52 protein-coding genes and 1 pseudogene (2 of these 53 cut by a window edge) are annotated in these 57671 nt (G+C 50.5%); 34 read left to right on the forward strand and 19 right to left on the reverse strand.

Annotated elements, in window-relative coordinates; all coding sequences use genetic code 11:
- The 4 genes from C4F51_RS00485 to leuA all read right to left on the reverse strand — a co-directional run.
- Positions 1 to 242, reverse strand: partial view of an ABC transporter permease gene (locus tag C4F51_RS00485; RefSeq protein ID WP_193906176.1) — the beginning only. Its footprint begins 1024 nt before the window's first position; only the first 242 of its 1266 coding nucleotides appear in the window; its start codon is at positions 240 to 242; its stop codon lies off the left edge, out of view.
- Positions 243 to 256: 14 nt separating this feature from the next.
- Positions 257 to 1492, reverse strand: coding sequence for an ABC transporter permease (locus C4F51_RS00490; protein WP_193906177.1), 1236 nt, complete (start codon positions 1490 to 1492; stop codon positions 257 to 259).
- Positions 1493 to 1511: 19 nt separating this feature from the next.
- Positions 1512 to 2198, reverse strand: coding sequence for an ABC transporter ATP-binding protein (locus C4F51_RS00495; RefSeq protein WP_193906178.1), 687 nt, complete (start codon positions 2196 to 2198; stop codon positions 1512 to 1514).
- Between the two features lie 274 nt (positions 2199 to 2472).
- Entirely contained in the window at positions 2473 to 4128 is a 1656-nt protein-coding gene (leuA, locus tag C4F51_RS00500) for a 2-isopropylmalate synthase (protein ID WP_193906179.1), read from the reverse strand.
- A gap of 279 nt (positions 4129 to 4407) precedes the next feature.
- On the opposite strand from leuA, the gene C4F51_RS00505 reads away from it, so the two are divergent.
- Positions 4408 to 4875, forward strand: coding sequence for an Lrp/AsnC family transcriptional regulator (locus tag C4F51_RS00505; protein WP_193906180.1), 468 nt, complete (start codon positions 4408 to 4410; stop codon positions 4873 to 4875).
- Positions 4876 to 5032: 157 nt separating this feature from the next.
- Here the strand turns inward: C4F51_RS00505 and gyrB are convergent, their stop codons facing one another.
- The 4 genes from gyrB to dnaA form a co-directional block, all read right to left on the reverse strand.
- Positions 5033 to 7453, reverse strand: coding sequence for a DNA topoisomerase (ATP-hydrolyzing) subunit B (gyrB, locus tag C4F51_RS00510; protein ID WP_193906181.1), 2421 nt, complete (start codon positions 7451 to 7453; stop codon positions 5033 to 5035).
- A gap of 3 nt (positions 7454 to 7456) precedes the next feature.
- Complete coding sequence (gene recF / locus C4F51_RS00515) at positions 7457 to 8590, reverse strand: DNA replication/repair protein RecF (RefSeq protein WP_193906182.1); 1134 nt, start codon at positions 8588 to 8590, stop codon at positions 7457 to 7459.
- A 45-nt stretch (positions 8591 to 8635) separates the two neighbouring features.
- Complete coding sequence (gene dnaN / locus C4F51_RS00520; protein WP_193906183.1) at positions 8636 to 9739, reverse strand: DNA polymerase III subunit beta; 1104 nt, start codon at positions 9737 to 9739, stop codon at positions 8636 to 8638.
- An 84-nt stretch (positions 9740 to 9823) separates the two neighbouring features.
- A complete protein-coding gene (dnaA, locus tag C4F51_RS00525) occupies positions 9824 to 11335 on the reverse strand; it encodes a chromosomal replication initiator protein DnaA (protein WP_407926928.1) in 1512 nt (503 codons plus the stop codon).
- 383 nt (positions 11336 to 11718) lie between these two features.
- Here dnaA and rpmH point away from each other — a divergent pair, with 383 nt between their 5' ends.
- The 26 genes from rpmH (at position 11719) to C4F51_RS00655 (ending at position 39869) form a co-directional block, all read left to right on the forward strand.
- Entirely contained in the window at positions 11719 to 11853 is a 135-nt protein-coding gene (gene rpmH, locus C4F51_RS00530) for a 50S ribosomal protein L34 (protein WP_193906185.1), read from the forward strand.
- 46 nt (positions 11854 to 11899) lie between these two features.
- Positions 11900 to 12295, forward strand: a complete 396-nt coding sequence (gene rnpA / locus C4F51_RS00535; protein WP_193906186.1) for a ribonuclease P protein component — start codon at positions 11900 to 11902, stop codon at positions 12293 to 12295.
- A gap of 7 nt (positions 12296 to 12302) precedes the next feature.
- Positions 12303 to 12551 (forward strand): membrane protein insertion efficiency factor YidD, encoded by a 249-nt coding sequence (gene yidD, locus C4F51_RS00540; RefSeq protein ID WP_235992245.1) that lies wholly within the window; start codon positions 12303 to 12305, stop codon positions 12549 to 12551.
- Position 12552: 1 nt separating this feature from the next.
- The gene (gene yidC / locus C4F51_RS00545) at positions 12553 to 14211 is read left to right on the forward strand and encodes a membrane protein insertase YidC (protein WP_193906189.1); all 1659 of its coding nucleotides are present in this window, start codon (positions 12553 to 12555) and stop codon (positions 14209 to 14211) included.
- 9 nt (positions 14212 to 14220) lie between these two features.
- Positions 14221 to 15585 (forward strand): tRNA uridine-5-carboxymethylaminomethyl(34) synthesis GTPase MnmE, encoded by a 1365-nt coding sequence (gene mnmE / locus C4F51_RS00550; RefSeq protein WP_193906191.1) that lies wholly within the window; start codon positions 14221 to 14223, stop codon positions 15583 to 15585.
- 127 nt (positions 15586 to 15712) lie between these two features.
- The gene (locus C4F51_RS00555) at positions 15713 to 17263 is read left to right on the forward strand and encodes a phospholipase D family protein (RefSeq protein ID WP_193906193.1); all 1551 of its coding nucleotides are present in this window, start codon (positions 15713 to 15715) and stop codon (positions 17261 to 17263) included.
- Positions 17264 to 17368: 105 nt separating this feature from the next.
- Positions 17369 to 18061, forward strand: coding sequence for a MarC family NAAT transporter (locus C4F51_RS00560; RefSeq protein WP_328701278.1), 693 nt, complete (start codon positions 17369 to 17371; stop codon positions 18059 to 18061).
- 935 nt (positions 18062 to 18996) lie between these two features.
- On the forward strand, positions 18997 to 20913 hold the full coding sequence (gene mnmG, locus C4F51_RS00565) for a tRNA uridine-5-carboxymethylaminomethyl(34) synthesis enzyme MnmG (protein ID WP_193906195.1): 1917 nt from the start codon (positions 18997 to 18999) through the stop codon (positions 20911 to 20913).
- 100 nt (positions 20914 to 21013) lie between these two features.
- Complete coding sequence (gene rsmG / locus C4F51_RS00570; RefSeq protein WP_193906197.1) at positions 21014 to 21682, forward strand: 16S rRNA (guanine(527)-N(7))-methyltransferase RsmG; 669 nt, start codon at positions 21014 to 21016, stop codon at positions 21680 to 21682.
- Positions 21683 to 21783: 101 nt separating this feature from the next.
- The gene (locus C4F51_RS00575) at positions 21784 to 22587 is read left to right on the forward strand and encodes a ParA family protein (RefSeq protein WP_193906199.1); all 804 of its coding nucleotides are present in this window, start codon (positions 21784 to 21786) and stop codon (positions 22585 to 22587) included.
- Positions 22588 to 22639: 52 nt separating this feature from the next.
- Positions 22640 to 23554, forward strand: a complete 915-nt coding sequence (locus tag C4F51_RS00580; RefSeq protein WP_193906201.1) for a ParB/RepB/Spo0J family partition protein — start codon at positions 22640 to 22642, stop codon at positions 23552 to 23554.
- A gap of 242 nt (positions 23555 to 23796) precedes the next feature.
- A complete protein-coding gene (locus C4F51_RS00585; protein WP_202987571.1) occupies positions 23797 to 24144 on the forward strand; it encodes an ATP synthase subunit I in 348 nt (115 codons plus the stop codon).
- A gap of 35 nt (positions 24145 to 24179) precedes the next feature.
- Positions 24180 to 25115, forward strand: coding sequence for a F0F1 ATP synthase subunit A (atpB, locus tag C4F51_RS00590; RefSeq protein WP_193906203.1), 936 nt, complete (start codon positions 24180 to 24182; stop codon positions 25113 to 25115).
- A 53-nt stretch (positions 25116 to 25168) separates the two neighbouring features.
- Positions 25169 to 25405, forward strand: coding sequence for a F0F1 ATP synthase subunit C (atpE, locus tag C4F51_RS00595; protein ID WP_193906205.1), 237 nt, complete (start codon positions 25169 to 25171; stop codon positions 25403 to 25405).
- A 48-nt stretch (positions 25406 to 25453) separates the two neighbouring features.
- The gene (locus C4F51_RS00600; RefSeq protein ID WP_193906207.1) at positions 25454 to 25924 is read left to right on the forward strand and encodes a F0F1 ATP synthase subunit B; all 471 of its coding nucleotides are present in this window, start codon (positions 25454 to 25456) and stop codon (positions 25922 to 25924) included.
- Positions 25925 to 25936: 12 nt separating this feature from the next.
- On the forward strand, positions 25937 to 26473 hold the full coding sequence (locus C4F51_RS00605; RefSeq protein ID WP_193906209.1) for a F0F1 ATP synthase subunit delta: 537 nt from the start codon (positions 25937 to 25939) through the stop codon (positions 26471 to 26473).
- A 17-nt stretch (positions 26474 to 26490) separates the two neighbouring features.
- Positions 26491 to 28035: a F0F1 ATP synthase subunit alpha gene (gene atpA / locus C4F51_RS00610; RefSeq protein WP_193906211.1), complete on the forward strand. Its 1545-nt coding sequence runs from the start codon at positions 26491 to 26493 to the stop codon at positions 28033 to 28035.
- 76 nt (positions 28036 to 28111) lie between these two features.
- Entirely contained in the window at positions 28112 to 28978 is an 867-nt protein-coding gene (gene atpG, locus C4F51_RS00615) for a F0F1 ATP synthase subunit gamma (RefSeq protein WP_193906213.1), read from the forward strand.
- Positions 28979 to 29064: 86 nt separating this feature from the next.
- On the forward strand, positions 29065 to 30444 hold the full coding sequence (gene atpD / locus C4F51_RS00620) for a F0F1 ATP synthase subunit beta (protein ID WP_193906215.1): 1380 nt from the start codon (positions 29065 to 29067) through the stop codon (positions 30442 to 30444).
- A 58-nt stretch (positions 30445 to 30502) separates the two neighbouring features.
- The gene (locus C4F51_RS00625) at positions 30503 to 30928 is read left to right on the forward strand and encodes a F0F1 ATP synthase subunit epsilon (RefSeq protein WP_193906217.1); all 426 of its coding nucleotides are present in this window, start codon (positions 30503 to 30505) and stop codon (positions 30926 to 30928) included.
- Between the two features lie 175 nt (positions 30929 to 31103).
- Positions 31104 to 32150, forward strand: a complete 1047-nt coding sequence (locus C4F51_RS00630) for an oxidoreductase (protein ID WP_193906219.1) — start codon at positions 31104 to 31106, stop codon at positions 32148 to 32150.
- 288 nt (positions 32151 to 32438) lie between these two features.
- The gene (gene glmU / locus C4F51_RS00635; protein WP_193906220.1) at positions 32439 to 33800 is read left to right on the forward strand and encodes a bifunctional UDP-N-acetylglucosamine diphosphorylase/glucosamine-1-phosphate N-acetyltransferase GlmU; all 1362 of its coding nucleotides are present in this window, start codon (positions 32439 to 32441) and stop codon (positions 33798 to 33800) included.
- Between the two features lie 235 nt (positions 33801 to 34035).
- Positions 34036 to 36078 carry a glycoside hydrolase family 9 protein gene (locus C4F51_RS00640; protein ID WP_193906222.1) on the forward strand — a complete coding sequence of 681 codons (2043 nt, stop codon included), beginning with the start codon at positions 34036 to 34038 and terminating at the stop codon, positions 36076 to 36078.
- Positions 36079 to 36249: 171 nt separating this feature from the next.
- Complete coding sequence (locus tag C4F51_RS00645; protein WP_193906224.1) at positions 36250 to 37029, forward strand: DeoR/GlpR family DNA-binding transcription regulator; 780 nt, start codon at positions 36250 to 36252, stop codon at positions 37027 to 37029.
- A gap of 2 nt (positions 37030 to 37031) precedes the next feature.
- A complete protein-coding gene (glmS, locus tag C4F51_RS00650; RefSeq protein WP_193906226.1) occupies positions 37032 to 38867 on the forward strand; it encodes a glutamine--fructose-6-phosphate transaminase (isomerizing) in 1836 nt (611 codons plus the stop codon).
- Positions 38868 to 39011: 144 nt separating this feature from the next.
- A complete protein-coding gene (locus C4F51_RS00655) occupies positions 39012 to 39869 on the forward strand; it encodes a TnsA endonuclease C-terminal domain-containing protein (protein ID WP_193906228.1) in 858 nt (285 codons plus the stop codon).
- A gap of 175 nt (positions 39870 to 40044) precedes the next feature.
- Here C4F51_RS00655 and istB read toward each other — a convergent pair whose 3' ends face one another.
- From istB to C4F51_RS00675, 4 genes and pseudogenes are all read right to left on the reverse strand, one after another.
- A complete protein-coding gene (gene istB / locus C4F51_RS00660; RefSeq protein WP_193906230.1) occupies positions 40045 to 40833 on the reverse strand; it encodes an IS21-like element helper ATPase IstB in 789 nt (262 codons plus the stop codon).
- Positions 40823 to 42360, reverse strand: a pseudogene (istA, locus tag C4F51_RS00665) (IS21 family transposase). The gene istB and the pseudogene istA overlap by 11 nt, the downstream one beginning before the upstream one ends.
- A 73-nt stretch (positions 42361 to 42433) precedes the next feature.
- Complete coding sequence (locus C4F51_RS00670; protein WP_193906231.1) at positions 42434 to 42619, reverse strand: hypothetical protein; 186 nt, start codon at positions 42617 to 42619, stop codon at positions 42434 to 42436.
- Between the two features lie 243 nt (positions 42620 to 42862).
- The gene (locus C4F51_RS00675) at positions 42863 to 43045 is read right to left on the reverse strand and encodes a hypothetical protein (RefSeq protein WP_193906233.1); all 183 of its coding nucleotides are present in this window, start codon (positions 43043 to 43045) and stop codon (positions 42863 to 42865) included.
- A gap of 379 nt (positions 43046 to 43424) precedes the next feature.
- On the opposite strand from C4F51_RS00675, the gene C4F51_RS00680 reads away from it, so the two are divergent.
- The gene (locus C4F51_RS00680; protein ID WP_193906235.1) at positions 43425 to 43610 is read left to right on the forward strand and encodes a hypothetical protein; all 186 of its coding nucleotides are present in this window, start codon (positions 43425 to 43427) and stop codon (positions 43608 to 43610) included.
- Complete coding sequence (locus C4F51_RS00685; protein WP_193906237.1) at positions 43600 to 43776, forward strand: hypothetical protein; 177 nt, start codon at positions 43600 to 43602, stop codon at positions 43774 to 43776. Before C4F51_RS00680 ends, C4F51_RS00685 begins: the two co-directional genes overlap by 11 nt.
- An 88-nt stretch (positions 43777 to 43864) precedes the next feature.
- Here C4F51_RS00685 and C4F51_RS00690 read toward each other — a convergent pair whose 3' ends face one another.
- Positions 43865 to 44872 carry an FRG domain-containing protein gene (locus C4F51_RS00690; protein WP_193906239.1) on the reverse strand — a complete coding sequence of 336 codons (1008 nt, stop codon included), beginning with the start codon at positions 44870 to 44872 and terminating at the stop codon, positions 43865 to 43867.
- 758 nt (positions 44873 to 45630) lie between these two features.
- Positions 45631 to 45885: a hypothetical protein gene (locus tag C4F51_RS00695; RefSeq protein WP_193906241.1), complete on the reverse strand. Its 255-nt coding sequence runs from the start codon at positions 45883 to 45885 to the stop codon at positions 45631 to 45633.
- A 441-nt stretch (positions 45886 to 46326) separates the two neighbouring features.
- On the opposite strand from C4F51_RS00695, the gene C4F51_RS00700 reads away from it, so the two are divergent.
- Genes C4F51_RS00700 through C4F51_RS00710 form a run of 3 tightly spaced genes read left to right on the forward strand, consistent with a single transcriptional unit; the run spans position 46327 to position 50558 of the window.
- On the forward strand, positions 46327 to 47571 hold the full coding sequence (locus tag C4F51_RS00700; protein WP_193906243.1) for an efflux RND transporter periplasmic adaptor subunit: 1245 nt from the start codon (positions 46327 to 46329) through the stop codon (positions 47569 to 47571).
- Positions 47572 to 47574: 3 nt separating this feature from the next.
- The gene (locus C4F51_RS00705) at positions 47575 to 48237 is read left to right on the forward strand and encodes an ABC transporter ATP-binding protein (RefSeq protein WP_193906244.1); all 663 of its coding nucleotides are present in this window, start codon (positions 47575 to 47577) and stop codon (positions 48235 to 48237) included.
- Between the two features lie 2 nt (positions 48238 to 48239).
- Positions 48240 to 50558, forward strand: a complete 2319-nt coding sequence (locus C4F51_RS00710) for an ABC transporter permease (RefSeq protein ID WP_193906246.1) — start codon at positions 48240 to 48242, stop codon at positions 50556 to 50558.
- A gap of 104 nt (positions 50559 to 50662) precedes the next feature.
- Here the strand turns inward: C4F51_RS00710 and C4F51_RS00715 are convergent, their stop codons facing one another.
- From C4F51_RS00715 to C4F51_RS00730, 4 genes are all read right to left on the reverse strand, one after another.
- Positions 50663 to 51802 (reverse strand): LLM class flavin-dependent oxidoreductase, encoded by a 1140-nt coding sequence (locus C4F51_RS00715; protein ID WP_193906248.1) that lies wholly within the window; start codon positions 51800 to 51802, stop codon positions 50663 to 50665.
- Between the two features lie 56 nt (positions 51803 to 51858).
- Positions 51859 to 52473: a nitroreductase family protein gene (locus C4F51_RS00720; protein ID WP_193906250.1), complete on the reverse strand. Its 615-nt coding sequence runs from the start codon at positions 52471 to 52473 to the stop codon at positions 51859 to 51861.
- Positions 52474 to 52569: 96 nt separating this feature from the next.
- The gene (locus C4F51_RS00725) at positions 52570 to 53820 is read right to left on the reverse strand and encodes an LLM class flavin-dependent oxidoreductase (RefSeq protein WP_193906252.1); all 1251 of its coding nucleotides are present in this window, start codon (positions 53818 to 53820) and stop codon (positions 52570 to 52572) included.
- Between the two features lie 392 nt (positions 53821 to 54212).
- The gene (locus C4F51_RS00730; protein ID WP_193906254.1) at positions 54213 to 55130 is read right to left on the reverse strand and encodes a LysR substrate-binding domain-containing protein; all 918 of its coding nucleotides are present in this window, start codon (positions 55128 to 55130) and stop codon (positions 54213 to 54215) included.
- A 139-nt stretch (positions 55131 to 55269) separates the two neighbouring features.
- Between C4F51_RS00730 and C4F51_RS00735 the strand changes: the two genes are divergently transcribed.
- Positions 55270 to 56283, forward strand: coding sequence for an LLM class oxidoreductase (locus C4F51_RS00735; RefSeq protein ID WP_193906256.1), 1014 nt, complete (start codon positions 55270 to 55272; stop codon positions 56281 to 56283).
- 130 nt (positions 56284 to 56413) lie between these two features.
- Positions 56414 to 56776 carry a hypothetical protein gene (locus tag C4F51_RS00740; protein ID WP_193906258.1) on the forward strand — a complete coding sequence of 121 codons (363 nt, stop codon included), beginning with the start codon at positions 56414 to 56416 and terminating at the stop codon, positions 56774 to 56776.
- A 173-nt stretch (positions 56777 to 56949) separates the two neighbouring features.
- On the opposite strand, the gene C4F51_RS00745 is transcribed toward C4F51_RS00740, so the two are convergent.
- Positions 56950 to 57671, reverse strand: the 3' portion of a protein-coding gene (locus tag C4F51_RS00745) for an aspartyl/asparaginyl beta-hydroxylase domain-containing protein (protein WP_193906260.1). Its footprint extends 178 nt past the window's final position; the window shows 722 of its 900 coding nt (coding positions 179–900); its start codon lies beyond the right edge, outside the window; the stop codon is at positions 56950 to 56952.

Below are 57671 nucleotides of genomic sequence, written 5' to 3' on the forward strand. Positions count from 1 at the left end.
ATGCGGCCGGTGGGCATGCCCTGATAGGGAATTTGCGTGGCGCCACCACTCCACATCCAGATCATATTCGGTACGCTGTGAAAGCCGCCTTTAACGCCGTTTTCCAAACCTTTACCTGCGCCCAGCAACACAGTGAGCATAAAAATGCCCCAGAAAACACCGAAAGCGGTCAAGCCTGTGCGTAACTTGTGCTGCCCGAGCGTGAATAAAATTTCCCGCCATTTATCTGTATCAATAATCACTGACGAGGCTCCTGTTATTCTGCGCGCATGGCTTCAATGGGCATGATGCGTGCCGCTTTAATTGCTGGCACCAGCCCCGCCAGCGCCCCGACCACCACCAGCAAAATAACTGCCGTGACTGCCGTAGCAAAATCCACTTCCGGTTTGTCAAAAAAATCGAGTTGTGCACCACTGGTTTGTAACCCCCAGGAAACCAGTTCAATCAAACCAATGCCCAATACCAGACCGGTGTAACCGGCGACTGCGGTTACCAATACCGATTCTATTAACAAGGTACTGACGATGGTGAAGGGAGTTGCCCCCAGCGCTTTGCGAATACCAATTTCCCGGGTCCGTTCTTTTACGGTAATAATCATGATATTGCTGATACCGACAATACCCGCCGTCAAGGTACCCAGCCCGACAAACCAGATGAATGCATTGATTCCGAAAAATAATCCATTCAACATTTTTGCCGGTTCGGCCATATTGAATGAGTTAATCGCCCGGCGATCTTCTTCTGCTACCTGATGGCGGCGTTTCAGTAACGCTACAATTTCTTTTTCCAGTGCAAAACCATCCACGTTATTTTGAGGTTTTACCCAAATCACATTAACCCGATCACCACCACCAAAGATTTTTTTGAAGGTGCTGTAAGGCATAAACAAGCGCTCGGAGTTACGACCGTTGTTACCTTTGTCGTAATACACACCAACCACCCTGACGGTAATATCATTAACCCGAATTTGTTCACCCACCGGGTCAACGCCCGGCTCAAACAAACGGTCAACAATAGCTTTGCCAATCACCACCACTTTCCGATTGTCGGCTTCGTCCAGCGCGTTCATTTTTCGGCCGTGGGTATAAGGCACTTTGTCTCGCACGTTAAAATATTGATCATCAATACCCAGCACGTCAAAACTGCCGGTTTTTTCGCCGTAAACCAGCGTGCCGGAACCGAAGGAATTTTCCCCGGAAATATAATCAATACCTTTGATTTGCTGCTCAATGGCGGCAATGTCACCTTCACGAAAACCGATGCGCCGCCCGGGCGCCATGCCTTGCCAGGCCACCGCGGTAGTGCCACCAAATATAATGATGGAATCCAGCGCTTCATTACCAAAACTGTTCATCACACCGTTCTGCATGCCGCGCCCGGCACCCAGCAGCAGAATCAGCATCAAAATGCCCCAAAAAACACCGAAGGCGGTTAGCGCGGTACGCAGTTTGTTTTTCCGTAGCGTAAACAGAATTTCCTGCAAACTATCCATAGGTTATGCCTGCCTGTCGTTATTCATGATGGGCAGAAAATTTGCCGGACACAATCAAACCGTCTTTAAGAACAATCTGGCGCTGGGTCTGGTCGGCAATATCCTGCTCGTGGGTCACAATAACGATGGTGTTACCCATGCTGTGCACATCTTTAATAACGCCCATAATTTCCTGGGTAGTTTTGCTGTCCAGGGCACCGGTCGGCTCGTCGGCGAGGATAACTTTCGGTTTGGTAACCAGTGCGCGCGCCATGGCAACCCGTTGCTTTTGTCCGCCGGAAAGTTGGTTGGGCATGTATTCAGCGCGGTCAGCAAGGCCCACCATATCGAGATATTCCATCGCCCGGTAATTACGCTCCTTGCGCCCTACTTTCTGGTAATACAGCGGCAAAGCCACGTTTTCCAAGGCGTTTTTAAAGGGCAGCAGGTTAAAAGACTGGAACACGAAACCAATAAACTGGTTGCGCAAATGGGCGGCGGTCCGCTCTTTCAGCATGCGAATTTCATGGCCGGCGAGAATATAATCACCGTCACTGTGGTTATCGAGAATGCCGAGAATATTGAGTAAGGTAGACTTGCCGGAACCGGACGAACCCATGATGGATACCAGCTCGCCCTCGCGAATGTGCAAATCAATACCCTTGAGCACATGCAAGCGCTGATCACCGGTGGCGTAGTACTTGTGAATGTTATGGAGTTTTATCATTGTTTATAATAATCCGGATAACCGTCGAAATTATGATCACTTTAAAGCAAACCCCGGATTGAAGCACGGCGGTTTTAAGAAAATTAACATTTTAATGACAACTGTCATTGGCGCTTTTACGCTTCAATAGCAACGATCAGAAGATTGGACACAGATGATCAGCAAACGGATGCAGTTATTATGTTTTTTTATCTGACAGAGACTCATTCGCCACAAAAAGAAACGGGGGCAAGCTTTTCAGCTTGCCCCCGCAATGATCGCCGCGTTATTTACATCACGCCGGGTAGCGGTTAACGCCGTTCAGCAGCGCTTTAATCGCAGCCGCGACAATATTTTTGTCCTTGCCTGCTCCAAACACCGCTTTGCCCTGATCAATTTTCAGTTCCACGTAACACACTGCAACGCTATCAGAACCTTCGGTAATAGCATGCTCGTGATAATCAATGACCGTTACGGTTTTGCCCAGGTGTTGTGAAACCGCATGAGCGGTTGCATCAATAGGGCCATTACCACGACCGGACAAGGCAACTATTTTTTGCTCTTTTTCCAGCTGGATAACAATATCAATGCTCTCGGCATCTTCGCTGATTTTATTGCTTTGATATTTATAGGGCGCATCCACCGCAAAATATTCCTGCTCAAACAGCGCGGCAATGTCAGCACTTTTTACTTCGCGACCACGCGTGTCACTGACCTTTTGTACGATGCCACTGAATTCAATTTGCAAACGACGCGGCAATTGCAAACCGGATTGTTGTTGCAACAAAAAGCTGACACCGCCTTTACCGGATTGGCTGTTCACCCGCACCACCGCATCGTAACTGCGATTCAAATCTGCCGGATCAATCGGCAAGTAAGGCACTTCCCAAATTGCATTTTTTTGCTGAACCGCAAAACCTTTTTTAATCGCATCCTGATGCGAACCGGAGAATGCGGTAAATACCAATTCACCCGCGTAAGGATGGCGAGGATGCACCGGCAACTGTGTGCACTCTTCGTATAATTTACGAATGCGATCAATGTCGGTGAAATCAAGAGCCGGGTTAATACCCTGTGAATACAGGTTTAATGCCAGCGTTAATAAATCCACGTTACCAGTGCGTTCGCCGTTGCCAAACAAACAGCCTTCAACGCGGTCTGCACCGGCCATTACCGCCAATTCTGCCGCGGCAACAGCAGTGCCGCGATCATTGTGCGGGTGCACGCTTAAAATAATCGATTCGCGATTATTCAGGTTGCGATGCATCCATTCAATTTGGTCAGCGTAGGTATTGGGCGTCGACATTTCAATCGTCGCCGGCAAATTGAAAATCATTTTTTTCTCAGGCGTAGGCTGCCAGATTTCTGTAACCGCATCGCACACTTCTTTGGCGAATTCGATTTCAGTACTGGAAAACATTTCCGGAGAATACTGATAAACCCATTCGGTGTCCGGCGCCTGCGCAGTCAATTCTTTTACCCAACGGGTGCCTTGCATGGCAATATTTTTTACACCGGTTTTATCGGTGTTATACACAATGCGACGAAAACTCGGCGCCAACGGATTGTACAAATGCAAAATAACCCGGCGTGCACCTTTCAAACTTTCAATAGTACGCGCAATCAATTCATGGCGCGCCTGGGTCAGCACTTCAATGGTCACGTCTTCCGGAATGTGGTTACCCTCAATTAATAAGCGGGTAAATTCAAATTCGGAATCGGAGGCTGACGGAAAACCAATTTCAATTTCCTTAAAGCCGATAGCAACCAGCTCTTTGAAGAAACGCAATTTGGTTTGTACGGACATAGGGTCAATCAACGCCTGATTGCCATCACGTAGATCGGTGCTCATCCAGACAGGCGGTTTTTCGATAGTCTTGCCAGGCCACTGACGGTCGGGCAGAGACACGCCGGTAAAGCGCTGATACTTGCTGGATGGATCGGCAATCATGATAACTCCGGGAAATAATAGAAAAGGCGAAGAAAACGTCTGACAGGTTGCCTGGGGAAACATCACCGGGGTAGATGGCGGTGTTCCATGTTCGCGGCGGGTAGTGGCGACATATTACCTCAGGCAAACCGCTTGTGGCGGCCATACCCTGTCAACGATGGCACCAGTATAACGGTAGTCTTGCGGTCGATTATGCCTTTTATTGTCTTAAATCAAACTAATAAACAATATAATTGCTTATTATATAATTTAATTGGCAGTTTATTTTAAGGAACCCTTATGTCTTCTCTGGATCGCTTTGATCGCCTGATTTTGGAAACCTTGCAACAGCATGGGCGCATGACCAACCAGGAGCTGGCAGAAGCCATCAGCCTGTCACCGTCGCCCTGCTTGCGCCGCGTACGGCAGCTGGAAGAAAGCGGGCTGATTGATGGTTACGTGGCGCTGGTAAATGCCCGCAAACTGGGGCTTACGCTGATGTCGTTTATCCAGATCAGCCTCGACAAACACTCCGGTGACCGTTTCGACAAATTTGAAGAGATCATTTCCGGCTATCCGGAAGTGCTGGAATGCCACCTGATCACCGGCCAATCCGCCGACTATCTGCTGAAAGTGATCGTAAAAGATATGGATGCCTTCCAGCAGTTTCTGCTGCAAAAGCTGACGCGAATTGAAGGCGTAAGCGGTATTCACTCGTCGTTTGTGCTCAAATCGCCGGTGAATACTACCGCGTTACCGGTCACCTGATGTGGTGAGAGGAAGCGAGTGGGCTTGAAGAAACGCTTGGGAAATTCCTGAGCGTTCAGGAATAGGTTTGTGGATAAGTAGCGAAGGTTTATCAGCAAGGAATAATAGCGGGGAGAAAAAACTCTCCGGTGAATAAATCACCGGAGAGGATTAGCCGTTAGATATCGAGGTTAGCCACCGCCAGTGCGTTGGTTTCGATAAAGTCGCGGCGCGGTTCTACGTGGTCGCCCATCAGACAGGTAAAGATCTGATCCGCAGCGATGGCATCCTGAATATTGACGCGCAACATACGGCGGGTTTCCGGGTTCATGGTGGTTTCCCACAACTGCTCCGGGTTCATCTCACCAAGGCCTTTGTAACGCTGGATGTTGTAGCCCTTGCGGGATTCTTTCATCAGCCAATCCAGCGCTTCGGCAAAACTTGCCACCGGTTGCTTGCGCTCGCCACGCTGAATGTAAGCACCCTCTTCTATCAATGACTCGAGGTTTTTGCCCAGCGATACAATAGAAGCGTATTCACCTGACTGGAAGAAATCATGGTTGAACGCGTAGTGATTGGACAGACCATGGGCAATGATTTCTACCTGTGGCAGGAACAAGTGGCGCTCCTGGTCTTCCCGCACGGTGATGCGGTATTTCTGGCTACCGGCACGGTCATCCAGTGCCAGACGCGCCATTACCTGATCGGCCCACTGTTGCATATGCCCCTGATCACTCAGGTGTTCAATGCTTACCGGCGCAGAGTAGATCATCTTTTCCAGAATAATGGACGGATACAAGCGCGACAGGCGATCAATAGTACCCATTACCTTGCGGTATTCCGCCACCAGCCTTTCCAGCGCTTCGCCAGCCAAGGGTGGCGCTTCGGCATTAACATGGAAACTTGCGCCTTCCAGAGCCGCCTGAGTGAGGAATTCGGTCATCGCCGATTCATCTTTCAGGTATTGCTCCTGCTTGCCCTTGCTGATTTTGTACAAGGGTGGCTGCGCGATATAAATGTGGCCACGCTCAATCAGTTCGCGCATTTGACGGAAGAAGAAGGTCAGCAGCAAGGTACGAATGTGGGAACCGTCCACGTCCGCATCCGTCATGATGATGATGCTGTGGTAGCGCAGTTTTTCCGGGTTGTAATCGTCTTTACCGATACCACAACCGAGCGCGGTGATCAGCGTACCGACTTCGGCACTGGACAGCATTTTGTCAAAGCGGGCTTTTTCAACGTTAAGAATTTTACCCTTCAGCGGCAGAATCGCCTGGGTTTTACGGGCACGGCCCTGTTTGGCTGAACCACCCGCCGAGTCACCCTCCACCAGGTAAACTTCGGACAATGCCGGGTCTTTTTCCTGGCAGTCTGCAAGCTTGCCGGGCAGACCGGCGATATCCAATGCGCCTTTGCGGCGGGTCATGTCGCGCGCCTTACGGGCGGCTTCACGGGCGCGCGCTGCTTCGATCATCTTGTTGACGATAGCACGGGCTTCACCCGGATTTTCCAACAGGTAATCACCAAAAATCTGATTCATTTCCTGCTCTACGGCAGTTTTCACCTCCGAGGAAACCAGCTTGTCTTTGGTCTGTGAGGAGAATTTCGGATCCGGTACTTTAACCGAGATGATGGCAGTAAGACCTTCACGGGCATCGTCGCCGGTGGTGGCTACTTTGGCATTTTTACCCAGGCCTTCTTTTTCGATGTAGTTGTTGAGGCTACGGGTCAAGGCGGCACGGAAACCGGCAAGGTGAGTACCGCCGTCGCGCTGGGGAATATTGTTGGTGTAGCAGTAGAGGTTTTCCTGGAAGGAATCATTCCATTGCAGGGCAACTTCCACACCGATACCGTCTTCGCGTTGCAGGGAGACGATGTGAATTACCTTGTTCATGGCGCTTTTGTTCTGGTTGAGATACTCAACAAAAGCACGCAAACCACCTTCGTATTCGAAGACATCTTCCTTACCGCTGCGCTCGTCTTTCAATACGATGCGAACACCGGAGTTGAGGAAAGACAGCTCCCGCAGGCGTTTGGCCAGCAAGTCGTACTGGAATTCGATGTTGTTGAAGGTAGCAGCAGAAGGCTTGAAGTGAACTTCGGTACCGGTGGTGGTAGCGTCACCCACGATAGCCAAAGGGGCTTGCGGTACACCGTGATGGTAGATTTGCTCGAAAACTTTACCACCGCGACGGATAGTCAAGGTCAGCTCTTCAGACAAAGCGTTAACTACGGATACGCCCACGCCGTGCAAACCGCCGGATACCTTATAGGTATTATCGTCAAACTTACCACCGGCATGCAGTACGGTCATGATAACTTCGGCTGCAGATACACCTTCTTCGTGCATTTCAGTGGGAATACCACGGCCGTTATCGGATACCGATACGGTTTCATTGGGGTGGATCACCACTTTGATTTCGCTACAGTAGCCTGCCAGCGCTTCGTCGATGGAGTTATCGACGATTTCAAACACCATGTGATGCAAGCCGGAACCATCATCCGTGTCACCAATGTACATGCCCGGGCGCTTGCGCACGGCGTCCAGCCCTTTCAGTACCTTAATACTGGACGAATCATAATTGGGCTTATCCGACATAAGCTATTCTCCGCTTTTCATATTCGTTGCTGCTACCGGTAATTCGGTAGCGGCTGAAACCTTACCGTGTTCCACGTGAAACACTTTAACTTCATCTTGGGGTAAATGCTGCCAGGTGTCTCTCAGGGTTTCGCACTCTACGCCGGTAACAAACACCTGAGTTTCCATGTTATCCAGCCATTTTGCCAAAAGCTGACGGTACTGTTGATCCAGTTCCGCTGGCAGGTCATCTACCAAATAGATACAGCGACGACCTGTTAATTGATTAAAAACATAGCCTTGGGCAATTTTGAGTGCGCAAACCAGCAGCTTTTGCTGCCCTCTGGACAATATGTCTGCCGCTTTTTGGCCGTTCAACTGCATGGCAAGATCGGCTCGATGAACACCATAGCGGGTAAAACCGGTTTTACGATCCTGTTCAAAGCCTCGCTCCAACACCTCATCGTAGGAAGACGTTTTGTCCCAACCACGCTGGTAATGAAGCTCCAACCCTTCAATAGCAAGGAACTCTTTCAACAGGGGGGCAAAGGCGGTATTGAACGTCGCCAGGCAATTTCGGCGAAAACCATCTATTTCGTTGGTTAGCCGGATCAGTTCCTGATCCCAAATGGCAACTTCAAAACGATCTATTCTATCATGTCGTAACAAGCTATTGCGTTGTTTAAGGCAGCGCTGTGCGTCTTTCCACGCGGGGAAGAATCCAGGTTCCACGTGGAACACTAACCAATCTATAAACTGCCGACGATCTCCGGGAGAACCTTCCAGCAACTGGAAGGTATCGGCATTGATAATTTGCAGCGGAAGATAGTGCGCCAGGGTGGCTGCCGAAGCGACTGTACTACCGCCCGCTTTAAAGACCGCTTCGCCGCTGCTTTGCCGGTTTACCCCCAGCGCGATTTCCCCGTCTGTGTCCTCAATTTTACCGAAAACAGTAAAGGCTGGCTGGTTATGGTTAATCAGCGATTTGTGTTTATGACTGCGAAAAGAGCGCCCCAAACCCAATACTGAAATAGCTTCCAGTACGCTGGTTTTGCCAGAGCCATTATGGCCGTAGAAAAGATTGACCCGTGAAACCGGGAGAATATCAACAGAGGAGAGATTGCGGAGGTGCTGGATGGAGAGACGCTTCAACGTCATGGCAAGAGTCTCTCCAAAGCGAAAGGTAAACTATCAATGCGCCTGTTACAGACGCATCGGCATAACAACATACAGGGAATCACTGTTTTCAGGCTCTTCCAGCAAGGCACTGCTGTTCGCATCAGACAGGGTAATTTTGATGTTGTCGGCACTGATAACGTTGGCTACATCAAGCAGGTAACTGACGTTGAAGCCGACTTCCAGAGAATCACCGGTGTAATCCACGGTAACCTCTTCCTGCGCTTCTTCCTGCTCCGGGTTGTTGGCAACAATAGTCAGCACACCGGTGCTCAGCAACAAACGAACGCCGCGGTATTTTTCATTGGAGAGAATAGCGGTACGGGCAAACGCCTGCTTAAGTTCCAGACGTGAGCCGAGGATTACCTTGTTACCACCACGCGGCAATACCCGCTCGTATTCGGGGAATTTTCCGTCCACCAGCTTGGAGGTAAAGGTGTAATCCACCGAGGTGACGCGAATGTGGTTGGCACTGAGGGTAACTTCTACCTGGTCGGTGGAGTCATCCAGCAGGCGCGACAATTCCAGTACCCCTTTACGCGGCAGAATGGCCTGAATGGTATCAGTGGTGTTTACCGCAACGGCACGGGTACACATCGCCATACGATGACCGTCGGTAGCAACCACACGCAGCTGGTCCTGACGAACCTCCCACAACATGCCGTTGAGGTAATAGCGAACATCCTGCTGCGCCATCGCAAAGGCGGTGCGTTCAATAAGACGTTTGATCTCCTGACGGGCGCAGTTAAACTGCAAGTTACCCGGAGCATCTTCCACGTTGGGGAAATCGGAAGCAGGCAGGGTAGACAGGGTAAAACGGCTGCGGCCGCTTCTCACCAGAATGCGCTGCTCTTCCTGGATAAACTCAATCATCGAGCCATCCGGCAAGGACTTGCAGATATCGACCAGTTTGCGCGCCGGTACGGTAATATCACCGGCAACACCGCCCTGCTCTACCGGCACCCGGCCAATAATTTCCACTTCCAGATCGGTACCGGTCAGAGACAATTGGTCTCCTTTCAATACCAGCAACACGTTGGACAACACCGGTAACGTCTGACGACGCTCAACAACACCGGCAACCAATTGAAGGGGTTTCAGTAATGCCTCACGGGAAACGATAAATTTCATGTGCTGCTCTCTCCAGGTCCTGGGTAAAAGTATTCAGTTTCGACATCCGCTGCCTGGCAACAACCGGCAACACACAGTGCGTCATCAGGTAGTTAATGAACGCAACAAATTCTTCATATCTTCGCGGATATCCGCGTTTTCTTCCTGCAATTCCTTAATCTTGCGACAGGCGTGCAACACCGTGGTGTGGTCGCGGCCGCCAAAGGCCTCTCCGATCTCCGGCAGCGAATGATTGGTCAATTCCTTGGCCAATGCCATGGCAACCTGGCGCGGACGCGCTACAGAGCGGCTGCGGCGCTTGGAGAGCAATTCGTTAACTTTGATCTTGTAATATTCGCCCACCACGCGCTGGATATTATCAATACCCACCTGCTTGTCTTGCAGAGCAAGCAAATCTTTCAGGGCTTCACGCACCAGTTCAACATCAATTGCCCGACCGGTGAAATTGGCGCTGGCGATGACCCGCTTCAAAGCACCTTCCAGATCACGGACGTTGGCACGAATGCGTTGCGCAATAAAGAAAGCGGCGTCGTGCGGCAGATCGATCCCCACCTGCTCGGCCTTCTTCATCAAAATCGCTACCCGGGTTTCCAGTTCCGGTGGCTCTACCGCTACGGTAAGCCCCCAGCCGAAGCGCGACTTCAACCGCTCTTCCAGGCCGTTGATTTCCTTCGGGAAACGGTCACAGGTCAGGATGATCTGACGACCCCCTTCCAACAGCGAGTTAAAGGTGTGGAAAAACTCTTCCTGGGAGCGCTCTTTGCCGGCAAAAAACTGGATATCATCGATCAACAAGGCATCCATGGAACGATAGTAGCGCTTGAAGTCATTGATAGCATTCAGCTGCAAGGCTTTCACCATATCCGCCACAAAGCGCTCGGAATGCAGGTACACCACTTTGGCGTTGGGGTTGCGCGCCACCATGGCGTTGCCGACAGCTTGCATCAAGTGAGTCTTGCCGAGACCTACACCGCCATAAATAAACAGCGGGTTGTAAGCGCCACCAGGATTTTCCGCTACCTGTCTGGCCGCTGCCAGGCCGAGCTGGTTGGATTTACCTTCTACAAAGGTGGCGAAGGTAGAAGCGGCATTCAAGTAATTGCTGTGTTTAAGGCCACCTTCAATATCGGTGTCTTGCAAAGCACGGGCATTTTTCGGCGGATCAATATCCAGTTCCTGCTGACGCAGCGACGGATTGACGTTATAGGTGGCGACCGGTGGGGTAATGAGCGACTGGTCACGGCTGGTATTCGGTAGCAACTCTATGCGTTCCGGCGCCGCAGGTGCCGCAACCGGGGTACTCACAGGAGCGGCTGAGGAGGAGAAAGCCGGCCTCGCCGTCTGGCCTATACCGATGACAACATTCAGGATGCTCTCCTGATGGTAGTGGGAAACCAGCTCGCGAATGCGGGTGATAAATTTTTCCGAAACCCAATTACAAATAAAGCGATTAGGCGCCAACAGGCGCAGTTCATCCGGCCCGGCGGTCTCATCAATTTGCAATGGCCGAATCCAGGTATTGAATTGTTGTGGTGGTAATTCTTCCTGCAAACTGGCCGCACAAAGATTCCAGACTGATTGCAACAAACCGGCTATTCCCCCAATCGTTCTTTTCGCTAATAAATGGGCAAGTTTACCGTCATGCGGTCAGGTTATCCACAACCTGGTAAAAATAATCCACGGATTGGAAGATTTGCTTATTTCAAAAGGCATCGCTTAAACCCCTTTAAAACAAGCACTTGGAGGCCTGCGCCTGACCCGCTGCCGGGGCTACAAATAACCAACCTGTGGATAAACTGTGATTAACCCATGATTATCCTGAGTACAAGCAGGTATAATCCCCGGCCGGGCAAAAAAGCGGTATTTAGATCGAATAATCGACAAATTCATTTGCTTTAAACGGGTAGATTCTATAGAATTCCGCGGCTTTTCACACACCGTGTGATTATTATTTACCGCATAACTAGCAGGTTAGTTTCATGAAAAGAACATTTCAGCCCAGCACTCTCAAGCGCGCTCGCAATCACGGTTTTCGCGCTCGTATGGCTACCAAAAACGGTCGCCTGGTTTTGGCTCGCCGTCGTGCCAAAGGCCGCAAGCAATTAACTGCTTAATCTCCTGTTAATTGCAGACTGCCCCAATCAATGACAGGTCGTCAGAGTGACCAAACACGCGTTTCCAAAATCGCTTCGTTTGCTGCACTCTGGCGACTTTCAGCTGGTTTTTGCTAACCCTCCTTTCCGTGCTTCTCATCAGCATCTGTTGATGCTTGCCCGCCCCAACGGTTTGCCTTGTGCACGTCTGGGATTGGTCATCGCCAAAAAACATGTCCGCCACGCCGTACAACGAAACCGCATGAAGCGCCTGATTCGCGAAAGTTTTCGCCATCGGCAGCAATCTTTACGTGGTTTAGATGTTATTGTACTGGCCCGCAAGGGCATGGATTCGCTGGATAACCGACAGTTGCGAGCACAATTGGAGCCGCAGTGGCAGCGGGTTACACGCAAATATGCGCAGAGCCTGTCGTCACCCGCAGCTGACAACACCCCGGGATAGTTCTGCTATGCGCTGGCTGGCTATAAAACTGATTCATGTTTATCGCTATCTGCTCAGCCCATGGATAGGCAATCAATGCCGCTTTTATCCCACGTGTTCGCACTATGCGGAAGAAGCAATCAACCTTCACGGGATCACCAAAGGGAGTTATCTCACGGTGCGTCGCCTGTTGAAATGTCATCCCTGGCACCAAGGCGGTCTGGATCCTGTACCGGAAAAAACCACCAAATCACACCCAATTGATGGTAGTAAATAAGATGGATTGGCAAAAAAACCTGTTAATTGCGGCAATCATAGCCGTCCTTTTCATGCTGGTTATCCGCTGGAATGACTTTCAGGAATCTCTACCGGCCGCCAACGCTCCGGTCAGCAGTGCCCAGCAAACCGATTTCAATGCGTCTTCCGACGCCGCCACCGCGGGAGATATTCCCAGCCTGCCAGGCACCACACAAGCGGTACCGGTCGCCAATAGCACCAGCACCAACGTGATCAAAGTGGTCACCGATAGCCTGGTGATTGAGATTGATCCGCAAGGCGGCGATATCGTGCATGTGGCTTTGCCCCGTCATTACGATGCGCTGAATACTCCGGACGTACCTTTTGTACTGCTGGATAACCGCGATCATCACACCTATGTTGCGCAAAGTGGTCTGATTGGTGCCAACGGTACCGATAGCGCCGCTGGCCGCCCGCTGTTTACCAGCGCGCAAACTGAATACCGTCTGGCAGATGGCGAAAACCAGCTGAATGTTGATCTGGTTTTCCAGCAAGGCCAGACCACCATCACCAAACGTTTTGTATTCACTCGCAACGAATACCTGGTTAACGTCGATTACCTGATTGATAACCGCAGTGACAGCGTCTGGAGCGGCAATCTCTACGGTCAGATCAAACGTGACAGTCAAAGCTTCCATAAGGTGAGTGCACTGGAGATGAACCCGTTCCTGGGTGCTGCCATCACCACCAACGACGAAAACTACAAGAAGCTCACTTTCAAGGATTTGAATGAAAGTGAATTCCGTACGGTAAAACAGGGTGGCTGGGTTGCCATGGTGCAGCACTACTTCGTCAGCGCCTGGGTTCCCGATGCCAATCAGGAAAACAACTACCACCTGCGCCGTATCGGCAATCAGGATATCTACCTGTTGGGCTTTACCGGTCCGCGCGTTGAAGTAGCGGCTGGTAGCACCGGCTCACTGAGTACCTCTTTCTATGCCGGCCCGAAAGACACCGAGCGACTGGCTGAAATTTCCCGCTATCTGGATCTGACCGTAGATTACGGCTGGTTGTGGTGGATTGCCAAGCCATTGTTCTGGTTGCTGAAGTTTATCCACTCCTTTGTGAATAACTGGGGTCTGGCCATTATCGGTTTGACGCTGGTAGTAAAAGCGGTGTTCTTCCACCTCAGTGCGACCAGCTACCGCTCCATGGCGAGAATGCGCAAACTGGCACCAAAACTGGCTGACCTGAAAGAGCGTTATGGCGATGACCGTCAGAAAATGTCTCAGGAAATGATGAAGCTGTACAAAACCGAGAAGGTAAATCCGCTCGGTGGCTGCTTGCCGATTCTGGTGCAAATGCCGGTGTTCCTGGCGCTGTACTGGACACTGATGGAATCGGTAGAGCTGCGTCACTCGCCGTTCTTCCTGTGGATAACTGACCTGTCGGTAAAAGATCCCTACTTTGTACTGCCGTTGATCATGGGTCTCACCATGTGGCTGCAAATGAAGCTCAACCCGACACCGCCGGACCCAATGCAAGCCCGTATTATGCAGTTGATGCCGGTGGTATTTACCTTCCTGTTCCTGTGGTTCCCGGCCGGTCTGGTATTGTATTGGGTAACCAACAACACGCTGGGTATTCTGCAGCAGTGGTACATTACCCGTCAGATTGAAAAAGCTGACACCACCGCCTGATAATCCGCTGTGACTTTTCATTCCGACACTATTGCCGCCATCGCCACCGCCCCCGGACGGGGTGGTGTCGGCATTGTCCGCGTTTCCGGCCCTTTGGTTAACAAGGTTACTGCAACCCTGCTAAACCAGCCATTACAACCCCGTCACGCTCATTACCTGCCTTTTCTTACCGCCGATGGTCAACTCATCGACGAAGGCATTGCGCTGTTCTTTCCTGGCCCGAATTCTTTTACCGGCGAAGATGTGCTGGAGTTTCAAGGCCATGGCGGCCCGGTTATTCTCGACATGCTATTGCGGGAAATTACCCGGTTAGGTGTGCGCTTGGCCCGACCTGGCGAGTTTTCCGAGCGGGCCTTTCTCAATGACAAACTCGATCTGGCCCAGGCAGAAGCCATTGCCGACCTGATTGAAGCCTCCAGCGAACAGGCCGCCCGCAATGCACTGCAATCCTTGCAGGGTGCTTTTTCGCAGCGCATTAACGAACTGGTAGAAGCGCTGATCCAGCTGCGCATTTATGTCGAAGCGGCGATTGATTTTCCGGAAGAAGAAATCGACTTCCTCAGTGATGGCCACGTCGCCAGCCAGATGCAAACGATAGAACAGGCACTCAACGCGGTTTTCCAGGAAGCCAAACAGGGTGTGCTGGTGCGCGATGGCATGCGCGTAGTGATTGCCGGCCGCCCCAATGCCGGAAAATCCAGCCTGCTCAATGCCCTCAGTGGCCGCGACAGCGCTATTGTTACCAGCATTGAAGGCACCACCCGCGATGTGTTGCGCGAACATATCCATATAGATGGTATGCCGCTGCACATTATTGACACCGCCGGCCTGCGCGAAAGCCCGGACGAAGTAGAGCAAATCGGTATTCAGCGCGCCTGGGATGAAATTCAACAGGCAGATCGTATTTTGCTGCTGGTAGATAGCCGCACGACAGCTGACACCGACGCAGCCACTATTTGGCCGGCGTTTGTTGATCAGTTAGCGGATACCGGCAAATTAACGCTGGTGCGCAACAAAATTGACCTTAGTGAAGAAGCTGCCGGTTTGCGGGTGCAAGGTGCCAACCCTTGTATTGGCATCAGTGCCGCCACCGGTGCCGGTATTGACGCACTGAAACAGCACTTGAAAGAACACATGGGTTTTCAGCAAACCGGTGAAGGTGGCTTTACGGCTCGCCGCCGCCATCTGGATGCTCTGGAACGCGCTCAGGATTATTTGCTGCAAGGCAAACTGCAATTACAAGGCTACGCCGCTGGCGAACTGCTCGCCGAAGATTTACGCCAGGCCCAACACGCGCTGGGCGAAATTACCGGACAATTTACCCCCGACGACCTGCTGGGTCGGATCTTTTCCAGTTTTTGTATCGGTAAATGATCAAAAACTTGCCCTAAATCCGGCATAAGCTCGCGAACACACCGATACTGATAACCAACGAATTCAATCTCATCCGGATTGCCTGACAGCTGATGTCGGGCGTTGGCTGTCATAAACGGAAATTTGCATGAAGAACATGCTCCAGCTTTTCTCCCCTGCCCGCCTGTTACTGCTTGCCTGTCTGGTTCTGCTGGCGGCCTGCTCAATGCAGCCGCCGCGGGAAAGAACCAGCCATACCATGCTACCCGCCGATGAAATTCTCGACACGACGCTGGGTAAGGCGGTTGCAGAGCGCACTGCCAAGCACCCGGGGATGTCCGGTATTCAACCGCTGGCCGATGCGCTGGATGCCTTTTCAGCGCGGGTGTTTCTCGCCCGTATGGCAGAAAAAACCCTCGATGTGCAGTATTACATCTGGCGCAAGGACACCACCGGCACGGTGCTGCTGCATGAACTCTACCAGGCCGCTGAACGCGGGGTGCGGGTGCGTTTGCTGCTGGATGACAACGGCATCTCCGGTATGGACGACTGGCTGGCGCTACTCAACAGCCACCCGAACCTGGAAGTCAGGCTGTTCAATCCCTTTGCCTTGCGCAAGGCACGCATGCTGGGCTTTATTACCGACTTCTCGCGCGCCAACCGGCGTATGCACAACAAATCCTATACTGCCGACCAATCCATCACCATCACCGGTGGGCGTAACGTCGGTGATGAATACTTTGCTGCCACTGACGGCCTTTTGTTTGCTGACCTTGATGTGATTGCCGCTGGCCCGGCGGCAGTTGCCATCAGCGAAGATTTTGACCGCTACTGGGCAAGCCAGTCAGCCTACCCGGTTGATCAGCTGTTCCAGCGCAACACCTCACGTGAAACCCTCGCCAACGAAGCCAGCGCTATCCTCGGCAGCGAAGAAGCCGCCCGCTACGCCGCAGAACTGATGGGCTCCGGGTTTCGCGAACGGCTATTGTCCGGTGATATGCAAATGGAATGGGTAAAAACCCGCCTGGTGAGCGACGACCCGGCAAAAGGCCTGGGCAAAGCCGATGTCAGTGATCTGATGATTTACAGCCTGGCCAAATTGCTTGGCAAACCGGAGCGCAGCCTGGATCTGGTGTCGCCCTATTTCGTGCCCACCAAAGCCGGTGTGGAAGTATTCAGCGCGCTGGCGCAGGAGGGCATTGAAGTGCGCATCCTCACCAATGCTTTGGAAGCCACCGACGTGGCAGCGGTGCATTCCGGTTATGCCAAACGCCGTAAAGCCCTGTTAAAAGCTGGCGTTTTGCTCTATGAAATGCAGAGTAACGCCGTGCGACCCGATGGCGGCAGCGCCGGTATCTTTGGCAGCTCAGGCTCAAGTTTGCACGCCAAAACCTTTGCAATTGACGGAGAACGGGTGTTTATCGGCTCCTTCAACTTTGACCCTCGCTCGGCCAACCTCAATACCGAACTGGGCTTCGTGATTGAAAGTAAAAGCCTGGCCGAAGCGACCGATCGGGTGTTTAGCAAAGAAGTCCCGATTGCCGCTTATCAGGTAAAGCTGGATGATCGCGGCGGGGTTTACTGGTTGCAACACACCGACACCGAACCGGTGATCTATCACACCGAGCCCAATGTGGGCTGGCTGAAACGTGCCGGGGTAAAAATCATGTCATGGCTACCCATTGAGTGGCTACTCTGAACCAGACCACAAGGTTGGTTGTCAGCTTGAAAGACGCCTGGTTTGAAAGCGCAACCTTGAGCGTTTACCCTTATTGCCCTGAACCGCTGAAAGGAACCCTGCTACGTGTTACATGAAATTGCACAATTGATGGGTCTGGTGGGTGTCGGTTTGCTGTTAATGCTACCGCTGGCCAACCCGCTCACGTCAATGTCTTTGTTGATGGCATTGGGTAAATCGTTTACTGAAGAAGAACGCAATCGTCAGATCAATCAGGCTACCGGGTATGTGATCGGTATTATGCTGGTGGCCTATTACGGTGGGAATCTGGTGATGGATGCCTTCGGGATCTCCATTCCCGGGTTACGTATTGCCGGTGGGCTGATTGTGTCCTACATCGGTTTCAGCATGCTATTTCCCAATAACACCCTGGACAGCATTCCTGAAGCCGATCAAACCGCCGATGCTATTCGCCGCCGTGAAACCCCCAATATTGCCTTTGTGCCTCTTGCCCTGCCTGGTACTGCCGGCCCGGGTACCATCGCGATGATTATCAGCGCTACCTCCACCTTGAAAGCCAGCCCGGAGGTTTATCCGGTGTGGGTGGTGTTGCTGTCACCCTTGTTGATTTTCTTTACCCTGGGCGGGATTTTCTGGATCTGTTTACGTTCATCCAAACAGCTGGTTACCCTGGCGGGACCAGGTGGTATTGAAGCGATTTCGCGGATTATGGGTTTTATGCTGATTTGTATGGGCGTTCAGTTCGTGATTAATGGCATCGTTGAAATTACTACCTCCTTACATATACCACCTCAATAAAACCGATTTTTCTCTACGGCATCTGGTCTGTATCGCTATCAGACTCGCCGTGAATGCATCCCTGCAGGCTCGACTGCCGCATCCCTGCGGCAGACGGTCTGATAGCGATACAGACCAGATACCTCATTAACTCCGTGCGTTAACGAACCCTTTTAAAACCCCTTTCACAACCGGATTTCTCCTATCTTCACTGATCGATTACTGCGATTTGGCAGGATTTATTCACTTTTGAAATAAATTTTTTACTCATGCACACTCGATAAGTGCTTTTTTTAGCGAATAAAAAGAAATTTCTATTTTTATTCACAACCCGCGGTTATTTCCTCAATCCAGGTTTTTCAAGGACTTATCACCAGTCTGTGGATAACTCTATTCAACTTACCCACCGCCCGATAAAGCTCACTTACGACACTTATCCACATTTGTTCACAGGTTTATGCAGCAAACAGTTGTTTTTATTATTTTTTTGGTTAATCAATATCCAAAATGTGGATAACCATGAGGATGGCGCTACCAGGAAGCTGAACATCGAATTGTGGATAACCCGGCTTTTCAGTTTTTCATGTATAAGTCATCAAGTTAACCACCGCTTATTTGCCCCTTTCCGGCAGCTTTCCAAGCGCTTTCCAATGCGGTTATTAACTTTTTAACCAATTGATTTATATAGTATAAATAGGCTTATCCACATTTTTTATCACCCATATATATAACAACATCTTTAAAAAACTCTTTCATTAAATAACTTTATTTATTTTTCATTAGATAAGTATTTATGTTGTAACGCAGAAAAAAACGTTAAAGCCGGGCAAAAATAGTTTGCGCAAGTTTTGTACAATTTTAAAAAGCATCTCTATAATGGCGCCCCCCTGGTGAAGGTGTTCTGCCTTTACCCTAAAATGCGCGCTCTGTTGGTTTAACTGTGAGGCATCACTGCCATGATTTTTCCTGAACACTTCGATGTCATCGTGATCGGCGGCGGACATGCCGGTACCGAAGCGTGTCTGGCGGCTGCCAGAATGGGCAGCAAAACCCTGTTGCTGAGCCATAACATCGAAACCCTGGGGCAAATGTCCTGTAATCCGGCCATTGGCGGGATTGGCAAAAGCCATCTGGTGAAGGAAATTGATGCACTGGGTGGTGCCATGGCACTGGCAACCGACAAAGGCGGTATTCAGTTTCGTGTGTTGAATGCCCGTAAAGGGCCTGCGGTGCGTGCTACCCGTGCTCAGGCTGACCGCATCCTGTACAAGGCGGCAATTCGCGATATGCTGGAAAATCAGCCGAATTTGTGGCTGTTTCAGCAAGCGGCTGATGATCTGATTGTGGAAAACGATCAGGTGCGTGGCGTTATCACGCAAATGGGCTTGAAATTTTATGCCCGCTCGGTAGTGCTTACCGCCGGTACTTTCCTCGGTGGCTTGATTCACATAGGTTTGCAGAACCATTCCGGTGGTCGCGCCGGTGATCCGCCGTCTATCGCGCTATCTAGACGTTTGCGCGAGTTGCCGCTGCGCGTGGATCGCCTGAAAACCGGTACGCCGCCGCGTATTGACGCCCGTACCGTAAATTTTGAAGGCCTTGAAAAACAATGGGGCGACGAACCGCGCCCGGTGATGTCGGTACGTGGCAACAGTGCCATGCAGCCGGAGCAAATGTGCTGCTGGATTACCCATACCAACGCCAAAACTCACGACATTATTCGCGGTGGGCTGGATCGCTCGCCGATGTATTCCGGGGTGATCGAGGGCATCGGCCCGCGCTATTGCCCGTCGATCGAAGACAAAATTCATCGCTTTGCCGACAAGGATTCACACCAGGTGTTTATCGAGCCGGAAGGCTTGACCACCCATGAGCTGTATCCAAACGGCATTTCCACCAGTTTGCCGTTTGATGTGCAGATGAACCTGGTGCGTTCGATCAAAGGCTTTGAAAATGCCCACATCGTTCGTCCGGGCTACGCCATCGAGTACGATTATTTCAACCCGCAGGATTTGAAACACAGTCTCGAAACCAAAGTGATTGGCGGTTTGTTCTTTGCCGGTCAAATCAACGGCACCACCGGTTACGAAGAAGCCGGTGCGCAAGGTTTGTTGGCCGGTTTGAACGCTTCATTGCTGGCGCAAGACAAAGAGCCATGGGCGCCGCGTCGTGATGAAGCTTATTTGGGGGTGTTGGTCGACGACCTGATTACGCTGGGAACCCGCGAACCCTATCGGATGTTTACCAGTCGCGCCGAATACCGGTTGTTGCTGCGCGAAGACAATGCCGATTTGCGTTTGACCGAAAAAGGCCGCGAGCTGGGGCTGGTTGGTGACGAACAGTGGCGGTCGTTTTGCGACAAGCGTGAGCAGATCGAACTGGAACAGCAGCGTTTGCGCGCCACCTGGATTCAGGCCGGTTCACCGGAAGCGGCGGCCATTGAAGCCAAAGTGCAAACCCGTTTGCTGCGTGAGTACAATTTGTACGATCTGCTGAAGCGTCCGGAATTGGGTTACGCCGACGTCGCCAGCCTCAAAGGCGAGCCGGTGGAAAACGCCACGGTTGCCGAGCAAATTGAAATTGAAGCCAAGTATTCCGGGTACATTGATCGCCAGCAGGAAGAAATTGATCGCTTGCGTCAGTACGAAAACACGCCGATTCCGGCGGATTTTGACTTCACCAAAGTGGAAGGTTTGTCCAACGAAGTGAAAGGCAAATTGACCGCAGCGCGTCCGGCAACCCTGGCGCATGCGTCGCGTATCTCCGGCGTTACTCCGGCGGCGATTTCCCAGTTGATGCTGTATTTGAAAAAGCACGGCTTGTTGAAAAAGGTCAAAGCGCCCGTCGATGACGAGCAACAACTGACCGGTTGATGGCGTGACTGATAAGTAATCCGGCCAAAATGCCCTGTCATTTTGGCCGTTTTTATTTCCGTTTTTTAACCCCCGTGCGAGGGGTAGAAGGATTCCCGGTTTGAGTAATTCGGAACAACAGTGGTTGCAAACCCTGCAACGCGGTCTGGCAGCTTTACAGATCAACCTGACAGAACATCAGCAGCAATTGCTGATCCGCTATCTGGCAGAGTTCAACAAGTGGAACAAAGCCTACAACCTGTCGGCGATTCGCGATCCGCAGCAGATGATCAGCCGCCATCTGCTGGACAGCCTGAGCGTGGTGCCCTGGTTTCAATCGGCGTCTGGCCAGACGGCAAAAAATGTCATCGACGTCGGCACCGGTGGCGGTTTGCCCGGTATTCCCCTGGCGATTGTGTTTCCGGAACGGCAATTCACCCTGCTTGACAGCGCCGGCAAGAAAACCCGTTTTCTGTTCCACGTTAAAACTCAACTCGGGCTCGCCAATGTGACGGTAGAAAACCGCCGGGTTGAGCAGTATCAGCCCGCGGTGTTATTTGATGCGGTGATCAGCCGCGCCTTCGCCAGTCTGCAAGACATGATCGGCGGCTGCCGCCATTTGCTGGTGGACGAAGGTTTGTTTTTGGCCATGAAGGGCATTTTTCCGGAAGACGAATTGCAGCCGGTGCAAGCGCTGGTCAACCTCGAGGAAACCCATCCGCTTAGCGTGCCGGATTCCGAAGGCGAGCGGCATTTACTGGTGTTGCGACCGCGTAACCCGGCGGCCTGAACTTGATATTCATTGCAGATGCGCGGTTTGCCGGTTGCCGACAGCTCGCAACTGCCACACAATAGCCGGTTTTCGACCGCCAGGATCCTAAGGAAAAACTTGTGACCAGGATTTACGCTATAGCCAATCAGAAAGGTGGAGTGGGTAAAACGACCACCTGCGTCAACCTGTCTGCCTCGCTGGTTGCCACCGGCAAGCGGGTGTTACTGGTCGACCTCGATCCGCAAGGCAACGCCACCATGGGCAGTGGCATCGACAAAAATGCGCTGGAAAAAAGCATTTATCACGTGCTCACCCGCCGCGCTACCATCGACGAATGCCTGCTTTTTTCCGAGAGCGGCAAATACCATGTGCTGCCCGGTAACGGCGATCTGACCGCTGCCGAAGTGGAAATGTTGTCGCTGGATAACCGCGAACGCCTGTTGCAACAGGCGTTGCAATCGGTGCGCGACCGCTTTGATTACATCCTCATCGACTGTCCGCCGTCGCTGAATATGCTGACCATCAACGCCCTGGCAGCCTGCGACAGTGTCATCATCACCATGCAGTGCGAGTACTATGCGCTGGAAGGTTTGTCCGCGCTGGCCAACACCATCAACCAGATTCAGCAGGTGCTTAACCCGGCGCTGAAAATCGAGGGGTTGTTGCGTACCATGTGGGACCCGCGTAACAGCCTGACCAACGATGTATCCGCGCAGTTAACGCAACACTTCGGTGACCGCGTCTACCGCACTTGCATCCCGCGCAATGTGCGCCTGGCCGAAGCGCCCAGTTTTGGCCAACCGGTACTGGCGTTTGATCGTCAGTCGAAGGGCGCCATTGCCTATCTGGCACTGGCCGGGGAAATTTTGCGTCGCAACGAACCGAATGCCAAATTGCCGGACATCGTCTCCCAGGAAAAATAAGCGCAACCGCGCACCGTGATTGAACGCCACCGAAAAAAACAGGCAAATAGTTATGTCGACAAAACGCAAAGGCTTGGGTAAGGGACTGGATGCGCTGCTGAGTGCCGGTATCGGCATTGGCGCAACTTCGGCCACTGCTCCGCAGTCCGCTCCTGTGGTCGCCTCGCCTGACAGCGAACCGGCTGATGGCCGCTTTGCCCGCATCCCGGTGGAATTCTGTCAGCGCGGTAAATACCAGCCGCGCCGCGACATGCACCCGGAGCAGCTGGAAGAACTCGCCGAGTCCATCAAAGCCCAGGGCGTGATGCAGCCGATCGTAGTGCGCAAAATTGGCGAGGATAAATACGAAATCATCGCCGGTGAACGCCGCTGGCGTGCCACCCAGCTGGCCGGGATGGAAACTATTCCGGCGATTGTGCGTGTTGTTACCGACGAAGCCGCCATCGCCATGGCGCTGATTGAAAATATCCAGCGGGAAGATCTTAACCCGATCGAAGAAGCGGTCGCGCTGAAGCGCTTGCAGGACGAGTTTGAGCTGACGCACCAGGAAGTGGCACAGGCGGTTGGTAAATCGCGTACCACCGTAACCAACCTGCTGCGGTTGATGAGTCTCACCGAAGAAGTAAAAACCTTGCTGGAGCATGGCGACCTGGAAATGGGACATGCCCGTGCACTGCTGACCCTGGCAGAAGCGGATCAGCGTGATATCGCCCGTCAGGTGGTGGCGAAAGGTTTATCGGTTCGCCAAACCGAGACGCTGGTGCGTCAATTCCAGGAAAACAGCGAAAAAATTAAACAAAAAATCCCCATGGCACCTTCTGCCGATATCCGCCGTCTCGAAGAAAGTCTTTCCGACCGTCTCGGCGCCGGTGTAGAAATCCAGCACAGCGCCAAAGGCAAGGGCAAACTGGTGATCAACTACAATTCTCTCGATGAACTCGACGGAATTCTTGCGCACATCAAGTAAGGCCCTGCCAGACTTTTGTGCAAAATCCTTTCAAATCAGCGGCAAGTGTTGCAGATTTAAACTTGCTGCTGAAATTTAATCCCCCTATAATGCTGCGGCTCAGTCAATGAGGCATGTTTTATGCACCATTGTTGGGCATTTGGTTTTTTTAGCGGCAAAAACGTCGAAAATTGAGAAATAGAACGCCTGAACCAGGTCGACTCCGCCAAAGTACTGTTCACAAGCCACCGGTTTTGCAGCGATTGCTGATTCTCTGGATGGTGTTGATAGTGATGTCAGTGGCGGTAATGCCGATAGATCCCCGATGGGGTCTGTCACTTTTATGGGGTTTTTCGGTCTGTCTGTTACCCGCAGTTTGCTTTACCTGGTATGCGTTTCGATACCGGGGCGCGCGCGTGGTCATAGCTTCGGTAAAAATGTTTTATCGAGCCGAAACGGTAAAATTCTTTCTCACTGCAATCCTGTTTGCCGTGGTGTTTCACCATGCGGACAAGATTAGCACGGCTGTTTTTTTTCTCGCGTTCGTCGCCGCTCAAATAGCGTCGTGGCTGGTTTCCGCCATGACCATCAAGCCAGGTTCTGGTAAGTAACCTTCATTCAATTTTTGTACAGTTGAGAGAAAGCGATGGCAGCAGACGGGTATTCCCCCACTACTACCGAGTATATTCAGCACCACTTGACCAACTGGACCTATGGCAAATTGCCGGCCGGTACTTATTGCGATGGTACTCGTGTTCAGGAATCCACCAATTGGGTTGTGGCTCACTGCTCGGAAGAAATGAGCGCAATGGGCTTTAATGCCATCCATCTTGACTCTATGGCCTGGTCCATTGGTCTGGGTTTTATTTTTCTATTGTTTTTCCGCATGGCAGCGAAAAAAGCACACGCCGGTGTTCCTTCCGGTCTGCTGAATTTTGTTGAAATGGTCGTCGATTTTATCGACAAAGTGGTGAAAGACAGCTTCCAGCACAAAAACAAACTGATCGCTCCGATGGCATTGACCATTTTCGTCTGGGTATTCCTGATGAACCTGATGGATCTGGTGCCGGTGGACTGGATTCCAATGCTGGTGGCAAATGTTATTGTTGGCGATCCGCACTTCTACTTCAAAATCGTACCGACCACTGATCCCAACGTTACCCTGGGTCTGAGCTTCTCGGTATTTGCCCTGATGATTTTCTTCAGCATCACCAACAAAGGCTTCATGGGCTTTGTCAAAGAACTGACCATGCACCCTTTCCACAGCGGCAAGTGGTACGTTGATATCTTCCTGATTCCGGTCAACCTGGTACTGGAGCTGGTTGGTCTATTGGCCAAGCCGGTTTCTCTGGGCCTGCGACTGTTCGGCAACATGTATGCCGGTGAAATGATATTTATCCTGATCGCCACCATGTTTGGTGCCGGTTTATTCCTCGGCTTGTTCGCAGGTTTACTGCAACTCGGCTGGGCAATCTTCCATATTCTGATTATTACTCTGCAGGCATTTGTCTTCATGGTTCTGACCATCGTGTATATGTCGATGGCTCACCATGTAGAAGAGGAAGATCAGTTTAATCACTAGTTTTTTGTTTTACCTTTAACCTTTGTTTTTTTTAACTTTTGAGGAGATACATCATGGGTTTGGCTCTGATCGCTGTTGCACTGTTGATTGGTTTTGGTGCTCTGGGAACTGCTATTGGTTTCGGTATTCTGGGCGGTAAATTGCTCGAAGGTTCTGCGCGTCAGCCGGAACTGGCTCCGATGCTGCAGGGCAAAATGTTCCTGATCGCCGGTTTGCTTGATGCTGTGCCAATGATTGGCGTAGGTATCGGCATGTACGTTCTGTTTGTTCTTGTTCCTGGTTTGGCTTGATAAGACACAGTTCGTACGCACAGAACTTCCTAACACAGAGGTATCGGCGTGAACCTGAATTTAACACTTATTGGACAATCGATTACGTTCTTTGTATTTGTCTGGTTCTGCATGAAGTTTGTGTGGCCATTCATTACCAAAGCAATGGACGAGCGTCAAAAAATCATTGCTGATGGTCTCGCAGCCGCGGACCGTGCTGGCAAGGATCTCGAACTGGCGCAGGAAAAAGCTACACAAACCCTGCACAAAGCCAAACAGGAAGCTGCAGCTATTCTGGAATCTGCCAACAAGCGCTCTGCGCAAATTGTTGAAGAAGCCAGAGAAATTGCTCGCGTTGAAGCTGATCGCATCAAAACCGCTGCCCAGGCAGATGTTGAACTTGAGATCAACCGCGCGAAAGAAGCCCTGCGTTCACAAGTCGCTGTACTGGCAATTGCCGGTGCCGAGAAGGTTCTTGAAGCTTCGGTAAACGAAGATACTCACAGAGCCATGATCGACAAACTGGCTGCCAGCCTTTAAGCGAGGTGAATTGTGGCTGAACTGACTACCCTGGCCCGTCCTTACGCCAAAGCAGCATTTCAATATGCTCTTGAAGCGAAGGATCTGGCCGGCTGGGACAAGCAACTGGCAACAGTGGCTGCCGCCAGCCGTTATGGCGTGATGCAAAAAATGATCGCTACGCCGTCGCTGTCTGCTCAGCAACAGGCACAGGTACTGGTGGATGCATGTGGTGAAGAGTTGTCTTCTCCGGTGCGTAATTTCATCGTACTACTGGCGCAGAACAAGCGTCTGGTACTGCTGCCCGAGATCTATCAATTATTTGATGCTCTCAAGACTGCGCAGGAACAAGCCGTTGATGTTGAACTGACCACTGCTGTGGAGCTGGACGACGCAAGTCGTGACAACCTGGCCGCAGCACTCGGCAAGCGACTGGATCGCAAGGTCAACATCCAGACAGTTGTCGACCAGCGCTTGCTGGCAGGCGTAATTATCAAAGCGGGTGATTTGGTCATCGACGGCTCGGTGCGCGGTCGGTTAGAGAAACTCGCCAAAGCAATCAATTCGTAGGATTGAGGACAAAGAGCATGCAGCAGCTGAATCCATCCGAGATTAGCGAAATTATCAAGCAGCGCATCGACCAGCTCGATGTGTCTTCGGAAGCCCGTAATGTGGGCACTGTAGTGTCCGTTTCTGACGGTATTGTACGTATTCACGGTCTGCTCGACGTAATGTACGGTGAAATGATCGAGTTTGAAGGCGGTCGTTTTGGTATGGCACTGAACCTGGAGCGTGACTCCGTAGGTGCTGTAGTACTGGGTGATGCCCGTGGCATTGCTGAAGGACAACCGTGTAAGTGTACCGGTCGTATTCTGGAAGTACCGGTAGGTCCGGAACTCGAAGGTCGTGTTATCGACGCTTTGGGTAACCCGATCGACGGTAAAGGCCCGATCAACGCCAAACTGACCGATGCTATCGAAAAAGTAGCACCGGGCGTAATCTGGCGTAAGTCGGTTGATCAGCCGGTGCAAATCGGTCTGAAAGCCATTGATGCCATGGTGCCGATTGGTCGTGGTCAGCGTGAGCTGATCATTGGTGACCGTCAGATCGGTAAAACCGCTATTGCGGTTGATGCCATCATCAACCAGAAAGATTCCGGTATTAAATGTATCTATGTGGCGATTGGCCAGAAAGCATCTTCTATTGCTGCCGTTGTGCGCAAACTGGAAGAGCACGGTGCCATGGATCACACCGTTGTAGTGGCAGCAACCGCTTCCGACCCGGCCTCCATGCAGTTCCTGGCCCCGTTCGCCGGTTGTACCATTGGTGAGTACTACCGCGATCGCGGTCAGGACGCACTGATCATTTATGACGATCTGACCAAGCAAGCCTGGGCTTACCGTCAAATCTCCCTGTTGCTGCGTCGTCCACCAGGACGTGAAGCATACCCGGGCGATGTGTTTTATCTCCACTCCCGTCTGCTGGAGCGTGCTTCTCGCGTGAGCGAAGAGTATGTTGAAAAATTCACCAAGGGTGAAGTGAAAGGCAAAACCGGTTCTCTGACCGCGCTGCCAGTCATTGAAACCCAGGCGGGTGACGTGTCTGCATTCGTTCCGACCAACGTAATTTCTATTACCGATGGTCAGATCTTCCTTGAAGCCTCCATGTTCAACTCCGGCATCCGTCCGGCCATGAACGCCGGTATTTCGGTATCGCGGGTAGGTGGTGCAGCGCAGACCAAGGTTATCAAGAAACTGTCCGGTGGTATTCGTACCGCTCTGGCTCAGTACCGCGAACTGGCAGCGTTCTCGCAGTTTGCTTCTGACCTGGACGAAGCGACCAAGGCACAGCTGGACCACGGTCAGCGTGTAACTGAACTGATGAAGCAAAAACAATTTGCTCCGTTCAGCATCGCGCAAATGGCACTGGTTCTGTTCGCTGCCAACGAAGGTTTCCTGAAAGATGTTGAAGTGAACAAGATCCTGGACTTTGAAGCTGCCCTGCTCTCTTTCGCTGCCAGTGAATACGCTGATGTGTTGAAAACCATCAACGCCAGCGGTGACTGGAACAGTGATCTGGAAGGCAAGTTCAAGGAACTGCTGACCAAGTTCAAGGCAACCCAAACCTGGTAAGACATGTCAGCGCCGGTAACTTTCGGGTTACCGGCGTTTGAAAATGTCCCAAAGCACATCTTGAGGGCCTTTGAGAATGGCAGGCACAAAAGAAATACGTACCCAGATGCAGAGCATCAAGAGTACGCAGAAAATTACCAGCGCGATGGAAATGGTCGCCGCCAGTAAAATGCGTCGTGCTCAGGATCGTATGCAATTGGGTAAACCTTACGCGAAACGTATGCGTGAGGTAATCGGGCATCTGGCTAACGCCAACCCCGAGTACAAACACAGTTTTATGATCCAGCGCGACGTCAAGCGTGTCGGTTTCATTCTGGTATCCAGTGATCGCGGTTTGTGTGGTGGCCTGAACGTTAACGTGTTCAAAACAGCCATCAAGCAAATGAAATCCTGGTCAGATCAGGGTGTTGAAATCGAGTTGTGTCTGATTGGTGCCAAAGCAGCTGCTTTCTTCAAAAGCTTTGGCGGTAAAGTGGTTGCTGCAACCCGCGATCTGGGCGAAGCCCCGAACATTGCTGATTTGATCGGCAGTGTGAAGGTGATGCTGGATGCCTATAGCGAGGGTCGTATCGATCGTTTGTATCTGGTGGGTAACGAATTCGTAAACACCATGACACAAACCCCGGTACTGCGTCAGTTGTTACCACTGCAGCCAGCGACCAGCGACCAGCTCAAACACCACTGGGACTACATCTACGAACCCGATGCAGCTGAGTTGCTCGACGGTTTACTGGTTCGTTACATCGAATCACAGGTGTACCAGGCAGTTGTGGAAAACGCTGCGGCTGAACAGGCTGCGCGAATGATTGCGATGAAAAACGCAACCGACAACGCCGGTGAACTGATTGACAGCCTCAAGTTGATTTACAACAAGGCGCGTCAGTCGGCGATTACCCAGGAACTGTCAGAGATTGTCGGTGGTGCGGCAGCAGTCGCCTCCTGATAACCGCCACAGCACAATTTTGAGTTTAAACCTTCAGGTCGCGCCGCTCCTTGCAACGCCAGACCTGAAATCTAGAGGAACCGGATATGAGTAGCGGACGTATCGTACAAATCATCGGTGCGGTTATCGACGTGGAGTTTCCGCGTGATGCCGTACCGCAAATTTATGATGCGCTGAAGGTCACCGAAGGTGATCTGACGCTGGAAGTACAACAACAATTGGGTGACGGCGTGGTGCGTACCATTGCGCTGGGCTCCTCTGAAGGTCTGCGTCGCGGCCTGAATGTCACCAACACCAATGAGCCGATCAAAGTTCCCGTCGGGAAAGAATGTCTTGGTCGTATCATGGACGTGTTGGGCAATCCGATTGACGAAGCAGGTCCGATTGGTGAACAGGAACGTATGCAGATTCACCGTGATGCACCGGCTTATGAAGAGCTGGCAGCGTCCGAAGAACTGCTGGAAACCGGTATTAAGGTAATTGATCTGGTTTGTCCGTTCGCCAAAGGCGGTAAAGTGGGTCTGTTCGGTGGTGCGGGTGTAGGTAAAACCGTAAACATGATGGAACTGATCAACAACATCGCTAAAGAACACAGCGGTTTGTCAGTATTCGCCGGTGTAGGTGAGCGTACCCGTGAAGGTAACGACTTCTACCACGAAATGACCGACTCCAAGGTTGTGGATAAAGTGGCGATGGTTTACGGCCAGATGAACGAGCCACCAGGCAACCGTCTGCGTGTAGCCTTGACCGGTCTGACCATGGCTGAAAAATTCCGTGACGAAGGTAAGGACGTACTGTTGTTCATCGACAACATCTACCGTTACACCCTCGCCGGTACCGAAGTATCTGCACTGTTGGGCCGTATGCCTTCAGCGGTAGGTTACCAGCCGACGCTGGCAGAAGAGATGGGCGTTCTGCAAGAACGTATTACTTCTACCAAAACCGGTTCTATTACTTCTGTGCAAGCGGTATACGTACCAGCGGATGACTTGACTGACCCGTCTCCTGCTACTACCTTTGCTCACTTGGACTCAACCGTAGTATTGAGCCGTGACATCGCTGCAAAAGGTATTTACCCGGCAATTGATCCGCTGGATTCTACCTCGCGTCAGCTGGATCCGCTGATCATCGGTACCGAGCATTACGAAACTGCCCGCGGTGTACAAACCGTATTGCAGCGCTACAAGGAACTGAAAGATATTATCGCCATTCTGGGTATGGACGAACTGTCTGAAGAAGACAAGCAGACCGTAGCCCGTGCGCGTAAGATCGAGCGTTTCCTGTCGCAGCCATTCCACGTAGCTGAAGTATTTACCGGATCTCCGGGCAAATACGTTTCGCTGAAAGAAACCATCCGTGGTTTCCGTGGCATTCTCGCCGGTGAATACGACCACCTGCCAGAGCAGGCGTTCTACATGGTTGGTTCTATCGACGAAGCTGTAGAAAAAGCGGCCAAGTTGAAGTAATCCCCGTACCCGGTAAAGAAATTTTACCGGGTTTATTTCCGGTTTGAGAGACAGAGTTATGGCTATGACTGTCCAATGCGAAATCGTCAGTGCTGAGCGTGAAATATTTTCCGGTCTGGTTGAGATGATCGTGGCAAACGGTTCACTGGGTGATCTGGGTATTAACTATGGTCATGCCCCGCTGCTGACCGGCCTGAAACCAGGCCCGGTTCGCATCAGAAAACAGGGTGGCGAAGAAGAGATTTTCTACGTCTCCGGCGGTTTTCTCGAAGTGCAGCCTTACCATGTTACTGTTCTGGCTGATACAGCCTTGCGTGCAGACGACATGGATGAAGCAGCAGCACTGGCGGCGAAAGAAGAAGCAGCCAGTCAATTGCATAACCAATCGGGCGAGTTCGACTACTCCCGTGCAGCTATCCAGTTGGCCGAAGCTTCTGCTCAATTGCGCACCTTGCAATCGATTCGCAAGAAACTCGGCAAATAATCACCTCAGGGCGATTTTTTGCAACGTTAAAAAAGGGCAGCTTCGGCTGCCCTTTTTTATGCTGCTATCCTCGCCACATTCTCCTGCTTTCCATTTATCCCTCTCTGCAATCTGATGTATCACCGGTATACACTGTGTAACAAATCAGAACGTCAAACACGCTGGGGGAATTGTGATGAGTAAAACTATTCGGGTCGGGCTGCTGGGTTATGGCTACGCCAGCAAAACATTCCACGCGCCGCTAATTGCAGCAACTGCCGGTATGGAACTGGCGGCTGTGTCCAGCAGCAGCGCTGAAAAAGTACACGCCGATTGGTCTGGTGTGCGGGTAGAAGCAGAACCACAGGCGTTATTTAATGACCCCGAGATAGACCTTATTGTTATCCCAACGCCCAATGACACCCACTTTCCGCTGGCGAAACAGGCGCTGGAAGCGGGCAAGCATGTGGTTGTGGATAAACCTTTTACTGTCACCCTTTCGCAAGCTTACGAGCTGGCGGCGATTGCCGAAAGTGCCGGAAAAGTGCTGTCAGTTTTCCACAACCGGCGGTGGGATAGCGACTTTCTAACGCTGCAACAATTGCTTTCGGCGAAAACCTTGGGCGATGTGGTTTATCTGGAATCGCATTTTGACCGCTTCCGTCCCGAGGTTCGCCAGCGCTGGCGTGAAGACGGCGGTGAAGGCAGCGGCATCTGGTATGACCTCGGGCCCCACTTGCTGGATCAGGCATTACAGCTGTTTGGTTTACCGGTAGTGATTCAGGTGGACATGGCGCAGTTAAGACCAGCAAGCAAGGCAACCGATTATTTCCATGCAACGCTGACTTATCCACAGCGTCGGGTAGTGCTGCATGCCAGCATGTTGGTGGCCGCTGCTTCTGCACGTTATACCGTCCATGGCACACGCGGCAGCTTTGTAAAATACGGGCTCGACCCTCAGGAAGATCGCCTGAAAGCCGGCGAACGCCCGCCGCTGGCCGATTGGGGACAGGATACACAGCATGGTTTGCTGACGCTGGTTGATGAGGGCATCACCACCGAACAAACCCTCGCCACTCTTCCCGGTAATTACCCGGCTTACTACGCGGCGGTTCGCGATGCCTTGTTGGGTAAGTGTGAAAATCCGGTAAACGTGCAGGAGGCGATTCAGGTGATGGAGCTGATCGAACTGGGCTTGCTTTCCCATCAGCAGAAAAAAGCGGTTGCCTTGCAAACGTATTGAAAGCGGCCTCAGCAATCCGTTAGTTTTACCAACAGGCCTTCAGTTAATGCAGCAGCAGGCAGTGGATAATATTGGATAAGGTTTGCGGTTGCGCTGCATTTTATCCACAGCTTTTCCAGGGAGACGGAAACGCCTCATCGTGTTTTTACGCTGTGGATAAGTCAAGTTGGTCAACTGTATTTTCGACCGTCGCGCTGCCCCGAAGAGTGCTGCAAACGGCAGTATCCGTTCCGATAACACGTTAGAATGGATCCGTTTTTTTACTTATTTTTATCAAAGGACAGCCTCATGCTCGATATCATCGTTCTCGCCGCCGGTAAAGGCACTCGTATGCGTTCCGAATTGCCCAAGGTCTTGCATCCGGTGGGTGGCAAGGCGCTGGTGCAGCATGTGGTGGATACCGCCCGCCAGGTAGGCGGCGAAAAAATCATGATTATCGTCGGGCACGGCGCCGAAGCGGTTGAACAAAAAATGGCGGCTGCTGATGTGAGCTTTATATTACAGGCCGAACAGCTGGGCACCGGCCATGCGGTGCAACAGGCCTTGCCGCAATTGCGTGAAGACGCCACGGTACTGATTCTTTACGGCGATGTTCCACTTACCCGTGTGGATACTCTGCAAAAACTGGTGGCCGGCGTCAATGATCAGCAAATGGGGTTACTAACCGTCAACCTGCCCGACCCCACCGGTTATGGCCGGATACTGCGCGATAAAAATAATCGCGTCACTGCGATTGTCGAACACAAGGATGCCAGCGAAGCAGAGCGCGCGGTTAAGGAAGTTAACACCGGCATTATGGCGGTCAGTGCCAAACATTTGCGCAGCTGGTTACCGCAGTTGACCAACAACAATGCGCAAGGCGAATATTATCTGACCGACCTGATCGCGCTGGCCGTTGCCAACGGCGTTGCTATTGAAGTGCAGCAGCCGGATGCGGCCGAAGAAGTAGAAGGTATTAACAACCGTCAGCAACAAGCCGCACTGGAGCGCTATTACCAGCGCAAACTGGCGGAACAACTGCTGGTAGAAGGCGTGACACTGATCGACCCTGCCCGCTTTGATTGCAGGGGCACGCTCAAGGTCGGGCGCGATGTAGTGATTGATGTGAACTGCATTTTCGAGGGCGATGTAACCCTTGAAGACGGCGTCGTGGTGGAAGCCAACAGCATTATTATCAACAGCCGTGTAGGGAAAAATACCCACATCAAAGCTTTCAGCCATCTTGAAGGGGCGGATATCGCCGGGGATTGTGATATTGGCCCTTATGCGCGCTTGCGCCCGGGTACGCAATTGGCGGACGGCGTTAAAATCGGCAACTTTGTTGAAACCAAGAAAGCAGTTATCCACAACGGCAGCAAAGTGAACCACCTCAGTTACATTGGCGATGCGGTCATTGGCAAAAAAGTGAACGTGGGTGCCGGTACCATTACCTGTAACTACGATGGTGTGAATAAATTCAAAACCGAAATTGGCGATAACGCCTTTATCGGCTCCAATTCTGCGCTGGTAGCGCCCATCAAAATCGGCAACAAGGCCACCATCGGTGCCGGTTCGGTTATTACCCGCGATGTTGCCGATGAAGAGTTGGCGGTAGGGCGTGGAAAACAACGTAATATCGAAGATTGGAAGCGTCCGACCAAGCTGTCGTAATGCCCGGATGGCTGTTGAAAAATCCTCGCGTAAGGCGTTTTACCTGAAAGTTGGCCGTGTCCAACGGCCCCGGGTGTAACGCAAACGGCGGGGATTTTTTGTTTCTGTGTTGGCAAAAAACCCGCTTGGCGGTTGTAAATAACCAGGTTATTCACAAAAACACCTGTAAATATTTGGTGTAACCGGTTTCTCGGGTAAACTGCCCGGGTTTCACAATAATGATAACGAGGTTTACATGTCCCTTTTCGTTCGGCTATGTCTGATCGGTCTGGCTGGGTTATCCACAGCCTGTGGCGGCGGTGGCGGTTCTTCCAGTAATACGCCACCTGCGGTTTCTTCTGTAGCGGCGGTCTCCTCCGTAGTCAGTGTGGTGTCTTCTTCGGTTTCCTCATCTTCTGCGCAGAGCACCACCTCGAGTGCCAGCAGTTCGCTGCCATCGGTGGCAGGCTTGCCGGTATCTGAATTTATTGTGGTTGATCAGTTTGGTTATCTGCCGGAGCTGGAAAAGGTGGCGGTAATCCGCAACCCACAAAACGGCTTTGATGCGGCCAGCAGCTTTACGCCTGGCACTACGTATCAACTGGTGAATCTCGGCAACGGCAACGTAGTAAAAAGTGGCCAGCCGGTGGTGTGGAATGAGGGGGCGGTGGGTGCTGCCTCGGGCGACCGCGCCTGGTGGTTTGATTTTTCCGATATCAATACCGTGGGCGATTACGTGGTGGTTGATACCACCCATAACCTGCGTTCAGCGCAATTTCGCATCGCGCCGGATGTGTACAAGCCGGTGTTGAAACATGCCTTCCGCACTTTCTTCTATCAGCGTGCCGGCTTTGCCAAAGAGCTGCCCTATGCAGAAGCTGGCTGGACCGATGGCGCCAGTCATATCCGGCCGGGGCAGGATAAACAGGCGCGACTGTTCACCGAAAAGAGTAACGCCATTACCGAGCGCGACCTTTCCGGTGGCTGGTACGACGCCGGCGACTACAACAAATACACCAATTGGCATGCGGATTATCTGGTCAGCCTGCTGCACACCTGGCGGGAAAATCCGGCTGCCTGGGGAGACGACTTCAATATTCCGGAATCCGGCAATGGTATTTCCGATCTGATTGATGAGATCAAATGGGGTTTTGACTGGCTGATCAAAATGCAAAACCCGGATGGCTCGGTGTTATCCATTCTGGGTCTGTCTCACGCCAGCCCGCCTTCCAGCGCCAGTGGCCCCAGTTATTACGGGCCGGCCAGCACCTCGGCAACGCTTTCCAGTGCCGCGGCTTTTGCATTTGGCAGCCGCATTTTCGGCAGTCTGGATCATCCGGGCTTTGCCGAGTATGCCGCTGATTTGAAACAGCGTTCGCAACTTGCCTGGCAATGGGCGTCGGCCAATCCGGCGGTGGTGGTTCGTAATAATGAAGGTATTTACAGCGGTCTGGGCGCAGGTCAGCAGGAAGTAGACGATGCAGGTCGTGTCGAGAAGCGCGTATTGGCGGCTATCTATCTGTACGATATTACCGGTGAAAGCAGCTACAAGGTTCAGGTAGAAAACCGTCTCAACGCCGATCCGGTTAACTGGGTTTCCCACTGGAATGAGCCCAAGCTGATCAGTTACCTCTATTACAGCGGCCTGCCGGGTGTGAGTGCTTCTCTTGCAGACACGGTTCGTAGCGGTTATCGCAGCGCCATGAACAGCGCGGACAATTGGGGCAGTGTGCGCGACAACCGTGAGCCCTACCGCGCTTTTATGGCCGCTAACGATTTTACCTGGGGCAGCAATCGCAGCATGTCCCGTCGCGGCACCTTGTTTACCAATCTCGCCAGTTTTGCACTCGAACCCTCAACGGCTGAAATGCGCAATGCCGGGCTGCGTTATCTCAACTATCTGCATGGCGTAAATCCGTTGGGTATGGTGTATGTGTCCAATATGTCGGCCGCCGGGGCGCACCATTCGGTTAACGAGTTTTATCACAGCTGGTTTACCGATGGCAGCAGCCAGTGGGATCGGGTGGGGGTGTCTGCCTGGGGGCCTGCGCCCGGTTTTCTGGTGGGTGGGCCAAACCCTTCCTACGATTGGGACAGTTGCTGCCCTTCCAGTTGCGGCAGTGTGACCAACAATAATATCTGCAGCTCCATCACCCTTACGCCGCCAAAAAATCAGCCGGCGATGAAATCCTATCTGGACTTCAATAACGGCTGGCCGCTGAACTCCTGGCAAGTAACGGAAAACCACAACGACTACCAGGTTGCCTACCTGCGGTTGCTGTCAAAATATATGCAATAGCCATCAGCGCTATTTGATCGTTTGATCCGAAAGGCCGGTATGCAGATATCGGCCTTTTTAAGGATTTTGTTAGCACGGCCGGTTTTCCTGTGGATAAATACCTTGTTATTTTCTTTCGAAGCGCTAGAATTCTTTCGTTTCGAAACTTAATGACTAAAAACGTAACCTTCCATGACCAAACGCAACACCCAACAGCGTCGCCGGGCGATTATTGAATTGCTGGATCAGCAGGGCGAAGTCAGTGTAGAAGTACTGGCGTCGCAATTTTCTACCTCTGAAGTCACTATCCGCAAGGATCTTTCGGCGCTGGAAAGCAATGGGCTGCTACTGCGTCGTTATGGGGGTGCGGTACCGGTGCCGCAGGAAATGATGGCCGATCCGGTGGCCGAAAAAGTTTCGCTTCGAAAGAAAGTTATTGCCGCCGCTGCCGCGCAACTGATTCGCGATCACAACCGCATCATCCTCGATAGCGGCAGTAGCACCACCTCTGCCCTGCTTCCGGAATTGTCCCGTAAACAGGGGCTGGTCGTTATGACCAACTCCCTGAGCGTCGCCAATGCGCTGCGCGAGCTGGAAAACGAACCCACTATTCTGATGACTGGCGGTACCTGGGATCCGAAGTCCGAAGGTTTTCAGGGGCAACTGGCCGAGCAGATCCTGCGCTCCTACAATTTTGATCAATTCTTTATTGGTGCTGACGGCCTCGACCCGGATCGCGGTACCACCACGTTCAATGAACTCTACAGCCTCAGCCGTGTGATGGCCGAAGTCGCGCGCGAAGTTATTGTCATGGCCGAGTCAGACAAACTCGGCCGCAAAATTTTTAATCTCGAATTGCCCTGGTCGGCGGTGCATGTGCTGGTGACTGACGATCAATTGTCAGCCGCCGACAAGCGCGCCATTGAAAACCAGGGTGTCAAAGTCATCTGTGCTCGTTGGGAGGAGAAGTAACCATGTGTGGAATTGTTGGTGCGGTTGCACAACGTGATGTTGTGGATATTTTGATTGAAGGTCTGCGTCGTCTTGAATACCGCGGTTACGACTCCGCCGGCGTTGCAGTCATTGATAATGGAGGCGCACTGCAACGTGTTCGCCGTTTGGGTAAAGTGCGTGAATTATCCGATGCGGTAGCCGCATCACCGCTGCCCGGTGGCACCGGCATCGCGCACACCCGTTGGGCAACCCACGGCGAGCCCAGCGAGCGCAATGCGCATCCGCACATCTCCAACAACCATATTGCCGTGGTGCACAACGGCATTATTGAAAACCACGCAACCTTACGTAGTCAGCTGCAACAACAGGGTGCGGTATTTACCTCGGATACCGATACCGAAGTTATCGCCCACCTGGTAGAGCATGAACTGATTAGCGCCGAAGGCAATTTATTAAAAGCGGTACAACATGCGGTAAAAAAATTGCACGGCGCCTACGGCACGGTGTTGATGGATCGCAACGACAGCGAGCGCCTGGTAGTTGCCCGTTCCGGTAGCCCCCTGGTTATCGGTTTGGGTATTGGTGAAAACTTTATCGCCTCTGATCAGCTGGCGTTGTTGCCAGTGACTCGCCGTTTTATTTTTCTGGAAGAAGGCGACGTGGCAGAAATTACCCGCTTCTCTATTAGCATTTTTGATAAAGATGGCGAAGCCGTTACTCGCGAGATTCATGAATCCACCGCGACCTATGATGCCGGTGATAAAGGCCAGTACCGTCACTTTATGCTCAAGGAAATTTACGAGCAGCCTCATGCGGTAATGAATACTCTTGAAGGGCGTTTGAGCAACACCAGCGTGCTCGACGAAACCTTTGGCAACGGTGCTGCCGAGCTTTTCAAACGCGTCAAACATATTCAAATTGTTGCCTGTGGCACCAGCTACCATTCAGGTATGGTTGCGCGTTACTGGCTGGAAGCTATTTCCGGCGTTTCCTGTAATGTTGAAATTGCCAGCGAGTTCCGCTACCGTAAATCCGTCGTTCAGCCGAACAGTTTGATTGTTACCATCAGTCAATCCGGTGAAACTGCCGATACGCTGGCGGCGTTACGATTGGCTAAAGAACTCGGCTATCTTGGTAGCCTGGCAATTTGTAATGTTGCCGGTTCATCGCTGGTGCGCGAATCCGATCTCGCCTTTATGACCCGTGCGGGAACAGAAATCGGTGTGGCATCCACCAAAGCCTTTACTACCCAATTGGTTGGTTTGGCGATGCTGGTATTGGCCATCGGTAAATACAATCAGATTGATGCAGAAAAACAGCAGGAACTGGTGTTGGCTCTGAAAAGCCTGCCGGCAAAACTGGAAGAATCATTGGCATTGGCTTCGCAAATCGAAGCGCTGGCTGAAGAGTTTGCCGATAAACACCACGCGCTTTTCCTCGGTCGCGGTGACCAGTACCCGATCGCCATGGAAGGTGCGCTCAAACTGAAAGAAATTTCCTACATTCACGCCGAAGCCTACGCCGCCGGCGAACTGAAACACGGCCCGCTGGCTTTGATCGATGCGCAAATGCCCATCATCGTCGTTGCGCCTAACAACGACCTGCTGGAAAAACTGAAATCCAACGTGGAAGAAGTGCGCGCGCGCGGCGGTATTCTTTATGTATTCGCCGACGCGGACGCAAAATTCGAATCCGACGAAACCCTGCGCGTTATCAACGTCCCCCACAGCCACCCCTGGCTCGCGCCAATCCTCTACACCTTGCCGCTGCAATTGCTGAGTTACTACGTGGCAATTATCAAAGGAACGGATGTGGATCAACCGCGTAATTTGGCGAAAAGTGTAACGGTTGAGTAACTAGCTGCATTTAAAAAAGAGGGGGTGTCTTTTTAAAATAATTAGTGATACTTTAAAATAAATGGCGATACTTTAAAATAATTAGTGATACTAACCCAGTAGTGACCTATATTTGATCAAAATAGGTTGCTACTGGGTTTTTTAATGTCCAAGAATCCCGAAAAAACTAAGGAAATCAAAGCTAAAGCGGAAAAGCGGATAGCTTCGCGTTTAGCTAAAGGCGCTGGTTCAGGCGCCGGAAGAGCCTATAAACCCTATTTGACCGTCAGGGATGTGAACTCCAGGGGAAGGTATAATCGCTCGCCCAGCGTTACGGTGGGTCGCGTTCATCAGTTGCTGTCCGACCTTGAATACCATGTATTGTTAATGCTGGACTGGGATTCGCAGGTGATCGACATCCGCGAACAATTTCCGGTGACTCTTGAGGAATCGCAAGCTATTGCACGCGAGATGGGGATAGCCCACCTTAGCTATCAAGGTACAGACGAAGTCCTTACCACAGACTTTCTGGTTGATCTGAATATCCAAGGTAAAACTATTCGCAGGGCAATATCTGCGAAATATGCCGAAGAACTTGATGATCCGCGTGTACTTGAAAAAATGGAATTGGAACGCCGCTACTGGGTCTCCAAGGGCATACAGTTTAACTTGGTAACAGAGCTGGAAATTCCGGCATTACTTCAAAAGAATGTAAAGTGGTTTCATCCCTACATGAATCACTTTGATTTGAGTACCCCTGAGCAACAACAAGAATATTTTAAAATATTGCTCGCAGCTATTAATCAGTCCCCCTCACAAAAAGTTACCACTATAACCACCCGATTAGATGACGAATATAACATCGAGCCGGGTACCCACCTGTCTTTACTAAGACAGTTCCTTGCCCAGCGAGCTTTCTACTTTGATCTTGAAGCTTTAACGATTGTGAACCTGAGAGCAAAAGATCTTACTCCTTCACATTTTTGGCTCGAACAGGATTATGAATATGCTGTTGGTGAATGATGTCTATGAATTATCGGATCACCGCTATCGCATTTTATGGAGCGAACCAGAGACAATCTATTGGATAGATATAGACGCTGAAAATGCGTTGCCTCAACAAGTAGAGCGTGCGGTGTTGATTTGCACTTAAAACTGACCCACCAGTTGCATTGAAAATTGACCCACCCTGGATGGTTTATTTTACGGGTTTGGGCTGTGGATAAGTCGGTGTTTTTCTCTCCTTTTTCGGGGGGTTTGAACTCTCTTTAAAACGATAGCTGTCATTGCCGGTTTCAACAATATGGCAGTGGTGGGTTACTCGATCCAACAATGCCGTTGTCATCTTCGCATCACCAAACACATTCGACCATTCTGCAAAGCTGAGATTAGTGGTGATGATCATGCTGGTGCATTCATACAACTTGCTCATCAAGTGAAACAGTAATGCCCCACCGGTTTGGCTGAAGGGTAAATAACCCATCTCATCTAGGATTACCAAGTCGGTATGCATGAGTCGCGAAGCAATTTGTCCTGCCTTACCTTGCTGCTTTTCCTTCTCCAATGCATTCACTAATTCAATCGTCGAGAAGAACCGGACACGGCGATGCAAGTGTTCAATCGCTTGAATGCCGATGGCATTGGCAAGATGGGTTTTACCCGTACCGGGGCCACCGACAAGTACAACATTCTGTGCGCTATCCATAAAGTCACCTGCACACAATTGCCGGATCAGCACTTCATTGGCCATGCTACTCGTAAAATCAAAGCCACTCAGATCGCGATACGCAGGGAATTTGGCGGTCTTCAGTTGGTAGGTTACCGAACGCACTTCGCGCTCGGCCAGTTCTGCTTTGAGTAAATGATCAAGGATGCCGGTACTTGCCTGGAATGCGGGGGAATCCTGTTCAGCAAGATCACTTAGCGCGTGGGCCATGCCGTAGAGTTTGAGTGACTTCAGTGCGGGGATCATGGGATTAGTGTGCATGGTGTCCTCCTTGTGTGGTGGTTTGTGCTCGTAGGTTGTCGTAGCGATTGACGTTGGCGAGTGGCTCCACTCTCAGTGCTAATGCAGGCGGTACTTCAATCGGTGGGATGGGTGTTCCCTCTACTAATCGACTCAGGATATTGATCACGATTTGCTTGGAGGGTGAACCGGTTTCCAATGCGAGTTCTACGGCGGTGAGAACATCTTGCTCATCGTGCAGTAAGACGAGCGCAAGAATATCCACCATCTCACGGTCACCACCGACACGCTTTAATAAAATGGTTTGCAGTGATTGAAAGGCGTTGGGTAATTCGGCGAAGGGCGCGCCGTTGCGAATGGCTCCGGGTTTGCGCTGCAACACCGAGAGGTAATGCCGCCAGTCATACACTGTCGTTACCTGCTCATGCTTGCGATTAAACAAGCGCGTGTGCACTGCGATGATATTGCTTTCAGCAATCACCTCAAGGTGATCGTGATAGATATGTAAACTCACCGGTCGATTGGCGAAAGAAGACGGTACGCTGTAACGCGTGCGTTCGAAGGTGATTAAACACGTGGGTGAGATACGCTTGGTCTGTTCGACAAAACCATCAAAGGGCTGCCCCACAGGCATCAGGAAAGAACGCTCATGATCCAGTGCGGCTTGAATGGTTAATGCTTCTGTGGGATGGGTGGATTCACTCCAGAGTTGAATGCAGCGCTCACGCAGCCAGTCATTCAAGGCAATCAATGATGGTTGTGCAGGCACCTTCTGCCAGAGCCTTCTTCGTGCATCCTGCACGTTCTTCTCGATTTGCCCTTTCTCCCAACCGGAAGCAGGATTACAAAAATCCGCATCAAATAAGTAATGACTAACCATCGCTGCAAAGCGCGCATTCACATCGCGCTGTTTGCCGCGCTTCACCTTATCAACGGCGGTCTTCATGTTGTCGTAAATACCGCGCTGCGGAATTCCGCCCACGCCGTAAACGCATGATGATGGGCATCGAACAACATCTCATGGGTTTGCAGCAAATAAGCACGGACAAAGAAAGCGCGGCTATAGCTCAGTTTGAAATGCGCGACCTGCAACTTCACCCGCTCACCGGCAATCACCGCCCAGTCTTCGCTCCAGTCAAATTGAAACGCTTCACCGGGTTTAAACTGCAAGGGGATGTAGGTGTGCTTGCTTGCGCCTTTGCTCAACTCCAACTGCTGGCGACGCCACTCTCGGGCAAACCGAGTAATACCATCATAGGAACCGTCAAAACCAAGGGCGCACAAATCGGCATACATCTGCTTTAGAGAGCGGCGTTGCTTGCGCGAGGTTTTAGCGGCATCACCCAGCCACTGCGCCAACTTATCGGCAAAGGCGTCAAGCTTACTGGGCGTCTGTCGCTTGGGATAAAGCGGTTCACTGATCTCATTCCGAAGATACCGGCGAACGGTGTTGCGGGAAAATCCAGTGCGGCGCGCTATCTCCCGAAGCGAGAGTTTGTCGCGGAAATACCAACGTCGAATACTGCTCAAAATGGCCACGTTAATCACTCCTATCTCCCGCTCAAAAAATGAGCAGGATAGTCTGTTTACGTGGGTCAGTTTTCGATGCAAATATGGGGGTTTAGTGGGTCAGTTTTAAGTGCAAATCAACATCTAGGTCTACTTCCGTTCTACTTTTATATCTCCAAGGTTTGGCCATAGCTTTTATTGTTTTTATTCTTTTCTCTCTATCTTTGGTCTTCTGAACTTCCAGTAAAATTGATGGAGGTAATATTATTTTAAGGTCAAAAAAATTTTCAATTTCCAAGAATTGATTCTCAAAATTTGATTCTGCAAGATATGACCAGAAATTGGTATCAAAAATGACCCTCATAAAAAAATCAAATCCTCTATAAAAGTTTCTCAATAAAATTTACTTCAATGAACGCCCCAGTCTTTACAAGACACTTGAAAGCTTCGCGCTGCCCCATAAGATTGGTATTGCAATCGATCTTAATGTTTAATTGCAGCCGAATTTTTCGGCAATATGTATTTACCGAATCTTTCATGATTACAGCTGGCGACCGTTTTTCTTTAACCAAGACAGTAGTTTATCTTGCTCCCAGCGGGGGCTTTTTCCAACATATAAATCGGGTTCAGGGAATGGAATTCGGTCCCACTGTTCTCCTCTCGATAACCGCGCCAGGAAGCCTGTATTTTCATGGTCAGATGATTCAATCAGTTCACTTAGCATGCCCGGGTTCCGCTCTCCTGGGGAGTCAACCCTCTCTCTTAGGGCGCTTGGCGTTCCTGCTCTCATTCGCTCTAGAGTTCTTCGGCTAATACTTAGCATTTCACAAATATCATCAATGCTCAGGAATTTCATATTTTTCGGCTCTGTAAGGTAATTTGACGTAATTTGTCGCATACTATAAAGCAACTCTCATGATTAAGTATCGCAATTAAGCTGTTAATTTTGGAATACTGACTAGAAAAATGTAACCCTTACGCTGATTAAGATCTATTTATGTCGCAAAATGACGTACTTTGTCGCATGCGTAGTAATTGTTGACAGTATTTGTGAGCATTGCTATCGTATAGTTGTTACATGGCAAACTGCGTAGAGGTTAGGTATGAGTGATCAATTTATTATGAGGCGCACGCAATTAATTACGCTTGATGATCAAGAAGAAGTGGACAGCTTAAATGCGGCTTGTGATCGCATGGAAAAGCTGACTGGCAAAAAGTGGTCAATAAACAAATGGATGAAAAAAAACGCGGAGATAGAAGCAAGGGAAGGACGGAAAAATGAGAATTAAATCCACCAACAGAGCAAAAATTGGAAAGCCCATAACTATCACATTTGGGGTTCGCCAAACGAAGCTGATTTCAGATCAGGCGAACAAACAAAACAAAACCCCTAGAGACTTCATTGTCGAATCAAGCTTAGAAGCAGCCCAACTTTTATTAAAGGCCTCAAAATGATTTCATACTCAGCTAAGGATAGCTGAATTTATTGGCACCCTGTGTCAACCATATAGTTAAATGGGAATATATGTACCAATAAGTAAGGCTACTTTGGCTTGCGATCTTTGCTTATCTTGGGTTGTTTCTTCTTAAATCCTAAACCGGCAATCTTTGCTGATTTGGATTCAAGCTTTGTCAGATAGTCCTTTCGTGCCCATTCGTGGCGACGCTCCTCATCGGCTTTTACGTCTTTCGCGACACCATCAAGCCCAGGATAAATGAACGACTCAGAAATACCGAACTGTCGAAGCTCCTTCTGTATGGCGATCGCGTTCTCGAAAGGAATTAGAATTTTTGTTAGAAGGGGGCGGACGTCGTTATAGATATCAAGTGGTTCAGTGTTCGTGCCATGAATCGAGAATAAGCCAGACTGCGCTCGAATGCGGGGAGAAAATTGTGGCGTAGTGATGCAAAGAGGGGGATATGTGTCCAAACCATCGGAGTCAAGTTGGGTTGGTCTGCTATATGGTTTCCATGTCTCGAAATCATGCGCAATGTCGACCACTTCCCATATTTCCCCGTGGAGAGCCCTATTCACCTTATTTGGATTCATCGCATAGACTGCCGCTGAATTTGAATCGAATTCTTGCAACTCTTCGTCAGCATCGTTGTACAGGTTTTCTTGATTGGAAGTGACGACATCAGCACGGAGAGAAGATACAGCAAAATAGAGTGCGACAAGGGCATTCGTAGTCCAGTCCAATAGGCGCGTCGGCACTCCATGATGCTGCATGAGGAACAGCCACTCAAAGTCATTCTTGGGGCTATAATCGAGGAAAGGTAGCGCCCTCCGCTTGAAATCATCAAGCATTCTCTCAGGACTGACACCAGTCTGGGTATAGCCATTTGCGGTAAGAATCTCGTTTCCTCGCAATGGTCTTCCATATGCGCTTGTCAATGGTACCAAGTTCCTCAGCGCGCTCGGAACAAGCCGGTGATTTGCAGACGATTGTCCTCTAAACCATGCTGAATCGTTTTCAGTAGCATTTATTTTGGATACAGCCGAGACATAATCAGCGAAAGATCTAATTACGATAAGATTAGGATTTGACATTGATGAATACTACTGTAGTTAATGCGGATCAGTTGGTGGCCTTAAAAGTAAAGCCACCAAAACATGCAAGCCTGTAGAAAAAACTTAAAATAAAAACAGATTTTACCGGACAATTTTGTTCGCGTGGGAATTGGGTAACGTCTTAGTAGCATTAAATTAAACGATACCTGAAACATGAGCATTGAAAAACCATTACGCTTCATAAAAAGGAAGCATAGTTTGGTACAAAGAGGATGAAAAAAAGAATTTCAACGGCGAGATCGACATGTCATCTGATACAAAGAGTTGGATATACCATGTGCCGCGTTTCGTAATCTCCGATGGAAAAATTAGCTTCAATTTCGTAGGAATAGAGGATGGCTGCAGATTTGAATATACTAATCAATCAAACTTGAGCAAGTATTTGCTAAAAGAGTGTCTGCTTCCTCTATCCTGAGATCTATATAACTGGCATCTTCTGAGAATATAGCCTCGGGATGGTGACCAATTACCTAGCACCACTGGACTGGAAGGTTGAGGAACTTCAATTTAAAACGAAGAAAGCCCAGCTTTTTAAGCTGGGCTTTCAAGTCCTCGAAGGAAGGAAAATATAATAAGGCCTCTTGGGCGACAATTTTATACTAAGTTTCATCGACGAATCTGTCAATTGCGAATCTGGGATTTTCGCCCACAACAAAAGATGGTCGCTCGTCTGGTTTGGAGCATAATCTCGCAGGTGGTTCTCTGGTCAGAGTCCTCACCTTAGATCGATGACAAATTTACTTACTTGCAATTTTATTGTTTTCTTCTGTACTGGCATTGGGAAGTAGGACAGTATTCCTGAATCGCTTAGCATCAGCTAATTTCTGCTCCAGATCTTGTATGAGTTCATCTATCGATTCGCTGAACTCAGTAAGAGGTTTCTCTGTCCAGCTTTCTATCAGCCCAGTTTCGTTGTTATAAAATGTTTCGTGAAGGGCGAAGCACTTCTTGCCTTTGATGAAGTGCTTGTAAATGCGGTTATTCCAAGTCATTTTTTCTCCTTCCTGCCGAAAATTGTTATGCAAATAACATTGGGGTTTTGTATTAGGTTGAATAGTATCGCCAATTATTTTAATGATTTTTTCTTTGCATTAAAGACCAGTAAAATTAGTATCACTATTTATTTTAAAATCGAAATATTGCTATCTATATAAATCAATAAGTTAGCTTTTTGAAAGTATCACTAATTATTTCAAACGGACAGGGGGAATAATCGTAGAATTATTCCCCCTTTTCTTTTGCGCTGCGTATTTATCGTGCAAGGCAATTTCCTGAAATATAAATATTGCGTCCATGATACTTCTGATGATTGTGGATAATTATTGCAACGCTTCGCTTCAGAGAGTTAAATAGACCACAAGCATTTCTTTACTGTCGCAAACAAAGCTATAAAAATCGACAGGAATTTTTGGATTACAAGGTTGTGATGTTGCATGGACGTTATTAAATATAAAAAATCACGTAAGGGCTTACACCTTGCGTTGGGGATTGTCGCTGCTTTTCTCGTATTAATCTTCTTCACATGGGTTTTCAGCAATAAAAATCAGCCTTCGTTAAAACGCGATACGTTGCGGGATGCTGTTGTCACACGACAGCCTTTTACAGTTGAGGTAGCGGGTTCGGGGCATTTGGTAGCTTACGGCACGGGTGCTGTGGTTTCGCTTTCCGGCGGGATTGTTCGAGAGCGTCTGGTGCGGGCTGGCGCTCAGGTGGAAAATGGTGACATTTTGCTTCGTCTGGAAAATCCTGATCTGGTTGCCGAGCATGAAGATGCCCTTAATGATCTCTACGCCCGCCGTGCTCAGGTGGAAGCCGAAAAACTGCAGCTGGTAACAGAACGCACGCGTTTCAATAGCAATTTGCAACGTGCCGAACTGGAGCTGGAAGAAAAAGCAAGTGAGCTGGAAGCCAAAGAGCAGCTATTCAAAAGCGAGATGCCGATAATCTCGCGTCTGGATTACAACCGGGTTGTTGTGGAGAAAAAGCTACGCGAAAACACGCTGGCTAACGAGAAACTATTACTGGAATCCTTTGAAAAATCCTATAAGGCAAAATTAAGCGAATTGCAGTATTCGCTCAATACCCTGGAGAATCGTGCTGCCCGTTTGCAACGTCGGGTTAATGATTTGAATATTCGCTCTCCGGAAGCCGGTATTGTTCAGGAGGTGGTATTCCATGAGGGCGACAACGTTAATCCTGGGCAGGTTGTTTTGCGAGTAGTGAATACAGAAAAGCTCTATGCAGTGGCACAAATTCCCGGCTACGAAATTGACAAGGTACAGGTTGGCCAGAAAGCGCTGGTGCGTATCAATCAGGAAAATTTTACCGGCCAGATAACCCGTATTGATCCTGAAGTGAAGGGATCAACGGTTGATGTGGATATAGAGCTGGACGAACTGCCCAATCGCTATCGGGTGAATACGCTGGTGCGCGCTACTATTATCGTGATGGAAAAAACGGATGCGCTGGTGGTCTCCAGGCCTGCTAATAGCCGCGAAAATGCAGTGAACAATGTCTATGTCATTCAGGACAATTATGCCGAACGCCGCGCTGTGGAGTTTGGGATTGGTTCTATCAATACCATAGAAATTTTATCCGGTCTGGAATCGCATGAACGTATTGTGATCAGCGATCTGACCGATCAGGTGAAACAGGCAGAAAGGATTCGACTGAGGTAATTTATGATCCAATTACACAATGTAAGTAAGGTTTTTTCTACTGATGAAATGGATACCTACGCGCTTAACGGTATTAATTTGTCTATTGAAAATAATGAGTTTGTCGCTATTTGCGGGCCATCAGGTGGTGGAAAGTCTACTCTGTTATCAATACTGGGTACCCATGATTTACCCACAACCGGTCAGTATTTTTTTGACCAGCTTGAAATCAACCAATTACCCCATCGCCAGCTACTGGCATTAAGGCGCGAAAAAATAGGGTTTATTTTTCAGGAATTCAACCTGATTGACGACCTTACCGTAAGTGATAACGTAGCCCTTCCCTTGCAAGCACAGGGCGTTGGCAAAAAGGAAATAGGAAAACGGGTTGATGCAGCACTGGAACAGTTTGGCATTGCTCATCGCAAGCATCATTTCCCCAGTCAGCTCTCCGGGGGCCAACAGCAGCGTGTGGCGATTGCCCGGGCTTTTGTTGCCGAGCCGAAAATTATTTTTGCCGATGAGCCAACCGGAAACCTGGACACAGTAAACAGCCAGGCAGTTATGGACATGTTGAAAGAAGCTCATCAGGCAGGCGCAACCATTTGTATGGTAACCCACGACCTGCAATGCGCTGCGATGGCTTCACGGGTTATTTCCATTCGCGACGGAAAATTAAAGGAGTAACCATGTTGACATTAAAGCAGGGATGGCAATATGTAACACGTCATCGCGCCCACAGTTTGTATCTGGTAGTTCTGATCGCACTACTCTTTTCCTCCATTCTTCTATTGCTGGCACAGTATTGGAGCAGCCGATTTACTCAACCCGTCGATAACTTTGACCGTTTGTTGCATGCACAATTTTATCAGCCAATAACCTGGGATCACTACCAATACTACAAACAACATCAACAAAGTTTTTCCGTGGTATCACTGGTAGGATTATTCTCATTTCGTTTACAGGATAACCGGTCTATTGAAGTTTCACGTGTAGAGCCAGATTTTTTTAAAATTTTTCCATCCCGATTAAAAGAAGGAAGGCTGTTAAGTAGTGATGACACCGAGTTGCAGAGTCCGCTTCGTTTTGTTGTTAGCGAATCATTTTTGCACCGTCAATTCCCAAATGAAAAAATTTCACGACTGGATCTGGAAAATGTGGGTTCAGCAGAAATTGTCGGCATATTACCTGAGGGTTTTTACTTTCCTGTAAAGTCCGAAATATGGCTGGCCGTTAAACCGCCGCATGAAAGTTTTCGGCAAATGGCTACAGTTAGTGAATTTATCGGGACCCTTGACTCAGGGGTGTCTCTGGAAATGGCCGAACAGGAGTTACAACGGTTATTGAAAATCTACACTGAACAGGCCGGTGGTATCGAACCTTCATTAAAGCTGGAAACGTTTGTAGACAATAGCCGGAGCAGATTTGGTTTTGACATTAAAATGCTGGGGATTATTTTTATTGTTATCACTATCTCCGGTATTATCAGTATCGCCAATATTATCGGTCTGGATTTACTCAAACGGGATCGTGAATGGCGTATTCGGCATCTATTGGGGATTGCGCCAACAACTATTCTGAAAACACCATTAATCAGTTTCTTGCTGTTGTTGTCTGGCGGATTACTGCTTGGTTATCTGTTGTACCAGGTGTTTTCAAATTTATTTTCCCCTTACGCCATGGTGAATTCTCCTGCGGCGCCCTTCTGGTGGACGTTATCGCTTACCCCTTCTCAATTGGCAATGATATTGCTGGTCTTCGTTGTGTCTCTGACGATGGTTGCATTTTTACCCACATGGCTATTGCTGTTGCGCCGCAGCCTGATACGAAGCGGCGTTCGTGCTGGTCGAAACCGGGGTGTAAAAGCTTACTTTTTTCGCTGGGCTTTACTCGGTTTACAAGCCGCAGCCGCTATCGTATTGCTGCAATTGATGGTGATGTTGTGCGTCTTGTTTTATCACGAAGCGCTTGCAGATCGCGGTTTTAAGCGCAGTCAACTTATGGTGACCAACTTTGCCAATTCGAATTACCCGCTTGATAAGCAAACTGTCGCCGCTCAGCTGCACACTCGCATAGCCGATGTGAGTAGTGGTCTGGCAATCAGCAATGCAATCCCTGGAAGTATTGAGCAAAAATTTGCCATGATGGAAGCACCCGATGCGGCCAGTGCTTCAGCCGGTATTGAATTATTTCAGGTCACTCCAGAGTATTTTTCGGTAATGGATATCCGCTTGCTGGAAGGAAGAAACTTCAATGAACAGGATCGCAAAGAAAGTAACGGAGTCTTTTTGGTTGATGAGGCCGCAGCTGTAAAATTTTGGCCAGATGAATCCGCTATTGGACAAACAATTATTCTGTATCCGGATATTCCCTTTATGCGACAACAGGGAATAGTGGTTGGTGTTGTCAGTGCTATCCGCAGTAACCCGCATAAATTTTCGATTTTTTATCAGCCGTTGGCACAAGGTAAAGCCGGTGTTGAGGAGTTGCGTGTGATCAGCGGAGCTGATGATACCCGGCCATTGCAAACCCGGCTTGCAGCATTGGCCAATACCGATGAAGGTTTCGCCAATGCACAGACGATTGAAGCGGTACTGGCGAAGTCAGGGGATATGACACTCAATCGAATACTGAATTTTTTACCGGCTTGCCTGTTAATTGTGTTTATGTTGCTGGTTAGTATTCGTAACACCACCTTACGCATTCTTGAAGACTATCGTAAACCGCTGGCCATTTACCAAGTTGCCGGTTGGCAACCGCCAGCGATTATTCATCGGTTAAGTTTGCCGCTGTATATCAGCTTGGCGGGTGCGCTGTTGGTTGCATTGGCAATCAGTCTGCAGTTGGATACTCGAGTCTGGTTTGATTGGCTTTTAAATCAATCCAGTCTGGAATATTACGTGTTGGCGGGAAGTTGTTTCACAGTGTTATTACTGGCGTGGCTTAGCTTTTTATTACCCTGTCGGAGACTATTGCAAGAGAAAGTATCGGTATTGTTACGTTCCTGAAATGCTAATGCGATATAAAAATTACGAATTTCCCACAACCTGGACAATAGTTTTTTAATCAACGCCCTTGTGATGCAAGGGCGTTTTTTATTGCGAGGTACGGGTTAAGCAGGCTCCGCCACCCGCAAGCGCGGTACTTCAAAGCCGTGATCCAGGTCCAGCAGCGGCAATAAAATATCGGCCACGCGCTGAGCTTCGCTGATCAGTGGGAAGGCAGAAATAATAAACGCGTTGGTACCTTGTGCTTCGTATTCTCGAATGCGGTCGGCAACGTTTACGGCGCTGCCAATCAGCGTATGCGATCCCAGCCAGGTGGGGCCAACCGCAACGTTAGGATAAACTTCCAGATCTTTCGCCGACGGGCGCTTGCCTTCGCGCAAGGCTGCAATAGCACGGCGTATTTTCGGGTCGTCGCTTTCATGGCTTTCCAGAATCGCACCGGCTGGCAGCAGGTTTTGCACCGACTGGCGAATTCTTTCCACCGGCACTTTGGTAAGTAACCACTCGGCGTACTCCCAGGCTTCTTCTTCGGTTTCGCGCACAATAATTTGAAAGCGCGTGCCATGTTCCAGTTTTCTACCAATTTTCGCTGCTTCAGCATCGACGCGGCGAAATTTATCGCCCAGCAATGGCGGTGTATTGGGAAAGCTAAGATACACATCCAGCAGTTCTACCGAGTGGGCAACCCCGGCAGGCGATGTGCCTGCGCCCCATAGCGGAAAATGCGGATTTTGGGTCGGCCCATTCCAGGAGCCCATCGGGCTGCCGCCTTCATCACGCGGTGACAATTTTACAAACTTGCCATCGTAGCCGCTGGTATCGCCGGCATACACTTTTTGGAAAGCGTCCCAGTATTCGCGGCTGAAATCATAACGTTCATCGTGCGGGTAATGTACACCCAGCGAAGCCAGGCCTTTATCGTTGCCGTTGACCACATTGAATAACAGGCGACCATTGGAAAACTTATCAAAGGTTTGCGCATATTTTGCCAGCACGGCTGGCGATAATTCACCGGGGTGTTGCGCCACCAGAAATTTCATGCGTTTGGTCGTTGCAATCAATGCTGACGCAACCACCAGACTTTCATTGCTGCTGGTGCCCAGCAGTGCACCGTAATAACCCAGACGGTCAATGGTGGTGGCCAGCTGTTGCAAATGTTCAAAATCGGTATGCCAGCGCCCTTCCGGGCTCCACGGATAAATACCATCCGGTGCGGTGAGATACCACAATATTTTTACTGCCATTATTTAACCTTTCTATTGTTTTATTAAAACGCAAAAATAAAAACACCCATCGCAAACTATTTCCAGCGATTGAAAAATACTGTCTCTTCCAGAGGTTTTCTTTCGCGCAGCAGCAATTCACGCAGGCGCGCTTTTTCATGTAACACGTCCGGATGTGCGCGGTAACCCAAACCAATAATGGTGTGTGCCACCAGCTCATCAGGTAGCGCCAGCCGCTCCTTTAATGCGGCCTTGTCGAAACCGCCCATTTGATGCGTTGCCAAGCCCAAAGCCTCGGCCTGAATAGACAGCGCCAGAGCCGCAGCGCCCGCGTCATAAGCGGCCGCAGGCGCAGGCTCTCCATCGGCGCGAAAGGGCCAGCTGAACACACCGATCAGCACCGGCGCGCGCTTGACCCAGATTTTGTTTTGATCTCCCAGCGTGTCGAATGCTTGTTGGAAAGCCGCTTCATCAGCGTAGCGATCCCACACAATAAAACGCCAGGGTTGCAAATTGCTCGCCGAGGGTGCCCAACGTGCGGCTTCCAATACCGCGATCAATTTGTCGTGCTCCAGTGGGCGATCTTCCTGAAATGCACGGGGGCTCCAGCGCTCCGCCAGCAGCGGATGAATGGGCTGGCCTGTTACCGCTGTTTTCTCCAGCGCCAGGGAATTCACATGAGGGACGGACATAACGATTAATCTCCAGCAAAAAAAGTGACACCTGCCGTAAGGTTTTTTACGCGCTGCCAGCAACGGCACCGCATAAGCAACTACTCCGGTGCAACATTACGCACGCTCTGCTACAGCGGTGGTGGCTGTGCCTTCGTTGGCGGCATCGGCTTTTACCAGCCCGGCTTCAATCGCTTTTTTGCGACGCGACTTGTTGAGAATGGGCACTTCAAAACCATGATCCAGATCCAGCAACGGGAATACCAGATTGGCAAAGCGGTGTGCTTCTTCGATCAGCGGCCAGCCGGACAAGATAAAAGCGTGGGTGCCGTGTTCGTTAAATTCACGAATACGCGCCGCTACATTTTCCGCGCTGCCCACCAGCGTAGTACCAGCGCCCGGCCCGAGAATATTGAAGCCGTGCAGCGCCGGGCCGGTCCAGATATTGGGATAAATTTCAAAATCTTTTGCCGGTGGCAAATGACCCGCTTTAATCGCCTCAATATTTTTTTGAATTTGCGGATCGGGGCTGCGATAGCTGTCGATGGTTTCGCCCGGCGGTAGCTGCCGCTTGATATTTTGAATGGCATATTCCAGTGGGGTGTTATCCACAAGATACTGCGCATATTCCCAGGCTTCTTCTTCGGTTTCGCGCACAATAACTTGCAAGCGTGTGCCGTTGAATTGAAAAGCGCGGCCAATTTTGGCGGCTTCTGCTTCTACCCGTTTGAATTTTTCGCCGAGCAATTGCGGAGTGTTGGCAAAGCTCAGGTAAACATCCAGTACTTCAACCGAGTGGGCAACGCCGGCGGGCGATGTACCCGCGCCCCACAGTGGCGGCGGTGTTAACGGCTGTTGTGAGGAGGGCGCTCTGCGACCTGGCAGCGCAGGGCGCGGTGCCAGTTTGATGTACTTGCCATCGTAGCCTTCGGTCAAGCCGGCAAAACCGCCCTGGTCGGCGTATACGCGGCGGAAAACATCCCAGTATTCGCGGCTGTATTCGTAGCGTTCATCGTGTTCAAAATTAACACCTACCGAGGCCATGCCGGCGTCGTTACCATTTACCGCATTGAACAGAAAACGGTTGTTGGAAAAACGGTTCAGCGCCTTGGCGTAGTTAGCCAAAATGGCAGGCTGCACTTCGCCCGGGTGTTGCGCCACAATAAATTTCATGCGCTCGGTAACCGAGAAAGTTGCCGCCGCTACATGTAAGGTTGGCCCGGCTAGCAAAGCGCCGTAGTAACCGAGTTTATCGATAGTGCCGGCCAGTTGTTGCAGGTGTTTGAAGTCGGTATCCCACCGCCCTTCTTCAGTCCAGGGGATGGTTCCATCCGGTTCGGTGAGGTACCACAAAATTTTTACGGCCATAGCGCAGTCTCTATCAATACGAAGTAAGAGGGCCACGACATAAACACGCACTGGCGAGTTTTGTCGCACTTACTCACTGCGATAGCAGAAGCTGTGCCAGGCTGTGGAAAAATCGATTACCGGAAAAATATCTTTATAATCAATAACAAAGGATATTTGCCAAAAAAAGCTATCGCCCTTGCACTGCATAATTAGCCACACAACAAGCAACCGGCTGTTTGATAATCAACAAGCGCGCAGCGAATGGTGACGATTACGGCAACAGCTGCCAGATTTGCGCGGGATAAAAAATCGCCTGACCTTACCCATCGACAGTGCCGGTTATTATTTTTACAGTGAGCACTTCAAACGGTTAACAGATTAGCGTGATCAATAAAGCGAAGCGGAAAATTTCAGTTATCCACAGTTTCCATTATTGAAGCTTCGCTTTGTTGAATTTCATCTTTTATCCAAGCCAGAAAATATTGAATTTCTGCGCGAGGTGCTGAGGTGGGTCGGGTCACCGCGTAATAGGCGAAACGGTTCGACCAGGGCGTCTGTAAAACCTGCTGCAATCTGCCGCTTTCCAGCGCGCTTTGCGCGTGAATGTCGTGAACCAGCGCGATGCCCTGCCCGGCTTCTGCGGCGCGCAACAGTAAAAAATCATCATCAAAGACCATGCCTTTTTCACACGCCGGCGGCGGGGAAATGCCCAGCGCTTCAAACCACAGGCGCCAGTCGCTGCGCGTCGAGTCTTGCAGTAACGGATAGGCGAGACAATCTTCGGCGCTGTTAATGGCGGTACCGGTGCGCAACAGTGTCGGGCTGGCGACAGGAATCATCACCGGCGATAACAAATAATCGCTGTGCAAACCCGGGTATTTTCCCAGCCCGTGGCGAATGGCGATATCCACACCGTCGCGCTGTAAATCGGCCAGCCGCAAGCTGGCTTCTACGCGGATATCAATATCCGGAAAGCGCGCGTTGAATTTCCCCAGCCGCGGCACCAGCCAGCTGGCGGCAAAACCCGGTTCACTGTTAATAGTGAGTGTGCGGCGATTTTTAATACCTTCCAGTTTTTCCATGACCGCGGTGAGTTGGCCAAAGGCTTGTACCAGTTCCGGGTACACCAGTTTGCCTGCCTCGCTCAGTTCCATGCCGCTACGGGTACGCTGAAATAACGGCATGCCCACCCGGTCTTCCAGTAAACGCAATTGCTGGCTTACCGCGCCGGCGGAAACGCCAAGCGCGTGGGCTGCCTGACGCACACTGCCAGAACGGCCAATTTCAGTAAAAACTCGCAAGGCAAGCAGGGGGATAACAGGATTCATGGTGTATGGAATTTCTAAACCGTGGCTAAGGAAATCATCGTTTTACGGTTTTTAATAAAGCGGTGATGATATGACGTTGGGGTGAATGATGTTCACTTTTTCTATTGTTATTTGCAATGCCTTGCGCAGGATTTTCGTCATGTCTATCGAGCCGCTGTCCAATCACCCGTTTTCCACCCATCCCGGTTTTCAGCGTATGTTCGCGCCCGGGCAAATGACGCTGGGGATGTTTTTGCCACTGCGTTTTTACCGTGGCGATATGAAAATCCTCGCAGGACAAAGCCGTCTGGTGTCGGCGATGGACCGTCTTGGTTTTGCCGCCGTATGGGTAAGGGATATCCCGCTGTTTGATCCCGCTTTTGGCGATGCCGGGCAGGTGTTTGATCCTTTTACCTGGCTGGCTTTTCTGGCTGCGAAAACCTCGCACATCAGCCTTGCCACCGGCAGCGCTATTTTTCCCTTGCGGCATCCGCTGGATCTTGCCAAAGCCGCGACCACGATTGACCAACTGTCCGGTGGCCGGTTGATCATGGGCATTGCCTCGGGCGATCGGGCGGTGGAGTTTCCAGCTTACGGTATTGACCGGGAATCCCGTGGTGAACGCTTCGCGCAAACGGTGGATATGTTTCGCCAGCTGGTCAGTAAAAATACCAGCCTGATGGATGGTTCTCTGGGTCGCATCGACAGCTCACAATTTTTACCCAAAGCTTGCCATGGTGCGGTACCGCTGTTGGTGACCGGATCAAGCCGGCAAACCTTGCCGTGGATCGCCGAGCAGGCCGATGGCTGGCTGACCTATCCGGACAGCACCCACGATCGACAGGGTTCGCTGCGGCTGGCTGAAAAAATTGCTGCCTGGCGGCGGTTGATTCCCGGCAATGTTTTCAAGCCGCATGTCACCAATGAATGGCTGGATCTGGTGGATGACCCGGACTTTCCGCGCACGCCCATTCACAACGGCTTTGTGTTGCGCACCGGCAGAAATGGCCTGATTGAATTGCTAAACCAATGGCGGCTGGCAGGCGTCAATCATGCTGCGCTGGGTATTCAATATGCCGAGCGACCGGCGGAAGCGGTTATTGAGGAGTTGGCCGAATATGTGCTGCCACTGTTTCCGTCGCTGGCCGCGTTGCCGACGCAAACCGATTGGTAAAATTTCAAAAAATCGTAGCGAAATGTGCCATAAACAGGGTGTTTTGACAGCAAAGACAAATTTTTAACACTCCCTCACAGAAGATGCGGCGCCGATTGATCACACTGCCATTTTTGGACGGAGAAAAGTAATGAATAATATCGTCACGGCAACACTGACCGGTGTGGCTGCCTGTTGTCTGTTAATGATGGGCTGTTCCGGGTCGGATGACAGTAAATCAGCGGTTAAAGTGTTTCAGTCCGATGCCGCCGTTCAGTGTGAAAGCGAAGGTATTTCCGTGGAGGATATGCAGAAAATTCTCGCCGCTGGCAATATCAAGGTGCACTGCGCCCAGAAAGGTAACACCGGCATGATGCACATGACGGTGTGCGGCGCACCGACCGGCAGTATTAATATTTACACCATTCCCAAAGATCAACTGGAGCAGGCGCAAATGTTGGGCTTTGTTCCCGTCTCCACCCTGCCGGATTATCAGGACGTAGCTTGTGAATAAGTTATCCGATGGAGATTGCTGACGGACAGAATGGCACCTGTTGTACAGTTTTGAAAACGACGGAATTTATCAAAAACCTGAACCCGCTTTGGCGGGTTTTTTTATGGGGCGCCTTTACAAGAGAATAAAAAGGCCCGGTATTTCATGGGATTAAAAAATACCGGGCAAAAAAACTAGAAGAAGATCCAGTAAATCAGCGCAATATAAAGCCCATATTGCAGCAGGTAGTAAAGGGGTTTGTTGATTTTTTTGATCTTTTTACCCACTACACGAATTTGATACACGTAACCGAAAATACGGTTCAGAAACCCGACTTTATCGCCCGGCATATTTTTTGTGGCGGCGGCAGACAGTACCACGCGGGAAAATATTTCATTGATCCAGTCAACCAGAAAGAAACGCGTAGGCCGTTTGATATCCACGAATAAAATAATACGGTTTTTATCCGTTTTGTTTTCAGCGTAATGAATAAAGGTTTCATCAAACATCACCGCTTCGCCATCTTTCCAGGCGTAATCGGTGCCATCCACATTGATAAAGCAATCCGGTGATTCCGGTGTAGATAACCCCAAATGGTAACGCAGCGAACCGGCGTAAGGGTCGCGGTGTGCACCCAAACGCGCGCCCGGTGGCAGCATGGTAAACATGGCGCCCTTAACGTTGGGGATGGCGTTGATCAAGGCCACGGTTTTTGGGCAAAGTGCTTCGGCCGATGGCAGGGAGCTGCCGTACCATTTCAGGTAAAAGCGTTTCCAACCGGTGCGGAAGAACGAATTGAAACCCAGGTCATCCAGATCTTTCGAGGCCGAAATACGTTCGGCGCTGTGCAGGTTCAAGGCTTCATCGCGAATAATTTGCCAGTTTTCCTGCAACACATTTAATTCGGGGAAATCTT

Origin of the sequence: Cellvibrio polysaccharolyticus, assembly GCF_015182315.1 — a bacterium.
GTDB lineage: Bacteria > Pseudomonadota > Gammaproteobacteria > Pseudomonadales > Cellvibrionaceae > Cellvibrio > Cellvibrio polysaccharolyticus.

What these genes read in the sequence shown, in the direction of transcription:
- C4F51_RS00490 (WP_193906177.1), bottom strand. Translation starts at nt 1,492, where the DNA reads ATGGATAGTTTGCAGGAAATTCTGTTTACGCTACGGAAAAACAAACTG.
- C4F51_RS00495 (WP_193906178.1), bottom strand. Translation starts at nt 2,198, where the DNA reads ATGATAAAACTCCATAACATTCACAAGTACTACGCCACCGGTGATCAG.
- leuA (WP_193906179.1), bottom strand. Translation starts at nt 4,128, where the DNA reads ATGATTGCCGATCCATCCAGCAAGTATCAGCGCTTTACCGGCGTGTCT.
- C4F51_RS00505 (WP_193906180.1), top strand. Translation starts at nt 4,408, where the DNA reads ATGTCTTCTCTGGATCGCTTTGATCGCCTGATTTTGGAAACCTTGCAA.
- gyrB (WP_193906181.1), bottom strand. Translation starts at nt 7,453, where the DNA reads ATGTCGGATAAGCCCAATTATGATTCGTCCAGTATTAAGGTACTGAAA.
- recF (WP_193906182.1), bottom strand. Translation starts at nt 8,590, where the DNA reads ATGACGTTGAAGCGTCTCTCCATCCAGCACCTCCGCAATCTCTCCTCT.
- dnaN (WP_193906183.1), bottom strand. Translation starts at nt 9,739, where the DNA reads ATGAAATTTATCGTTTCCCGTGAGGCATTACTGAAACCCCTTCAATTG.
- rpmH (WP_193906185.1), top strand. Translation starts at nt 11,719, where the DNA reads ATGAAAAGAACATTTCAGCCCAGCACTCTCAAGCGCGCTCGCAATCAC.
- yidD (WP_235992245.1), top strand. Translation starts at nt 12,303, where the DNA reads ATGCGCTGGCTGGCTATAAAACTGATTCATGTTTATCGCTATCTGCTC.
- yidC (WP_193906189.1), top strand. Translation starts at nt 12,553, where the DNA reads ATGGATTGGCAAAAAAACCTGTTAATTGCGGCAATCATAGCCGTCCTT.
- C4F51_RS00555 (WP_193906193.1), top strand. Translation starts at nt 15,713, where the DNA reads ATGAAGAACATGCTCCAGCTTTTCTCCCCTGCCCGCCTGTTACTGCTT.
- mnmG (WP_193906195.1), top strand. Translation starts at nt 18,997, where the DNA reads ATGATTTTTCCTGAACACTTCGATGTCATCGTGATCGGCGGCGGACAT.
- C4F51_RS00580 (WP_193906201.1), top strand. Translation starts at nt 22,640, where the DNA reads ATGTCGACAAAACGCAAAGGCTTGGGTAAGGGACTGGATGCGCTGCTG.
- atpB (WP_193906203.1), top strand. Translation starts at nt 24,180, where the DNA reads ATGGCAGCAGACGGGTATTCCCCCACTACTACCGAGTATATTCAGCAC.
- atpE (WP_193906205.1), top strand. Translation starts at nt 25,169, where the DNA reads ATGGGTTTGGCTCTGATCGCTGTTGCACTGTTGATTGGTTTTGGTGCT.
- atpA (WP_193906211.1), top strand. Translation starts at nt 26,491, where the DNA reads ATGCAGCAGCTGAATCCATCCGAGATTAGCGAAATTATCAAGCAGCGC.
- atpG (WP_193906213.1), top strand. Translation starts at nt 28,112, where the DNA reads ATGGCAGGCACAAAAGAAATACGTACCCAGATGCAGAGCATCAAGAGT.
- atpD (WP_193906215.1), top strand. Translation starts at nt 29,065, where the DNA reads ATGAGTAGCGGACGTATCGTACAAATCATCGGTGCGGTTATCGACGTG.
- C4F51_RS00625 (WP_193906217.1), top strand. Translation starts at nt 30,503, where the DNA reads ATGGCTATGACTGTCCAATGCGAAATCGTCAGTGCTGAGCGTGAAATA.
- C4F51_RS00630 (WP_193906219.1), top strand. Translation starts at nt 31,104, where the DNA reads ATGAGTAAAACTATTCGGGTCGGGCTGCTGGGTTATGGCTACGCCAGC.
- glmU (WP_193906220.1), top strand. Translation starts at nt 32,439, where the DNA reads ATGCTCGATATCATCGTTCTCGCCGCCGGTAAAGGCACTCGTATGCGT.
- C4F51_RS00640 (WP_193906222.1), top strand. Translation starts at nt 34,036, where the DNA reads ATGTCCCTTTTCGTTCGGCTATGTCTGATCGGTCTGGCTGGGTTATCC.
- C4F51_RS00645 (WP_193906224.1), top strand. Translation starts at nt 36,250, where the DNA reads ATGACCAAACGCAACACCCAACAGCGTCGCCGGGCGATTATTGAATTG.
- glmS (WP_193906226.1), top strand. Translation starts at nt 37,032, where the DNA reads ATGTGTGGAATTGTTGGTGCGGTTGCACAACGTGATGTTGTGGATATT.
- C4F51_RS00655 (WP_193906228.1), top strand. Translation starts at nt 39,012, where the DNA reads ATGTCCAAGAATCCCGAAAAAACTAAGGAAATCAAAGCTAAAGCGGAA.
- istB (WP_193906230.1), bottom strand. Translation starts at nt 40,833, where the DNA reads ATGCACACTAATCCCATGATCCCCGCACTGAAGTCACTCAAACTCTAC.
- C4F51_RS00675 (WP_193906233.1), bottom strand. Translation starts at nt 43,045, where the DNA reads ATGCTAAGTGAACTGATTGAATCATCTGACCATGAAAATACAGGCTTC.
- C4F51_RS00680 (WP_193906235.1), top strand. Translation starts at nt 43,425, where the DNA reads ATGAGTGATCAATTTATTATGAGGCGCACGCAATTAATTACGCTTGAT.
- C4F51_RS00685 (WP_193906237.1), top strand. Translation starts at nt 43,600, where the DNA reads ATGAGAATTAAATCCACCAACAGAGCAAAAATTGGAAAGCCCATAACT.
- C4F51_RS00690 (WP_193906239.1), bottom strand. Translation starts at nt 44,872, where the DNA reads ATGTCAAATCCTAATCTTATCGTAATTAGATCTTTCGCTGATTATGTC.
- C4F51_RS00695 (WP_193906241.1), bottom strand. Translation starts at nt 45,885, where the DNA reads ATGACTTGGAATAACCGCATTTACAAGCACTTCATCAAAGGCAAGAAG.
- C4F51_RS00700 (WP_193906243.1), top strand. Translation starts at nt 46,327, where the DNA reads ATGGACGTTATTAAATATAAAAAATCACGTAAGGGCTTACACCTTGCG.
- C4F51_RS00705 (WP_193906244.1), top strand. Translation starts at nt 47,575, where the DNA reads ATGATCCAATTACACAATGTAAGTAAGGTTTTTTCTACTGATGAAATG.
- C4F51_RS00710 (WP_193906246.1), top strand. Translation starts at nt 48,240, where the DNA reads ATGTTGACATTAAAGCAGGGATGGCAATATGTAACACGTCATCGCGCC.
- C4F51_RS00715 (WP_193906248.1), bottom strand. Translation starts at nt 51,802, where the DNA reads ATGGCAGTAAAAATATTGTGGTATCTCACCGCACCGGATGGTATTTAT.
- C4F51_RS00720 (WP_193906250.1), bottom strand. Translation starts at nt 52,473, where the DNA reads ATGTCCGTCCCTCATGTGAATTCCCTGGCGCTGGAGAAAACAGCGGTA.
- C4F51_RS00725 (WP_193906252.1), bottom strand. Translation starts at nt 53,820, where the DNA reads ATGGCCGTAAAAATTTTGTGGTACCTCACCGAACCGGATGGAACCATC.
- C4F51_RS00730 (WP_193906254.1), bottom strand. Translation starts at nt 55,130, where the DNA reads ATGAATCCTGTTATCCCCCTGCTTGCCTTGCGAGTTTTTACTGAAATT.
- C4F51_RS00735 (WP_193906256.1), top strand. Translation starts at nt 55,270, where the DNA reads ATGTCTATCGAGCCGCTGTCCAATCACCCGTTTTCCACCCATCCCGGT.
- C4F51_RS00740 (WP_193906258.1), top strand. Translation starts at nt 56,414, where the DNA reads ATGAATAATATCGTCACGGCAACACTGACCGGTGTGGCTGCCTGTTGT.